We start from the raw sequence: 56,505 nt of genomic DNA, 5'->3' as shown, positions 1-56,505 counted from the left end.
CGCAGCTTTAACTACGTTGAGCAGGTGAAAGGCCCGGATCACGAGAAATACCTGTGGACCAGCGCGTCGTTCTCCTTCGCGTCAAACATGGTGAAGAGCTTCATCAATAACGGCTGGTGCGTGCAGATCCGTGGCCCGCAGGCGGGCGGGGCGGTGAAAGATCTGCCTATTCATCTGTACGATCTGGGCACCGGCAACCAGGTGAAAATTCCGTCTGAGGTGATGATCCCGGAGACCCGCGAGTTTGAGTTTGCCAACCTCGGCTTTATTCCGCTCTCGTATTACAAAAACCGCGACTATGCCTGCTTCTTCTCGGCGAACTCCGCGCAGAAACCGGCGTTGTACGACACCGCAGATGCCACGGCCAACAGCCGCATCAACGCCCGTCTGCCGTACATCTTCCTGCTGTCGCGTATTGCGCACTACCTGAAGCTCATCCAGCGCGAGAACATCGGCACCACCAAGGACCGCCGTCTGCTGGAGCTGGAGCTGAATACCTGGGTGCGTAGTCTGGTGACGGAAATGACCGATCCGGGCGATGAGTTGCAGGCTTCTCATCCGCTGCGTGACGCGAAGGTGGTGGTGGAAGATATCGAAGACAACCCGGGTTTCTTCCGCGTGAAGCTGTTTGCGGTGCCGCACTTCCAGGTGGAAGGCATGGATGTGAACCTGTCTCTGGTGAGCCAGATGCCGAAAGCGTAAGGCGGTAGCAGGGATGAAAATTTATCGTCCGTTATGGGAAGACGGGGCCTTCCTGGCCCCGCAGCAGTTCCAGCAGCAGGCCCGCTGGGATGCACATGTGGCCGACACCGTGGCCCGGATGGCGCTGGCGAACCCGTGGGGTGTGCTGTGTGCGGAGTTCGACGAAGGCGCTCTGGCCCTTTCACGGCTGAATGCCACCCGGCTTTGCGTGCGCTTTGCGGATGGTACGCTGGTGGACACAGATCTGGCGGATAACCTGCCGCCGGTCTGTGATTTATCAGCGGCGGGGAGTGATGCAGTTGAAGTGCTGCTGTGTCTGCCACTCCTCAGCGCCAACGGCGGTAATCTGGATGACGGGCAGGACAGTGCCCGTCCGCGCCGCTGGCAGTCTGAACGGGTGACGGTGCAGGAACTGGCCGGGCATGAGCGCAGTGAACTGACGGTACTTCGTCATGCCCTGACGCTGCGGCTGTCGACTCAGGAAAACAGCGCCTGGCTTACCTGCCCGGTGGCGAGACTGATGCGAAACGCGCAGGGGCAGTGGGTACTGGAGCGGAGCTTTATTCCGCCGCTGCTCTCTTTATCTGCCAGCCCGCTACTGCTCAGCGAACTGAGTGATTTGCTGCACCGCCTTGCGGCCCGGCGTAAGCGCCTGATGGCAATGCGCCGTGAAAGCAACGAGCGGATGGCGGACTTCGCGGTGGCCGATGTATCGCTGTTCTGGTTGCTGAACGCCCTCAACAGCGTTGAGCCGGTACTGACGGAGCTGCACCAGGCGCCGTCCCGCCAGTACCGCACGCAGGATGATGAGCGGCGTGAGGATGTGGTGCGCGCGCTCAGTGAGCGCGTAGAGATTGCCGGCGAGTGTATTTTCGACATTCCGCTTAATGACATGGAGGCGGTAAGACCGTACGGCGAGTTGGACAACAGTGATGTTCAGCCTGATCCTGGCGAACGTGATGGTTCCTGCAAATCCCCTTTTAGATCCGTTCATGGAGTGAAAAATTATGAATCTCACTGACTCTTTGCAAAACGTTTTATCCGGGGCGGGAACCCTGAACCGCTACAGGCTGGATATTCCTTCCTGTCCTTCTCCACTTGATGTGGAAGACTTCAGCGGTATTGAAGGCCTGAGCAGAATTTACAGGTATGACATCATTTTTACTACTACGGACAAACATCTTGAGGCTGCCTGGTTTTTGTGTAAACCCGCAACCCTTACGATGGGGGGCGGGTTACTGGAGAGTCTGACTGAACAGAAAAAAATGCACGGTGTCATTACTCATTTCAGACGCATTACTGGCTCTGCCGACCAGACACAGTACCTGATCACGCTTAAGCCATTCCTGTTTTTGCTGGATAAGCAGCACCGCAGTCACCGTTTCTTTGTCAATAAGTCAGTACCTGCTGCGCCCGAAACGTCTTCAGGACGGGCATACCGAGATTTACTCGGTGGACAGCGTCAACGGCTCCGGGCGTACCGGCGAAGCGCACTATGTGCCGTTCACCAGTTTTCGCCATCAGGGCGGCATGATGCGTCGTCACGCGCCGGAACGATATTACCACACCCGCGTGAAGCGGGGCGTCACCGGGATGCACGATACCTGGCTGATACTGGGCGGCCAGCAGTGGGAAGCTGACCGGATGCTGGAGCGGGAGACAGTCTCGCTGCGCATCACTGGCACCAACGGCCAGTTACCGCGCCGGGCGTTGCAGAGCACGCTGCTGGACCGCTGTGAACAGGTCTATGACACGCCCCTCACCGTGCGTAATCTCTGCAAGCCGACGCTGCCCGCATACCCGCCTGCGGAGGATCGTTTCCACTGGCGGGTGATGAGCCATCTGGGCTCCCGGTTTCTCAATATGATGAGCAGCGCTTTGGTGCTGCGCGGCACGCTCTCGCTCTATAACTGGCGGGACGACGAGCTGAACAACCGTCGCCTCGATGCCATCCTGGATGTCAGGCACCACCGCATTCAGCGCTTTGAGGACGGTTTTTTGCTGCGCGGGCTGGACGTGGAGGTGACGCTCGACAGTAATGGATTTACCGGAGAGGGCGATATCCACCTGTTTGGCGAACTGCTTAACCGTTTTTTCGCCCTGTATGCCGACATGAATCAGTTTAACCAGCTCACGCTGATTGTTCAGCCAGAAGGGAAATGTATCCGGTGGAAAGAGAATCACAGTCCGCGCCTGCCCGGCTGGCACCGTCGCCGTCACGAAGTCCATTTTTTACAGACAGGTGAAAACCCTTCACCTGGATATTCAGGCGCGCGAAGGGGTGAACAACAACGCGAAGGGGGCATCGCTGGCAACGGTGGTGCGAATTTACCAGCTTAAAGAGCGTAAGGCGTTTGACAGTACTGATTATCCGTCGCTGTTCGCCAGTGACACTCAGGCCATTAAAGCCGATCTTGTGGCGGAAAAGGATATCCGCCTGCGCCCTGGCGAATCGGTGACGCTGGATATGCCGATGGAAGAGAGCGCGCAGGTTGTGGCGGTGGCGGGGATGTTTATGGCACCGGACCAGGTAAATGATACCTGGCGTATTACCCTGACCCGTGACGACCTTGACCCGGATAAGGCGCGGGTTATCGAAGTCAGTAATAATCGTCTGACGCTGAAACCGCTGGAGGGGGAATGATGCCGCGTCCGTCTCTGTATGACATGCTGTACGGTAACTTCGCCGGCGGGCTTGACCTGCACAGTGTCAGTGAGGAGAACCAGCTGATTTTATCAGTACTCGATAACATGCAGCGCATCCTCAACTGCCGCGCCGGTACGCTGGCTCACCTGCCGGACTACGGTCTGCCGGATATGACAAAAATCCTCCAGGGAATGCCCGGGACCGCCCACCAGCTGATTACCACACTGTCGGCTGTGTTGATGAAATACGAGCCGCGCCTGAGCCGGATTAATGTGGTGATGCAGGAACAGATTCAGCCCGGTGAACTCCGCTACGCCATTGATGCGGAGCTGAAGGGGGTGGGGCTAGTGCGCTACGGCACGGAGTTTATGCCCGAGGGCAGGGTATTAATCCGTCATCTGAAACAACAGCAGTATCTGGATAATACAGCCCGATTGTGAGCCAATTTTGAAATTCAGCACGTAAAACCACCCCACATCTTTTACCGACATCGCGAGGATGCATATTGCAGAGTTTCGCCTGCGAAAATAACCACTTCATGAAAATTGGGCGAGCAGGCAACATGAACGACCAGATATTTATTTTACCCTGGTCAGAAAATATACATTAAAGAGTTACTTTTCAATGAGTTATTGTAAAGCTTGTGCTGTAGCGGGTACTGAAATATTAATAATTGATTTCTTCGCCGTGAGTCATTGCATTTTATCTGGCGAAAAGGTCAATGGCTGAGGGGATACCCTGAGTATGATGACGTTAATCATGGATACAGATATGAAAATGAGAATTCTCCTTCTTATGGTCAGTGTACTTTTTAACATGCAGGCTGATGCCGCCCGTGGAAGACAGCCCTGCTCTGGCTCAAAAGGTGGCATAGCACACTGTACATCGGATGGTCGTTTTGTCTGCAATGACGGAAGTCTGAGCCAGTCGAAGCGATTCTGTTCAGGTTATGGTGCCTCCGAACTGCCCCGGCAGGTAAAACCCTCCCCCTCCGCCAGGAAAGCGCAGACGAAAAAGAGAATAGCCGTGAAAGGCCAGGAGCAGCGTGTTGTAGAAAACAATGCGCAGTTCGATACACAACCGCGGCAACCTACATGCGCCCCTCTCTATATGGCCAACAAGCCCGGATTCACCCATTTACCCATTTGTTCAGGTAATCAGTATTAATCCGCCAGTGTAAACGTTATTTGTCTGTTATTCGAACTGATAAGACGCTTGCAGGTGGAAACCCACCTGAACGCGCTGGGCGACCTGTTACAGCGTCTGGCATTAAAGCACGCCGTTCGCACCTTCCGGATACGTGGCAAACTTACTGCATGGCTGGCGTTTATGTTTTCTGCATGAGTGATAAAAGGGAGGGAAAATCATGACCAGGGCTGAAGAGTTTTGTCGTTCCTGAGATGTGAACACTGGCAGATGGATGCGCACGCGTCGCTCAAAAAACGATCTTTTTCAGGCGGATACTGAGATCAGAAAAGCATATGACCTTGAACAGTAACCACAGCGACTGAAGGGATATGCTAATGAAGCGACAAGATATAAACGCATTAAAGAATTTTGATTTTCTGGCACGCAGTTTTGCCCGTATGTACGCCCTGGGCCAGCCAGTTGATATCGATGCCGTGACCGGCAATATGAGTAATAAACAGCAGGCATGGTTCCGGGAGCGATATGACCACTACCGAAAGCAGGCTGAGCGGGCGAGAGTTATAGAACTGCGATGATGTAACGAACAATGGGCTTAACGGCCCGTTGCTTTTTTAGGTTCCAGCTACATTTTTGCAGGCTCCTGAGGTTGAAATATTTTGCGGTAACCACATATAGAAAGCGGGTAAGGAACACCTGCCCATAAGACATGAACTTTTTGAATATTCTTTTTTACTGTTCAGGAGGTACATGATGACTCTCAGAACCTTTCCCGTGTTGAACGATCTCTCCGACTCTCTGTTTGCGGACCGTTTTAACCGTATCGATCGCCTTTTTAGCCAGCTAACCGGCAGTACGCCGTTGCCCTCCACGCCTTCTTACAATATCCGGCGGCTGGGCGATAACCGCTATGAACTGACGCTCAGCGTGCCGGGCTGGAAAGAGAGCGAACTGGAAATTGAAACCGTTGGCGGTCAGCTGAATATCAGCGGTAAACGTGAAGAGGAGAAAACCGAAAACGGCGAAGAAGGGTGGATCCATCGGGGTATCAGCCGCAGCGACTTCCGGGCCAGCTATAGTCTGCCGGAGCATGTGAAAGTGACCGGCGCTTCGCTGGAAAACGGCTTACTGGCAATTGAATTACACCAGGATATCCCGGAAGAAGAGAAACCGCAGCGCATCGCCATCAACAACAACCCGGCGATTGAACATAAGCCGTAATCGTTGACTGACGTTGTTTTCACGCCCGGCAAACGCCGGGCGTTTTGCTAACCTGATGGGGCTTATGCCATTCCGCTTTTCCCGGTACGCGCGGGCTGGAGGTCACTTTCGATGTGCTTAAAAGGTTTGCTGCCTCTGCATGAGGCTGAACGGGAATGAAATGTGAGAGAAAACAGATTGGTGCGTCTGAATGGACTCGAACCATCGACCCCCACCATGTCAAGGTGGTGCTCTAACCAACTGAGCTACAGACGCAAGATGGTGCGTTCAATTGGACTCGAACCAACGACCCCCACCATGTCAAGGTGGTGCTCTAACCAACTGAGCTATGAACGCATTGTGTTGTCGGTGACAACGGGGACGAATATTAGCGGCACAGCACCAAGGTGGCAAGAGGGAAAATGCATTTTTCTCTCTGATTTCACGCGATTGCTTCATTACCGCGCAAAGTGAAGAGAAAGTAGCCGCCAGCCGGCGGCTACAGGGTCATTAACGTGCAGCGCGCTGCAAAATAACCGTAGAGGGCTGACGTTGCAGGAAACGCATGCGCAGCATCATCATAATGGCCGCAGACGTTAAGCCGATGATAAAGCCCATCCAGAATCCGGCTGGCCCCATGCGATCCACCACCAGATCCGTGAGCGCCAGAATGTACCCGCACGGCAGACCCAGCACCCAGTAAGCGATAAAGGTGATAAAGAAGATGGAACGCGTATCTTTATACCCACGCAGCACGCCGCTGCCAATGACCTGGATGGAGTCAGAGATCTGATAAATGGCCGCCAGCAGCATCAGGTGCGAGGCCAGAGTCACTACCTCCGGGTTGTCGTTATAGAGCAGGGCAATTTGCTCACGCAACAGCACGGTAAAGAGGGCGGTACAGACCGCCATGCAGACGCCGACGCCCAGCCCGGTGCGGGCAGCCGTTTGCGCATCCAGCGTAGAACCTTGCCCCAGACGGAAGCCCACGCGAATCGTCACCGCAGCCGCCAGCGACATCGGCAGAACAAACATCAAAGAGCTGAAGTTCAGCGCGATCTGGTGGCCTGCCACATCAATAATCCCTAACGGCGAGACCAGCAGGGCGACGACGGCAAACAGCGTCACTTCAAAGAACAGCGCCAGCGCTATGGGCAGACCCAGCTGTGTCAGGCGGGTCAACATCGACCAGTCAGGCGTGCTAAAGGCGGTGTCGTTGCGAATGTCGCGCATGGATCGCGCATGCTTAATGTAGGTGAGCATGCTTCCGAACATCACCCAGTACACCGCTGCCGTCGCCACGCCGCAGCCCACGCCGCCGAGTTCCGGCATGCCAAAATGACCGTAAATGAAGATATAGTTCACGGGAATGTTCACCAGCAAGCCGATAAAGCCCATCACCATGCCCGGCTTGGTTTTTGCCAGCCCTTCACACTGGTTACGTGCCACCTGGAAGAACAGATAGCCGGGCGCGCCCCAGAGCAGGGCGCGCAGATAACCGACCGCCTTATCCGCCAGCGCCGGGTCGATATTATGCATGGCGCGAATAATATACCCGGCGTTCCACAGGACGATCATAATCAGGACGGAGACGAACCCGGCCAGCCAGAAGCCCTGGCGCACCTGATGGGCCACGCGGTCACGTCGACCGGAGCCGTTAAGCTGTGCGATGACGGGCGTCAGCGCCAGCAGCAGGCCGTGACCAAACAGAATGGCCGGGAGCCAGATTGAGGTTCCGATCGCCACGGCGGCCATATCGGTGGCGCTGTAACCACCGGCCATTACCGTATCCACAAATCCCATTGCGGTTTGGGCTACCTGCGCGACGATCACCGGTATTGCCAGTGCCAATAACTGACGCGCTTCGATCATATACTTCTGCACGTGAACACCTTTGTATTGTAGTTATTTGAGAGACTAAAAAGGCCGCCGTTACTGGCAGCAAGAAGAAAAAACAGAGGGATGCCAGCTATTGTAGCGGGGTTTAACTAATTATCTAGTGAAAAAATCGCCAGAAATTGCGCATCACTGGCAACCTGTTTTTTCAACTGTTATTGTGGTGGGATTATACGGTGTCATCGCCGTTCGGAATGAACAGGAGCTGTAAGCATGTTTACTGGTATTGTGCAGGGCACTGCCAAAGTGGTGTCCATTGATGAAAAACCGAATTTCCGCACTCACGTGGTTGAGCTGCCTGAATATATGCTCGACGGCATTGAAACCGGGGCGTCGATAGCGCATAACGGCTGCTGCCTGACGGTGACCGAAATTAACGGTAATCAGATTAGCTTTGATTTAATGAAAGAGACGCTGCGCATCACTAACCTGGGTGAGCTGGTGGTGGGAGATATCATCAACGTTGAACGCGCGGCGAAATTCAGCGATGAGATTGGTGGGCATCTGATGTCGGGCCATATTATGACCACCGCAGAAGTGGCGAAAATTGTGACCTCGGAAAATAACCGTCAAATCTGGTTCAAGGTGCAGGATCCGTCATTAATGAAATACATCCTTTATAAAGGATTTATTGGCATCGATGGGATTAGTCTGACCGTCGGTGAAGTGACGCCTACGCGTTTTTGCGTGCATTTAATTCCTGAAACGCTGCAACGTACTACGCTTGGCGCAAAAAAATTGGGGCAGCGCGTAAATATCGAAATTGATCCGCAGACCCAGGCGGTCGTGGATACCGTTGAGCGCGTGCTGGCGGCGAAAGAGGCGGCGATAATAAAGACCGTGGAAGAAGAATAAAAATTAACCCCGGGAAACCGGGGTTATTTTTTCAGCGAGCCACCCGCAAGCCGTGCTCAATCCCACGACTAAACACCACCTGCCACAGCTGTATATCCCGCGCACGGAACGCGCCCGCACAGGCATTCAGATAATAGCTAAACATCCGTTTGAATCGTTCCGAATAGTTGTCGGCGATTTCAGGCCATGCAGCCTGGAAACGTTCATGCCAGGCCATCAGGGTCGTGTCGTAATCTGCGCCGAAGTTATGCCAGTCTTCCACAATAAAATGCGGTTCGCTGGCGTTCGCAATCTGGCGAACAGAGGGTAAACAGCCATTCGGGAAGATATATTTGTTGATCCAGGGGTCCACATTGTTATCGGTGCGCTTAGAGCCGATGGTGTGTAGCAGGAAAATTCCGTCAGGCTTCAGGTTACGATCGGCGACCTCAAAGTAGGTCTTGTAGTTCTTCGGCCCCACGTGCTCGAACATACCTACGGAAACAATACGATCGAACTGCTCATTCAGGTCGCGGTAGTCCTGAAGCCGAATATCAACATCCAGTCCCAGACAGCGTTCCTGCGCCATCTTCTGCTGTTCAGCCGAAATCGTGACGCCGACTACGCTGACGCCGTAATTTTTCGCCATAAACCAGGCAAGACCACCCCAGCCACAGCCGATGTCCAACACACGCATACCGGGCTGTAACTGCAATTTATCGCAGATCAGTTGCAGCTTATCCTGCTGCGCCTCTTCCAGGGTCGTCGCTTTTTTCCAGTATCCGCAGGAGTACTGCATTAAAGGATCGAGCATACGGCTGAACAAATCGTTGCCAAGGTCGTAATGCTCTTTACCGACGATCCATGCCCGTTTTTTACTTTGCAGATTGAACAGGCGGGCGGAGGCGATACGTAAGGTATCTTTGAAATGACGAGGGAGCTGTTTTTCAAGACCGGCGCGTAATACGCTGGAGAAGAACATATCCAGCCGCTCACACTCCCACCAGCCGTCCATATAGCTTTCACCCAGCCCTAACGATCCCTCCTGTAACACGCGTTTGAAAAAATCGGGATGCTTTATCTGGGGATCGGAGGGGGATGAGCCATTAATCGTAATGCCCGCACGTCCCAACAGTTCACTGACGATCCGGGACCAGTTATCGTCCGGAACGCTGACTTCTTCTATACACGATGAACTCATAGCTTCTCCATCACCTTGCTGTGATCAGAACCTTAAAACAGCGTAGACGCTTTTTTGGTTTGTGAGAAATCTCACGGTAAATGCCCGCGAGGCTAATATCCGACGTAGAACAGAGGAAGGGAGATAACCCTTGCCGAAATGCCTTCCATGGTAAAACGGGAGCGCTCCGGCTCCCGTTAACACTTAATATTTATCGTATTTAATCGAACCAAATTCAGTATAGGCCGCAAAATTTGGTGATTCAACAGAAAATTGTTAGCTACCTAATCACTGGTTTTTAACATAGTTTCCCGCGCAATCAGGCGTGCGACGTTTCGGTTTGTGCATTGTCATTCTGCTCGCGAAGCGCGGAGGACTGCATGCGATAGCCCAATCCCGCCAGCGCAACGGTGATCAGCATCACGCTGGTAGTGGTGAGCAGCGGGGTTGCAATCAACGCAGAGACCACGAGACTTGCCAGGAAGCACAGGCCAAGTTGCAGGGTATTTTGCAGCGCGGCAGCGCGGCCTGTCGCCTGCGGAAATGGACGCAACGCCTGGGCTACAACGATAGGGTAGATGGCCCCGTTAGCGATCGCCATGACGCAGAACGGAATCAAAATTTCTGCAAGCCCGGCGCCGGGAATAAAGCCGACAGCCCAGGTCGCAATCACGCTTAGCGCATACAGCACCAGCAGCCAGGGCAGCATCTGTTGGCCTTCCCATTTTTGCAGCGCGGCGCGACAGCCATAGCCACCCACCAGGAAGGCGATGGTCTGTGGTACATAGCTAAGGCCGATAGCCGCCGGGCTGTAGCCCATGTCATGCAGAATGAACGGCGAACCGGTCAGCCAGGCAAAGAAGCTGGCAGAGCAGGCGGCATAAATCAGCACGTTACCGCGATAGGCTTTCGACCGCAGTAAAGAGGTAAAGGTGATGGGCTTCGCGTCCGGATGCGTCTCTTTTTTATGCGCCGGTTTAAGCCCGAACGCGGGCAGCATCAGGACCAGCGTAATAGCAAAGAGCGTGGCGAAAATGGCCTGCCAGTCGAAATGCGCCAGGATCCAGCTGCCCAGTAACGGGGCAAGCGCCGGCGACAGGCCGACCAGGGGCATAATGGTGGCGAATATGCGGTTAGTGCGCGAGGCGGGGTAGTAATCGGTTACCAGCGCCTGCCAGGTCACCGCAGCGGCACAGACACCGACCGCCTGAATAAAGCGCAGCGCCAGCAGCCAGGCGGCATCGCGGACCCACAGCATGCCCAGACAGCCTGCGGCAAAAATCGCCAGCCCCAACAACAGGACGGGTTTACGGCCAAAACGATCCGAGAGCGGCCCCCACAGCAATTGCGCAAAAGCAAAACCGGCGAGGAACAAACTCAAACTGGCGCTGATGGCGGCGGCAGGGGTTTGCAAATCTTCCTGCATCGCGGCGAACGCGGGCAGATACATATCGGTCGCCAAAAAGCCCAGCACGCTTAAGCCGCCGAGCCAGACTAAAAATCCTTTCTTGGGTTGCACTTTTTTTCTCCTGAGGAGGCAGGTGTACGTTGGCGCAGAGTGTAGGGAGTGCAAAGCGGCTTGTGAAACGCTAATATTTGGCGGGTGCATTCAAAAAATTTGCAGGCTAAAGATGTGGTCAGATTATTCCCTTGAAGTGGTTGATGCCGTGGCGCGTAACGGCAGCTTTACCGGCGCCGCCCAGGAGCTGCATCGCGTTCCCTCGGCGATCAGTTACACGGTGCGTCAGCTGGAAGCGTGGCTGGCGGTGCCGCTGTTCGAGCGGCGTCATCGCGACGTGGAGCTCACGCCTGCCGGAGCGTGGTTTTTGAAGGAAGGGCGGTCTGTCATCAAAAAAATGCAGATCACCCGTGAGCAGTGCCAGCAGATCGCCAACGGCTGGCGCGGGCATCTCGCTATCGCGGTGGATAACATTGTTAAGCCGGAGCGGACCCGGCAGATGATCGTCGATTTCTATCGTCATTTTTCCGACGTCGAACTGCGTGTTTCGCAGGAAGTGTTCAACGGCGTCTGGGATGCGCTGGCGGACGGCAGGGCGGAGATGGCGATTGGTGCAACCCAGGCGATCCCGGTTGGTGGGCGCTACGCGTTTCGCGACATGGGCATGCTGAGCTGGACCTGCGTGGTCGCGCGCGATCACCCGCTGGCAGCGCTGGAAGGGCCGCTGAGCGATGACACATTACGCAACTGGCCCTCGCTGGTGCTGGAAGATACCTCCCGCTCGCTGCCCAAGCGCATTACCTGGTTGCTGGATAATCAGCGCCGCGTGGTCGCGCCGGACTGGGAGTCGTCAGCCACCTGTCTGAGCGCGGGGCTGTGCGTTGGCATGGTGCCGGTGCATTTTGCGCGCCCGCGCATCGACGCGGGAGAGTGGGTGGCTCTGACGCTGGAAAACCCCTTCCCGGATGCCGCATGCTGTCTGACGTGGCAGCAAAACGACGTCTCGCCCGCCATGGCCTGGCTGCTGGATTATCTGGGAGACAGCGAAACGCTGAACCGGGAGTGGTTGCGGGAACCAGCATAGCTGGCCCCGGAAAGTGATTAACGACGGTAGTCGCGGAACGGACCGTCCGCAACGGAACGGCGTTCTATCAGGCGCGGGTGAACTTCAATGGACTGGGACTGTTCACGCTTGTTGACGATCCTGTCCAGCAGCATGTTGAAGGCCGTTTCACCCAGCGAATCTTTCGGCTGGTGAATGGTGGTCAGCGCCGGGGTAAAGAAGCGGGCGTTGCGCACGTTGTCATAGCCGATCACCGAGATATCCTGGGGGACGCGCAGGCCGAGTTCATCTGCCGCGCATAGCGCGCCCATCGCCATGATGTCGCCGCCGCAGAACACCGCGGTAGGGCGATGCGGCTGGGAGACGATCTGCTGCATGGCGCGATAGCCTGACTCCGGCTCGAAGTCGCCCTGAACAATCCAGTTTTCCGGCACGGTGATCAGCGCCTCTTCCATCGCTTTCATGAAACCGGCCAGACGGCCAGCACCGGTGTTACGCTCCAGAGGACCCGGGATCACGCCAATTTCACGATGACCGCGTTCTACCAGATAACGCCCCGCCATGTAGCCGCCTTCAAAGGCGTTATCAATAACGGAGTCGGTGAAGTCTGCGCGCGCCTCGCCCCAGTCCATGACTACCATCGGAATGTGGCGATACTCTTCCAGCATGGAAAGGACCGACTCAGGGTATTCAGAACACATTACCAGCAGGCCGTCGACGCGCTTTTGCGCCATCATTGACAGGTAAGCGCGCTGTTTTTCAATGTTGTTCCACGCATTGCCCAGAATCAGGGTATAGCCTTTCTGGAAGCAGTTTTTTTCAACGGCTTCGATGATTTCAGCAAAATAGGCCGCTTCACTGCTGGTGGCCAGCAGGCCAATCGATTTGGTGTGATTAACCTTCAGGCTGCGGGCGACGGCACTTGGCGAGTAGTGCAGTTCTTTGATTGCCGCCCAGACGGCATTACGCGTCTCTTCAGCGACGAAACGCGTTTTGTTAATAACATGTGATACGGTTGTAGTGGAAACGTTTGCGCGTTTTGCTACGTCTTTAATTGTTGCCATTAAATGTCACTCCAGACCATATCCTAAGCTCCTGAAAAAATTGAAGGTAAACGTTTGCCTTCTCTCACCCTTATTACGCAAACATGAGTTGCGACACGCCGGGAAAACGACACAGGACGTCAGGAGGGGGTCAGTGGCCGGTACGCTAATAAATTTAGCGTGGAATTTTGTCCTATCTTGATGAAAAGGGGAAGAGGTAAAGTGGATATCCGTTTAAATCCTGGAAGATTTTTGACCTGAACTGTGTAAAAATGAGCAAGCTCACTTTTCGTAGGGTGAATAAAAGGAGAAAAATTGATGAGTACCGATCTGAAGTTTTCGCTGTTTACCACCATTGTTGTTCTTGCTCTGATTGTTGCCGGTGGTTTAACCGCTGCACTGCACTGATTCAGGCGGAGGGAGAACCTTCTCCCTCTCTTGCCGCTATTGTTACCTCTCCGGCAAAAATCTTTTGCCAAAATGTTAACTTCTCATTTTTTGTGATTGATGTCATGCTTTTGACTTCTTAGTTCTGTGCCGGGTTATGGCACGGTATCCGGAGTCTCTTCATGAAAATCAATTTTCCCCTGCTGGCCCTGGCGATTGGCGCCTTTGGGATTGGCACCACTGAATTCTCCCCGATGGGGTTATTGCCTGTTATCGCCCGGGGGGTAGACGTCTCTATCCCTGCGGCCGGTATGTTAATTAGCGCCTACGCGATCGGCGTGATGGTGGGCGCGTCGCTGATGACGCTTCTGCTTTCGCACCGTGCGCGCCGCAACGCGCTGATTTTCCTGATGGCGATTTTCACTCTCGGCAATGTGTTTTCCGCGATTTCGCCCGATTACACCACTCTGATGCTTTCGCGCATTCTTACCAGCCTCAACCATGGCGCCTTCTTCGGACTGGGCTCGGTTGTTGCTGCCAGCGTGGTGCCAAAACATAAGCAGGCCAGCGCGGTAGCCACTATGTTTATGGGCCTCACCATCGCTAATATCGGCGGCGTTCCCGCCGCCACCTGGCTGGGAGAAGCCATCGGCTGGCGTATGTCTTTCCTCGCAACCGCCGGACTGGGCGTGGTCGCGATGGTTGCGCTGTTTTTCTCACTGCCGAAAGGAAGTGCTGGAGAACGTCCGGAAGTACGTAAAGAGCTGGCGGTGCTGATGCGTCCTCAGGTGTTGTCCGCGCTGCTCACCACGGTGCTGGGGGCCGGGGCGATGTTTACGCTCTACACCTATATCTCCCCGGTGCTGCACGACATAACCCACGCAACGCCACTCTTTGTTACCGCGATGCTGGTGCTGATTGGTGTCGGGTTCTCGATTGGCAACTATCTCGGCGGGAAATTTGCCGACCGCTCCGTCAGCGGGACGCTGAAAGGTTTTTTAACGCTGCTGATTGTCATCATGGTGGCGATTCCGTGGCTGGCGCGTAACGAAGTGGGTGCCGCGATTGCCATGGTGGTATGGGGCGCCGCAACCTTTGCCGTGGTGCCACCGTTGCAGATGCGTGTAATGCGCGTTGCACACGAAGCGCCGGGGCTCTCTTCATCGGTGAATATCGGTGCGTTTAACCTGGGCAATGCGCTGGGGGCCGCAGCGGGCGGGGCGGTGATCTCCGGTGGTTTGGGTTACAGCTTTGTGCCGGTGATGGGGGCGATCATTGCCGCACTCGGCCTGCTGCTGGTGATAATGTCTGGTCGTAAACAGCCTCAAGCGGTGTGTACGGCGGAATAAACAAAAACGCAGAAGGGCTGCCCCTTCTGCGTGTCTCTTACGCGGCGAAGTTCTTCGCAACAAATTCCCAGTTAACCAGTGCCCAGAAGTGTTCCAGGTAGTTCGGGCGCGCATTACGGTAATCAATGTAATAGGCGTGTTCCCATACGTCCACGGTCATCAGCGGCGTGGCGCTGGTGGTCAGAGGGGTACCCGCATTAGAAGTGGAAACGATAGCCAGTTTGCCATCAGCCTCTTTTACCAGCCAGGTCCAGCCGGAGCCAAAGTTTTTAACGGCTGCGTCAGTAAACTTCGCTTTAAAATCCGCGAAACTGCCGAACGCGGCGTTAATCGCTGCCGCCAGCTCACCGTCAGGTTCTCCGCCTGCATTCGGGGCCAGGCAGTGCCAGTAGAAGGTGTGGTTCCACACCTGTGCGGCGTTGTTGAATACGCCGCCGTCTGAACTGCGCACGATCTCTTCCAGCGTTTTGCCTTCAAAATCGGTGCCCTTGATCAGGTTATTCAGGTTGGTGACATAGGTCTGGTGATGCTTGCCGTAATGGTACTCCAGGGTTTCCGCGGAAATATGCGGGGCCAGGGCGTCTTTTGCATACGGTAGTGCAGGTAATTCGAACGACATTGCTTCTCTCCTTATAGTTTTATACGTTGCCAATAACCCTACAGACAACAAGGACAGGATAGCAAATTGAAAGGGTATGCAAAAGAGGAACTTACCCTGCCACAGAGGCGGCAGGGCAGGGGCTAGCGGATGGTTTTTGGCGTCATCACGCGGCGCGCACCCACATAGTGGCGCACCCAGTAATCTTCGCTGAGAGAGGTGATCTGAATGTCCTGACCGCTGCGCGGTGACTGGATAAATTTACCGTTACCCACATACACCCCAACGTGATCGGCCGTACCGCGTCCCTGGGTGCGGAAGAACACCAGGTCGCCATTTTGCAGTTCGCCACGGTTTACAGGGGCGGCGTCGCGCAGATGGTACATCTCATTGGCGGTGCGTGGAATGCGAAACTTCACCAGATCTTTATAGGCATAATAAACCAGCCCACTACAGTCAAAACCGGTGCGCGGAGAGGTGCCACCCCAGCGATACGGTTTACCTATTTGCCCCATCAGTTTGTTCATCGCCGTTTTTTGCGCTTTCTGCATGCGCGCTTTATGCACGTCAGCCAGCTTCGTCACTTTTGCGCATTTCGTTTTATGGCCTTTGCGCACGGTGCATTTTTCATTCACCAGGCTGGCGGTTGTGCGGGTGGTTTTGTGCGTGCCGGAGCGGAGAGTTTTGGTTTTACTGGAGGCGGTCTTTTTGGTCTGAGCGGTGATTTTCTTCTTAACTGTTTTGCTGGTGGTTTTTTTCTTACGTTCTGTGGATTTTGCCAGATGCGTTTTTTGTACAGCAGAATGCCGCGCCTGTTCAGAGGCGTTCGCCGCTGGCGTAAATGAGAGTGTGGTAAACAGTAAAGCACAGAGCGTCATCGAGATTTTAGTTATCCGCGCCACTGGGCAGTCCCCTGATAAATGCAGGCCACAATGCATACCCGCGTGAGATTTACAAAACCTGTCGATTCTAATCCATAAATTCAGAAGAAGTTAATAGCATTTTTCATTCAAAAATTATGTTTCGTTAGCAAGTGCAAAAAAATTCACCATTCTGACGCACTCCTGTTCGCTCCTTAAGCAAAACCGCACCCCGTCTGGCGATAAACGACATTAGCAATGCAACTTTATGCGATAAGCGATAAAATAATTATACGTGACAAAAATGTTATTTTCCGATGTCGGCCTGACCCGCTACAATGTCAGACTGATGCCGTAACAGAAGTTAAAGGAAGCAAGACATGAGCACCACTATTGAAAAAATTCAGCGCCAGATCGCTGAAAACCCGATTCTCCTGTACATGAAAGGTTCTCCGAAGCTGCCAAGCTGCGGCTTCTCCGCGCAAGCGGTTCAGGCGCTGTCCGCCTGTGGTGAGCGTTTTGCTTACGTTGATATCCTGCAAAACCCGGACATTCGCGCTGAATTGCCAAAATACGCAAACTGGCCGACCTTCCCACAGCTGTGGGTTGATGGTGAACTGGTTGGCGGATGCGACATCCTGATTGAAATGTATCAGCGCGGCGAACTGCAACAGCTGATCAAAGAGACTGCGGCGAAGTATAAAACCGAAGAGCCGGACGCAGAATAAGTTTTCTGCGGATATAAAAAAGCGACCACATTATGTTGGTCGCTTTTTTTTTGTCCTGGGGGGCTGTTGATAACCCAACCTACGATTGAAGATCGGCCTCGTCGCCCATCGGCAGCGGCCAGCCGCCCAGACGTTTCCAGCGGTTGACGATCTCACAGAACAGCTCCGCCGTACGCTCGGTGTCGTATAACGCGGAATGCGCCTGGGTACCGTCAAACGCAATACCCGCCGTGATGCAGGCTTTCGAGAGCACGGTTTGCCCCAGCGCCAGGCCGCTCAGCGCGGCGGTGTCGAAGGTCACAAACGGATGGAATGGATTACGCTTCAGCGAGGCGCGCTCGGCGGCAGCCATGGTGAAGCTGTGATCGAACGTAGCGTTGTGGGCTACCATGATGGCGCGGCTACAGTCATTCTCTTTCATGCCTTTGCGCACCATTTTGAAAATGGCGTGCAGCGCCTCGTATTCGCTTACCGCCCCGCGCAGCGGGTTTGTCGGATCGATACCGTTAAAGGCCAGCGCCTCTGGCTGTAAGTTTGCCCCTTCAAAGGGTTCAACGTGGAAATGCAGCGTGGTGTCCGGTACAAGCCAGCCCTGTTCATCCATCTTCAGCGTGATGGCGGCAATCTCAAGCAGCGCATCGGTTTTAGCGTTAAATCCGGCTGTTTCTACATCAATGACAACGGGATAAAAACCACGAAAACGGTCGCACAGACCGGTAAATTGAGCGTTATCGGACATCAGGGTCTCTTACAAGGGGGAAAAAGCAGTGCGCATTATGGCAAATTTTGAGAGGGGATGCAGCAAAACAACGGGCGCATAGTGCGCCCTGAGGGATCAATTGCCCAGACCGCGACCAGCGTCTTTGGCTTCAATCAGTTCGATTTTATAACCGTCCGGATCTTCCACAAACGCAATGACGGTGGTACCGCCTTTAACCGGACCGGCTTCACGGGTGACGTTACCGCCATTGCTGCGGATACGTTCGCAGGCTTCGGCGGCGTTATCCACTTCCAGCGCGATGTGTCCGTAAGCCGTACCCAGCTCATAGCTGTCTACGCCCCAGTTGTAGGTCAGCTCGATGACCGCTTCATCAGATTCCGGGCCGTAACCGACAAACGCCAGAGAGTATTTATATTCCGGATTTTCGCTGGTGCGCAGCAGCTTCATGCCCAGAACGTTAGTGTAGAAATCGATGGAACGTTGCAGGTCGCCAACGCGCAGCATGGTGTGAAGTAGGCGCATAATTTCCTCATTAACCAGTGGAATGGATTATCTTTTTGAACAGAAACGATGTTTTAGTATAGCGGCGAAAGGTCGCCGCTATCAATGTACAAAGCGGGATTACAGTGAAGGGTAGTCGGTATAACCTTCCGCGCCGCCGCCATAGAAACTTTCAGGGCGCTGCGGGTTCAGTTCGGCTTTCTTCTGCAAACGGGCAACCAGATCCGGGTTAGCAATGTAGTCACGGCCAAAGGCCACGGCGTCGATCAGGCCTTTCCCGATCAGATCTTCAGCTTTCTCTGCCGTATACGCGCCCGCCCCGATAATCACGCCGTGGAAGCGCTCGCGCACTTTCTGGCGGAAGGCTTCACTATAAGGCTTGCCGCCTGCCCAGTCCGGCTCGGACATGTGCAGATAGGCGATACCGCGTTTCGCCAGCTCTTCAATCAGATACAGCGCGTCTGCTTCTTCGTTCGGACCGTTGTCGACGTTCTGGAAAGTACCGATCGGGGAGACACGAATACCAATGCGGTCTGCGCTCCACTCATTACAGACAGCATCCACCACTTCAAGCACCAGACGCGCGCGGTTTTCAACGCTGCCGCCGTACTGGTCGGTACGCTGGTTGGAAGAAGGGGACAGGAACTGATGCAGCAGGTAACCGTGCGCAGAGTGCAGCTCAACCAGGTCGAAGCCCGCTTCACGGGCGTTGGCGACGGCCTGACGGAAATCATTCACAATACCCGGGATCTCGTCCAGCTCCAGCGCGCGTGGCGTGGTGGTGTCAACGCGGATCGCATTACCGTTTTCATCGCGCAGGGAAGTGCGGGTATTGGCGTTCAGGGCAGAAGCAGAAACCGGCGCCTGACTGCCAGGCTGGATGCTGCTGTGTGAGATACGTCCGGTGTGCCACAGCTGAACCGCAATACGGCCATCTTCAGCATGAACACCTGCGGTGATTTTTTTCCACGCGGCGATCTGTTCTGGGCTGTGCAGACCCGGCGCACCGGCGTAGCCTTTTGCCTGGGCAGAAATCTGCGTGGCTTCGGAAATAATCAGGCCCGCGCTGGCGCGCTGACGATAATACTCACCCATCAATGGCGTTGGGATATCGCCCGGCTCGATGCTGCGCAGACGGGTGAGTGGGGCCATAAACACGCGGTTTGGGGCAGTAACGGCACCCACTTTCAGTGGGGTAAACAGCTTTTCAGCGGACATAATGGCTCCTGAGTAGACCAGTCGACTAGTAAAAGGGTAAATAAAAACGCCGGCTACACGCCAGGCGCGGTTATACAGTTTTTCACGTGCGCCAGCGCGCTTTCGAGCGGCACGGCGCTGCGAGACATTTTTGCTTGCAGGTTGGCGCCTAACCAGAGGGAATAGAGCACCTGTGCCTGCGTGAGCGGATCGCCGGAGAAGGAGAGCGTTTTTTCATTGCGCCCGCTCTCCAGCGCCTGAGCCAGCAGGGCAATCACGCCGCTGGCCCCTTTATCCATGGCGGTGCGCATATCTTCGGAGAGATCGCACACTTCGGCAGACAGTTTTACCGTCAGGCAGCCGCTGATGATGCCCTGCTGACAGAACTGCGTCAGCGTTTCCTGATAGTAGTTCAGAACACGATCCCGGTAGTCACCTTCACCGCTGGCGAAGTGGGCTGCCAGGCGCTGATGGTAGCTGGCGTAGTGCCGCTCCAGCATGGCAACGCCGAACGCCTCTTTGGAACGAAAATAGTGATAAAACGATCCCTTAGGTACTTCAGCGGTTTTTAACAACTCGCTAAGCCCCATCCCGGTAAACCCGCGATGCATGCAAAGGCGCTCGCCGGTAGCCAGCAAATGTTCTCGTGTATCGTGTTCAGTGTGTCTGCTCATGCCCTTACTCTAATAGACCGTTCGGTCTAATGCAAGCCCGCTTAGCGACGACACTGCGACAGAATATCCAGCTGCGGCTGATAAACCGCTGATTTCACGTCCATCATGCCCAGAACGGTGGCGAATAAATTGTCCTGTGAAACCGCCTCTTTTGCGGCATGGTCACGCAGGCAATCCGTGTTTACGCCGAAGTTTTTCGCATAATCCGGGGAGAGCCAGAACATAAAAGGAATATGCGTTTGCTGCTCCGGGGCCAGCATATACGGCGTACCGTGCAGGTAAATTCCGCTTTCGCCCAGCGATTCACCGTGATCGGAGAGGTAAATGAGCGCCGTGTTCATGTTGGCCTGCCGGGCTTTCAGTGCGTCGATGGTTCGGCTGACGACGCTGTCGGTATACAGAATCGTGTTGTCATAGGTATTGATCAGCGACTGATGATCGCAATCCTGAATTTCATTGGTATCGCAGGTTGGGGTGAACTTGCGGAAGCTGTCGGGGTAGCGTTTGTAATAGGCCGGACCGTGGCTGCCCATCAGGTGAATAACCAGAACCGTATCCTGCTTTATTCCATCCAGCACGTTGTCCAGGCGGTACAGGTTAACGTCGTCGATACAGGATTTGTCCTTACAGAACTGATCCAGTTTCCACTGGGTCATGTCCGTGTGCGGCACGCGGTCGCAGGCGCCTTTACACCCGCCGTCGTTATCGCGCCACAGCAGGTTGAACCCGGCGTGGTTAAGCACATCAAGCAGACCTTCCTGATGATGGGCGAGGTCCGCGTCATATTTTTTCCGCGTCATGCCGGAGAACATGCAGGGGACGGAAACAGCGGTTTCCGTGCCACAGGAGGAGGCCCGCGGGAAGTTGATGACATCCTGCTTTTTCAGCTCGGGGTTGGTTTCACGCGGGTAACCATTTAACGAGTAGTTTGCAGCGCGGGAGGCTTCGCCCACCACCACAACCAGCACGGTTTTCTTGCGTTGGCTGGCAATCAGCGCGCCTTTATGAGCATCTTCGCCAATGCGGACCAGCGTCTGGTCGCCGGCAAACCAGCGCATTTTGCTGTATTTCACCACGGCGCTCACGTAATTCGCCGGGGTGACCATTTTTACGATGCTTTTGTTATTGCGGAACAGCGAAGCATAGTCTTTATAGAACACTGACGCGACCAGGATGATCACCAGCAGCGCACCCAACATAGCGGCGAAGCGCGTCAGGAGGGCATACCACCATTTTCCGGTGCGAATGCGCGTCAGGGCTAACACAACAGATGGAACCAGACCCGCTACGACCAGCCACAGGATCATCTGCGGCGTCACCAGGGCTGTCGCTTCCTGAGAATTAGTCTCGAACACGTTCACAATCATGTTCTGATCGATAACCGCGCCATAGGTATACATAAACCAGGTCGCGGCGGCACATCCCAGGGTCAGGACAATCAGGAGCGGCTTACGAATATAGGGGATATTTAACAGGCTGAAGACAATCACCCAGCCGCAGAACAGTACCAGCGGCACGCTGGCAGCAAACAGGACATCGTGCAGATGCGCAGGCGCAATAATTGACCAGCTGCGCTGGATAAACAGTGCATTCAGTACGGTAAAGAAAAATGCACAGCCCAGAGTAAATTTTATATCGTTACAGTGTAACTTTTTTGCGAACCACATGATGAGCAGACCATTCGTTATATCAATGCGGCGAGTATAAGAATGGAAGATTAGCGAAACCTTAATGTCCTGTTTGTGGCAGACATCCTTGCATGCAAGCCATTTAGGGTCTTCACTGTAGGGAATAATGACGTTCTGGAGGTAAGTGTGGCAGAGCAACTGGAATTTTTCCCTGTCCAGAGCCCGTGCCGGGGTATTTGCCAGGTTGATGAACGAGGATACTGTCGTGGCTGCATGCGCACGCGCGATGAACGTTTTAACTGGCAAAATTTCAGCGACGCGCAAAAGCAGGAGGTCTTACGGCTTTGCCGACAGCGTCTGCTGCGTAAAATTCGTGCAAACAAAGCGGTTGAACCCGAAGAACCTCAGCAACCTTCACTGTTTTAGCAGGGTAATTGCGTATACTGGTGACATGACTTCCTTGAGGAAAATGTTATGGTTCAGCGTATTACCCTTGCCCCACAGGGCCCGGAATTCTCCCGATTTGTTATGGGCTACTGGCGCCTCATGGACTGGAATATGTCTCCGGTCCAGCTGGCGGACTTTATAGAAGAGCATCTCGATCTCGGGATCACCACCGTCGATCACGCTGATATTTATGGCGGCTATCAGTGCGAGGCCGCCTTTGGCGAAGCGCTGAAGCGTGCGCCGGGGCTGCGTGAACGAATGGAGATTGTGACCAAATGCGGTATTGCCACCACAGCAAAACCGGAGCATGCGCTTGGACATTACATCACTGACAGCGCGCATATCGTTAAAAGCGCCGAGCAGTCACTGGTCAACCTGGCCACAGATCGTATCGACCTGCTGCTGATCCACCGTCCCGACCCGTTGATGGATGCGGATGAGGTCGCGGAAGCCTTCCTGACGCTGCACCAGAGCGGCAAAGTGCGCCATTTTGGCGTGTCTAACTTCACCCCGGCACAGTTTGCGCTATTGCAGTCTCGCCTGCCGTTTACGCTGGCGACGAATCAGGTGGAGATCTCGCCTGTTCATCAGCCGCTGCTGCTGGATGGCACGCTCGACCAACTGCAACAGCTGCGCATCCGTCCAATGGCATGGTCTTGCCTGGGAGGCGGCCGTCTGTTTAACGATGAGGCATTCCAGCCGCTGCGTAACGAGCTTGAAACGGTGGCGCGCGAACTGAATGCGGAGAGTATCGAGCAGGTGGTTTACGCCTGGATCCTGCGCCTGCCGTCTAAACCGCTGCCAATTATTGGCTCCGGCAAAATTGAGCGTGTCCGCGCTGCGCTTGTTGCTGAGGAGCTGGATATGACGCGTCAGCAGTGGTTCCGCATTCGTAAGGCGGCGCTGGGCTACGACGTACCCTGAGCACGCCTGAACCTGACTTTCCGGTGAAATCTGCGCCTCTGGTATAGACTTAAGGTGCAAAAAATAACCCGTGGAGGTCATATGAAGCGTTTTGCTCTGGCAATGGTCACGCTGGTTGTTTGCGCAGGGGCGCAGGCAGCCAGCGAGGACGTTGAAATGAATCTCGTCACTTCTCAGGGGGTAGGTCAGTCCATCGGGACGGTGAAAATCACCGAAACCGATAAAGGGCTGGAATTTGCTCCCGATCTCAAGGCTCTTCCACCCGGCGAACATGGTTTTCACGTTCATGCTAAAGGCAGCTGTCAACCCGCGATGAAAGAGGGGAAACCAACAGCTGCGGAAGCCGCAGGGGGGCATCTCGACCCGCAGAACTCCGGTAAGCATGAAGGCCCGGAAGGGATGGGGCACCTCGGCGATCTGCCGGTGCTGGTGGTAAATAACGATGGTAAAGCCACCGATCCGGTTGTGGCGCCACGACTCAAAAAGCTTGACGAGGTCAAAGGCAAGGCGCTGATGATCCACGTGGGCGGCGATAACATGTCCGATCAACCTAAACCGCTTGGCGGCGGCGGGGCGCGCTATGCCTGCGGGGTGATCTGATCGCCAATCGTTCCGGGTGGCGGCGCCTGTTCAAGCTGTGACAGGGAGCAGTGCAGCCGCCAGATAATGGATGCCAGATCGCGGGCCGCAGGCTGATGATGGTGCGCCAGCGTGTCGCAAATACGCTGAAGCTCGGCGAGCGTGACGCTCAGGGGGCGCTGCTGCACCCCGCGCTCGCTCATCACATCGCGGAGCATGGAAATACAGTTATCACGGACCTGCGACAGCGGATCGGAACGCGTCTCCCAGGCGCGCAACTGCCACACCACGTGCGAACAGTTTAGCAGCACCACGCCCCAGCGCAGTAGCCAGCGACGGGAGAGTGAATCCTGGCTGTTATTCAGCTGGCTGACATGATGGTAAACCAGCGATTCATACTCGCTTTCGCGCAGATGCGGCCTGCGGCTCAGCTGATCGACAAAACCCCTGCGCAACTCCCGAATATGCCTGCGGCTTTTACGCGCGTCCGAGCCCGGGCGTAGCACGGCGAAAGCCAGCCACGCCAGCCCCACGCCGAGGATCTTCGCCAGGTTGTCGTTGAGAAAATCAGCGTAATCGTAAACCGGTGGATTCGTTACAGAGATAAATGAGCCCATAAAAACAATTAACTGACCCCACAGACCGGCCAGTTTAGGCATTTGCAGTTTGAGCAACTGCATGGTGGTTAATAGCGGGAAGAGAAATAGCAGAAATTGCCAGAGGTCGGTTATCTGCACCATCAAACCAAATTTCACCACGAAGCTGAACAGCGACAGCAGCACCAGCGTACGCAGCAGAAGCGTCAGGGAGTTAAAGGGGGAAGCGGCGACGGAATAGAGCACGCAGCTGATTGCCGCAAGCGTCAGGGCCGCACTGCCCGCATCCCATTGCGTGGTGATGGCCCATGCGCCTACGGCCGTCAACGCGCAAAACGTACGAAAACCGCTCCACAGCGCCTCCATTGCGTCGGTATGCCGCGCCAGAGCAGGACTACCGGGAACGGAAAATTCGGTGACGGGCGTGGCATTCTCGACGGCTTTTAACCAGCGGCTGCTGCGCAGATACAGGCGGCAGAAATAGTTCAGACGCTGCCAGAAGGCGCGATGCCGGTAGTCATATTCATCCGCTGGGGCGAGCGGCGCGATAATGCGGGCCACGGTATAAATATCGGCATCCGAACGCGCAAGGGTAGCGAGCAGCGCCTCGATAATCTCCCGGGTATGGGCTGGGGGTGCAGGCCAGTTCAGCAACATCCGACGAAGGCTCGAGATCGCGCTCGTCATCCGCAATTGCTGGTGCAGTAAATAGTTCAGAAGCGTGTTCTGGCGACGAAAACGGTAGTGGCTCCAGAAAGCCTGGATGCGCAACAGGTTCATGGTCAGGATCTGGCCGATGACCTTTTCGTGCGCGAGGCGGATGTCATCGCTGCTGTCAGGCTGCCAGAGCAGGCTGGCATGTTCCAGCAAACGTGCGTGCATCGTTTTAAGGGCGGTGATAAGCGTAGTGCCATCTGAGGTACTGGGCAGGATCATCATCATGACGCCCCCGCACAGAATGCCGACCATCACTTCACACACGCGTGCCTGGGCGATATCCCACAGCTCGGTGGTATCCAGCACGTTGACGACCGGAAAGGCGATAATGGCCGCGGTGTAACCCGCCAGTTGAAACGCATAGGCAACGTTATTGGTAAAATGAGCGCAGGCCCAGGTACACAGCCCCAGCCATGCCGACATGCTTAACAAAAAGAGCCAGGGATCGTTCAGAGTATGGCCGGCAAGAAGCAGTGCGGCGGTTGCCCCCAGCAGGCTACCTGCCACGCGCCCGAGGCTTTTACTGATAACGCCCCCGACGGTAGGGAAGCTGACGACCGCCGCAGAGGTCATCGCCCAGTAAGGCTCATCCAGATTTAGATAATAGGCAACCGTAAGCGCAAGGCACATGGCGATGCCGTTACGCAGCGCGTAACGCCACTGCGGCCGTGTCGCTTTTATCCACGGCGTATTGCGCCAGGAGAGAGCTCCCAGGTTCATCATCGCGATCCGATGGCGACGGTGCAGGTTGTGCCAGAGACCAGGGTAATGTCTTTCGGCAGTTGATCAAACTCGACGCGAACAGGCACCCGCTGAGCCAGACGCACCCACGGTACGTTGGGTTTGATGTCGGGCACCAGGCCAGAATCGGTTTCCACGCTCTGATCGTAAATTGCCCGACCTATGCTGCTAACGTGACCCTGTAACGTTTCTGCGCCGCTGTAAAGCGTGATTCGGGCAGGCGCTCCCTCGCGGATATGGCGCAGCTTGGTCTCTTCAAAATAACCTACAACATAGAAAGAGCGGCTGTCGACCAGGGCAAAGACCGGCTGGCCTGTGGTGGCGTAATCCCCCACACGGGTCGAGAGGCTCGTGATCCATCCATCCACCGGAGCTTTGACAACGGTCTGGGTCAGTTGCCACTCGGCCTGTTTCAGCGTTGCCTCTGCAACCTTCAGGCTGGCCTGCATGGCTTTTACATTGATATTGGCGGTATCGAGATCTTCCGCAGAGATGTAATTCCTCGACAGATGTCGGCGACGTTCGGCTTCGTTATTGGCTTTTGCCAGATCGGATTGAGCTTTTGCGAGCTGCGCCTGGGCATTGAGCACCGCAATGTGAAAAGGGGTCTCGTCGATGCGGAATAACACATCACCCGCATGAACGAACTGGTTGTCCTTCACCAGCAGCGCGCTGATACTGCCGGACACTTGTGGCGTGATGCTGACCTGTTCCGCGCGGATCTTGCCGTCACGCGTCCAGGGCGACTGCATGTAATAATTCCAGAGCCACCAGCCGGCGATAAGCGCCAGCGCTAAGACGAAAAGAGTGGAAAAATATTTTAACGTTTTCAATGCTATTCTCACCACACGGTTAACACGGCAAGGCCAAGACAGACGGAGAGGGTAAACAGGGAGAGATCCATTAACATCGGGTGCCAGATTTCACCGGAATACATCCAGTCGCGCAGCAGACGATGCGCAATGAGCCAGATCACAAAACCGACCATCACGGCTTTAAACAGTGGCGGAAAGTAGACCGATGCGCCAACAATCAGATCCTGGAGGGGCAACCCTGCGGAGAAGGAAAACAACGTCACAAGCAGCGATCCTTTGCGGTGGAATGAGGGCCACAATGGCAGATTTCAATGCGATGGCGCATTACCGTTCAGTGTAAATCATCCTTTAAGGAATGATGAATACCGTGATTGCATTTGTTTTGGCAATACAAATACTGCAAACTATTCTAAAATCACTATAATCACTTAGCAAGCTAATTATAAGGAGATGAAATTGGAATCGCCATTAGGTTCTGATCTGGCAAGGTTGGTACGCATCTGGCGTGCTCTGATTGACCATCGCCTGAAACCTCTGGGACTCACACAGACGCACTGGGTTACGCTGCACAACATCCATCAGCTTCCGCCCGATCAGTCACAGATCCAATTGGCAAAAGCGATTGGTATTGAACAGCCTTCCCTGGTGCGTACCCTTGACCAGCTGGAAGAGAAGGGACTCATCTCCCGACAAACCTGCGCCAGCGACCGTCGCGCCAAGCGGATCAAATTGACGGAAAAAGCGGCCCCGATTATTACTGAGATGGAAACCGTCATCAGTAAAACGCGAGGGGAGATCCTGGCCGGTATTTCACCCGCTGAGCTGGAGATGCTGATCGGACTCATCGCCCGTCTTGAGCAAAACATCCACGATTTACAGTCGCGCGACTGACGTTGTTCACTGGCCTTGCTCGTGCAAGGCCTTTGTCATGTTCTGAACACCACCACCCGGTTGCGGCCCGTCTCTTTTGCCTCGTACATGGCTTTATCCGCGCTTTCCACACAGGTTTCAGCGCTGGTTTCCGGCGAGGTAGCGGTGAATACTCCCATACTAATGGTAATCGGTTCCGGAAGCTGCCCACCGCTGCTGGCCTTGTCAAACCCGCTCAACTTGAGGCGAATACGTTCGGCAACCTGATGCGCGACATCGGACGGTGTATTTGTCAGCATGAGCACAAACTCTTCGCCGCCGATCCGCGCCGCGATATCCTGCGGTCGCACCGAATCGGTCAACAGGTTTGAGACAAACTGTAAAACCCTATCCCCCTGCAAATGACCGTAGCAGTCGTTAATGCGTTTAAAACGGTCAAGATCGCTCACGACCACCGACACCGGATGTGTCACCGTGGCCGTGTTTAGCGCGTGATTTAATGAATCATAGAAATAGCTGCGATTATAAAGACGGGTGAGGGGGTCGCGGATGGAATTTTGATAAGACTGCTGATATTTTACATGCGAGTCACGATACAAATTAAATACGTCGGAAAGTAAGATGAAAATAATCATTAACGTAGCGACAGTTTCGAATAACCGTGCCCGGTACCATGAAATATCTTCAGCGTGTCCGCCTAACAATAGCATGAGCAGAGTGACGATATAACAGACACATAAAAAATTGCCGCCGACCCAAAACAAATTCCTCACGCGGGTAATGGCCAACAGGGTGATTAACGTTACTACCCACAGGACGATCAAAATGATATTGATCGCCTGGCTCCAGAGAACCATAAACTGTCGGGTTTCATTATCCACCAGGTCCAGTGTGAGCAGGGTTGAATGGCTGGAATAGAACAATGCCAGCCCAAGCATACAGCCCGTAAAGAGCGAGGCGCCGACAACGATACCAACATGGGCGCTTCGTGAGAGCGCAGAATTGCGCAGGGTATACAGTAATGCTGCGACGATCATCAGCACCGCCATTAAAAAGTGGCGGAACATGTAGAAAATCATGGCGTCGTTATAGTTCGCTTCGTTGAACTGATAGAGATCAAGCCAGGCCGGGAAGCTGGCCAGTGTCCCCACCATCAGTAACGCCGAACCGGCAAAGGCCAGGGCAATGGGAACAAGATATAATCGCCTTTTGTCGCACCAGTATTTCATTGCCATAAAACAGGCAATAAACAGATGGAACACCAGAAGAAATATCGTCAGCGTAGGGAAAAACAAAGGTGAAAACGAAGGAACCCATTCAACAAGTTTTATAAAAAAACCTTGTAATACGGCAATGATAACAATGCACCCAAGCGCGAAGGCCACAAAGCGGTTCTTTACAAATCGACAGATCGCAAGCATAGAGAATTTAAAAATTAAAAAAGGAAAAAGAGATTGCGAAGAGTCTAAGCGAGGGAAATAAAAAATACTTTGCGCACGGACAAGAACGGGTGAAATGAATAATTCACCATGTGAATATATTGTGCCAATATATTATTGGAAATGATGATTTTGGTAAATGGATGCGGTCTGAAAGACCACATCCATCAGGATATTAACGCGGGGAGACGGTGACCTGGCTGCCGTTGCTTGCAAGAACAACACGCTGGCCAGCAGAGAAGCGGGTGTTACCCTGTTTCTGCACAACCATAATAGTGCTGCCATCGTCTTTGCGGATTTCCAGCTCAACGCCCTGAGTTTTGTTCATCGCACCCTGAACGCCCTGACCCGCTACGCCGCCTGCAACTGCGCCCGCTGCGGTCGCCAGAGAACGTCCGGTGCCGCCGCCAATGGTATTACCCAGGAAACCACCCAGCACAGCACCGCCGATTGCGCCCACCACGTTCGTGTCATCGCCACCCTGAATCTGAACAGGACGGGCATTAACGATAGTACCGTATGTCACGTTCTGTACCTGTTTAGCTTCAGAAGCACTATATACGTCGCCGGAGAGTGAACTGTCATTCACACAACCCGCCAGTGTTAAACCAATCAGCGAAACGCCCAGTACACGTAAAATCATTTGACTCTCCTGTTCACCAAAAAACGCCCGGTTGGGGCATCCGTTATGGCTAAATTATATGGCATTCCTGACCACAGTTCATATCTTTGCATGCCGAATAAATAAATTTTACCTGAACAGGGCTTAACGGGACATAAACAAACATCGCCTGTGCTACAGGTCTGAGATTGTTAAAAATTATTATCACCGCATAGCAAAGCCGCGTTATTTATGATGGAGTGTTTGCACTTAGCCCATGTAACGTAAGGAAAGCGCATGAAATCGGGTCGCTATATCGGTGTGATGTCTGGTACCAGTCTTGACGGTGTGGATGTCGTTCTGGCCGCCATTGATGAAAACATGGTGGCGCAGCAGGCAAGCCTGACCTGGCCAATTCCGGTCTCGTTAAAAGAAGAGATCCTGAACATCTGCCAGGGGCAACAGCTGACGCTTTCCCAACTGGGCCAACTGGATGTGCGTCTGGGGGCGCTGTTTGCTGATGCGGTACTGGCCCTGATGCAGCAGGAAAGACTCCACCCGCAGGACATCGTGGCAATAGGCTGCCATGGGCAGACCGTCTGGCATGAACCTGTCGGCGAGGCGCCGCACACGATGCAAATTGGCGATAACAACCAGATTGTGGCAAAAACCGGCGTAACGGTGGTGGGTGATTTCCGTCGTCGCGATATGGCCCTCGGCGGGCAGGGGGCGCCGCTGGTTCCGGCATTTCATCAGGCGCTGCTGGCGCACCCGGTAGAGCGCAGGATGGTCCTGAACATCGGCGGGATCGCCAACCTGTCGATGCTTATTCCCGGGCAGCCCGTGCGGGGGTACGATACCGGACCCGGTAATATGCTGATGGATGCCTGGATTTGGCGTCAGAGCGGTAAAGCCTATGACAAAGACGCGCAGTGGGCCAGCCAGGGGAAAGTGATCCTTCCCTTGCTGCAAACCCTGTTAAGCGATCCTTTCTTTGCTCTGCCTGCGCCAAAAAGCACGGGGCGGGAATATTTCAACTACGGCTGGCTTGAACGTCAGCTGGCGCGCTTCCCCGGCCTTGCGCCTCAGGATGTTCAGGCTACGCTGACGGAGCTCACCGCGGTGTCGATCTCTGAACAGGTGTTGCTGAGCGGCGGGTGTGAGCGCTTGCTGGTATGCGGAGGCGGAAGCCGAAACCCGCTGGTGATGGCACGCCTCGCCGCCTTGCTGCCGGGCACCGAAGTCACGACCACTGATGAAGCCGGGATCAGCGGAGACGATATGGAAGCGCTGGCCTTCGCCTGGCTTGCCTGGCGTACGGTTGCCGGTCTGCCGGGTAATTTACCCTCCGTAACCGGTGCGCGGGAGGCGAGTGTCCTCGGGGCCATTTTCCCCGCAAACCCGCGCCATAATCAGAGTTAACTGAAATTCAGCGGGAGGCGTAACCCGTAAAATAGGGAAAAACAGGAGGGCGGTTAGGCCCTCCAGGACCAGGATAGTCTTCGGAATCTGCCCATGAAAAAACTTCTTCTCATTGCTGTACCTTTTCTTATGACCGGATGCAGCGTCTATAACCAGTTCGTTGAGCGTATGCAAACCGATACGCTGGAATATCGTTGTGATGAAAAACCGCTGACGGTGAAGCTGAACAACCCGCGTCAGGAAGCCAGCTTTGTTTATGACAATAAGTTGTTGACGCTGAAGCAGGGAATGTCGGCCTCCGGTGCGCGCTACTCAGACGGGATCTACGTCTTCTGGTCGAAAGGCGACAGCGCCACCGTCTACAAGCGTGACCGCATTGTGCTGAACGATTGTCAGCTTCAAAATCCGAAGCGTTGAGATTTTTGAAGGGGGCGCGCACAATAGCGCCACCCAATCTCACTTTCAGCTAACGCCATGTCAGATAACGACGAACTACAGCAAATTGCGCATCTGCGCCGTGAATACACCAAAGGCGGTTTGCGACGCCAGGATCTTCCCGCCGAACCGCTGGTGCTTTTTGAACGCTGGCTGAAGCAGGCCTGCGAAGCGAAACTGGCCGACCCGACGGCGATGGTCGTTGCCACGGTTGATGAAAATGGTCAGCCGTATCAACGCATCGTTCTTCTCAAGCATTATGACGAGAAAGGGCTGGTGTTCTACACCAACCTGGGCAGTCGTAAAGCGCATCACCTTGAAAATAATCCGCGTATTAGCCTGCTCTTCCCGTGGCATATGCTTGAGCGCCAGGTGATGGTTACCGGCAAGGCGGAGCGCCTCTCTACGCTTGAAGTGGTGAAATATTTCCACAGCCGCCCGCGCGACAGTCAGATCGGTGCCTGGGTCTCTAAACAGTCCAGCCGCATCTCAGCCCGCGGCGTGCTGGAGAGTAAATTCCTCGAACTCAAACAGAAGTTTCAGCAGGGTGAAGTACCGCTGCCGAGTTTCTGGGGCGGGTTCCGCATCCCCATTGAGCAGATGGAATTCTGGCAGGGCGGTGAACACCGTCTCCACGACCGCTTTTTATACCAGCGCGACAACGGTGGCTGGAAAATCGACAGACTGGCACCGTAATCCCCAAAATTTGTTGATTTAAGCGCTAGCGCACACCGCGCTGGCGCTTTATTCTATGGTCCTTTCGCATCAGGCGAAAAGTCGTGTACCGGCAAAGGTGCAGTCGTTTATACATGGAGAATTTGATGGCAAGCAGTAACTTGATTAAACAATTGCAAGAGCGGGGCCTCGTGGCCCAGGTGACGGACGAGGAAGCGTTAGCAGAGCGACTGGCGCAAGGCCCGATCGCGCTCTATTGCGGCTTCGATCCCACCGCTGACAGCTTGCATTTGGGGCATCTTGTTCCATTGTTATGCCTGAAACGCTTCCAGATGGCCGGCCATAAGCCTGTCGCTCTGGTTGGCGGCGCGACCGGTCTGATTGGCGACCCAAGTTTCAAAGCCGCTGAGCGTAAGCTGAATACCGAAGACACCGTGCAGGAGTGGGTGGATAAGATCCGTAAACAGGTTGCACCGTTCCTGGATTTCGACTGCGGTGATAACTCTGCGATTGCGGCGAACAACTACGACTGGTTTGGTGGCATGAACGTGCTGACGTTCCTGCGTGACATCGGCAAACACTTCTCTGTTAACCAGATGATTAACAAAGAAGCAGTGAAGCAGCGTCTTAACCGTGACGACCAAGGTATCTCTTTCACCGAGTTCTCCTACAACCTGTTGCAGGGGTATGACTTCGCCTGCCTGAACAAGCTGCACGGCGTATCTCTGCAAATTGGCGGTTCCGACCAGTGGGGTAACATCACCTCCGGTATCGATCTGACCCGTCGCCTCCACCAGAATCAGGTGTTTGGTCTGACCGTGCCGTTGATCACCAAAGCAGACGGTACCAAGTTCGGTAAGACCGAAGGTGGCGCGGTATGGCTGGATCCGAAGAAAACCAGCCCGTATAAATTCTACCAGTTCTGGATCAACACGGCGGATGCCGACGTTTATCGCTTCCTGAAGTTCTTCACCTTTATGAATATCGAAGAAATCAATGCGCTGGAAGAAGAAGACAAGAACAGCGGTAAAGCACCACGCGCCCAGTACGTGCTGGCGGACGAAGTAACCAAACTGGTTCACGGCGAAGAAGGTCTGGCGGCAGCGAAACGCATTACGGCGAGCCTGTTCAACGGGACCCTGAGCGATTTAAGCGAAGCGGATTTCGAACAGCTGGCGCAGGATGGCGTACCGATGGTAGAGATGGAAAAAGGCGCCGATCTGATGCAGGCGCTGGTGGACTCCGAGCTCCAGCCGTCTCGCGGTCAGGCGCGTAAAACCATCGCCTCTAACGCGATCACCATTAATGGCGAAAAACAGGCCGATCCGGAATATACCTTTACCGAGAACGACCGTCTCTATGGTCGCTACACGCTGCTGCGTCGCGGTAAGAAAAATTACTGCCTGGTCTGCTGGAAGTAATTAAAAGTATGCAGGGGCGTGGGAAACCACGCCCCTTTTGTTTTGACAGGGTTTGGTAAGTACAACATGAAGAACATCCTCGCCATTCAGTCCCACGTTGTGTTTGGACATGCTGGCAACAGCGCTGCGGAATTCCCGATGCGCCGCCTCGGCGTTAATGTCTGGCCCCTCAATACCGTCCAGTTTTCGAATCACACCCAGTACGGTAAATGGACCGGCTACGTGATGCCGCCGTCGCATCTGACGGAAATCGTTCAGGGGATTGCGGATATCGACCAGCTTAAACGCTGCGATGCCGTACTGAGCGGCTATCTGGGTTCGGCGGAGCAGGGGGAACATATCCTCGGCATTGTGCGCCAGGTGAAAGCGGCAAACCCCGCGGCGAAATATTTCTGCGATCCGGTGATGGGACATCCTGAAAAAGGCTGCATCGTAGCGCCGGGCGTTGCGGAGTTTCATGTCCGTCATGCATTGCCCGCCAGCGATATTATTGCCCCCAACCTGATTGAACTGGAGATCCTCAGCGAGCATCCGGTTAACAGCGTAGAAGAGGCTGTAAGCGCCTCTCGCGAGCTGATCGCCCAGGGGCCAGAGATTGTGCTGGTTAAGCACCTGGCACGCGCAGGGTTGAGCCAGGACCGTTTTGAAATGCTGCTGGTGACGAAGGATGAAGCCTGGCATATCAGTCGACCGCTGGTGGATTTCGGTACACGTCAGCCTGTCGGGGTCGGGGATGTGACCAGCGGTTTGCTGCTGGTGAAGCTATTGCAGGGCGCGAGCCTGCGCGATGCGCTGGAGCACGTCACCGCAGCCGTTTATGAAATCATGATTGCGACGAAGACGATGCAGGAATATGAGCTCCAGGTCGTCGCGGCACAGGATCGCATCGCGAAGCCGGAGCACTATTTTAGCGCAACGCAGCTATAGACACTGCCCGGCGGCGCTGCGCTTGCACGGGCCTACGGAATTTGTAGGCCGGGTAAGCGTCAGCGCCACCCGGCTCCTCAGGCCGCTCCGTTAATTCAACCCTTCCGCTTTCAGCGCCGCCGCCACCGCAGGACGCTCCGCCACGCGCGTCATATACGATGCGACATGGTCTAATCCTTCCATGTTCAACTTAACCGCGCGCGCCCAGCGCAGAACGGTAAACAGATAGGCATCGGCGATAGTGAAACGCGAGCCACAGATCCACTGGTCGTCTTTCAGCGCGTCGTTAACGTACTGCAACTTTTTCTCCAGCAGCGCGCGCACGGTAGGTTTGTACTCTTCTGGCGTGTCCGGGCGGAACAGGGGCGTAAAGCCTTTGTGCAGTTCGGTGGCAATATAGTTCAGCCACTCCAGCGTCTTATAACGCGCAATGCTGCCGGTGGGGGCAAGGAGCTGACGATCCGGTACGTTGTCCGCCAGGAATTGCATAATCGCCACCCCTTCGGTCAGCAGGATGCCATCATCCAGCAGCAGGGCCGGAACCTGCCCTTTTGGGTTAATCGCAAAAAAGTCATCCCCGTTTTCCAGGCGCTTTTTCATCAGGTCAACGCCGTCCAGCGTGAAATCTTTACCGCTCTCGCGAAGCGTAATATGGGAAGCAAGAGAGCAGGCGCCCGGTTTATAGAACAGTTTCATCGGTAACTCCTTTTTGCTGAGGTTCCAGCTATGTTAGTGCGCGTTCGGATAAAAAAAAAGCCGCTAATCAATTAGCGGCTTCTGTTCAGTCGTTTCCCGATGACATTACGCGTTCGCGGTTTTAATCGCTTTAGCGGATTTGTCGTCGTCCTGCGTCATACGATTCAGTTTAGGTGCGGTCAGCAGCATCAGTACGGCAATCACGGCGGTCGCGATACCAATTTGCATGAACACGGTGCCGTAGACATTCAGGGAAACCAGCGGGTCGGTAACGTTGTCTGGTACCGCCATCAGGTTCGCAATCTTACCTGCGATGATGGCCGCGCCAGCGGTAGTCAGGAACCAGCTACCCATGATGAAGCCCATCAGACGCTGAGGGACCAGCTGCGCAACCATCGCCAGACCCAGACCGGAGATCATCAGTTCACCGATGGATTGCAGCGCATAGCTCAGGATCAGCCAGTTAACAGAAACGATACCCGCGTCGGTCGCGAATTTCGTCCCCAGCGGCAGCACCAGGAATGCGCCAGAGCACAGCACCATACCGATAGCGAACTTGTGCGGCATTGGCAGACGGTCGCCCATCTTGTTATAGATAGCGGCCAGAATCGGGCTACCAATCATGATCCAGAACGGGTTCAGGGCCTGATACTGCTCCGGCTCGAACGCGATACCGAGGATGGAGTGCTCAACGTTGCGGATAGCGAAGAAGTTCAGAGACGTTGGCATCTGGCTGTACAGAACGAAGAAGATGATCGCTTCCAGCATCAGAATGAACGCCACAATCATCTTACGACGTGCCGCACCCTGCATCGCGAAGGCTTCTTTCGCGAAGATAATCACGATACCCAGCGCAACCACGCCCAGTACGGCACGTGCAACGCCCTGGTTATGCAGCAGCCAGGTGGCGACAGCGGCCAGGATCACGATGCCGACGATGGTTGCCAGCAGTTTGCCCATGTGCACGGGTTCGAAGTCTGGTTTTGAACCATAGTCTTTAACCCAGCTACGGCAGAACAGGAAGTTCACAACGGTGATCAGCATACCCACGAAGCTCAGCGCAAACGCTACGCTCCAGCCGAATTTTGCGGCCAGCCATGGGGTTGCCAGCATAGAGAAGAAGGAGCCGATGTTGATGGACATGTAGTACATTGTAAATGCACCGTCCAGACGTGGGTCATCTTTGCTGTAGCAGGTAGAGAGCAGGGAAGATGGGTTCGCCTTGAAGAGGCCGTTACCTACCGCGATGGTAGCCATGCCCATGTAAACCACACCTGCATCGTGCCCGGACCAGGCAACCAGCCCATAGCCAATCGCCAGAACAACGGCGCCCAGCATAATGACTCGTTTAGTACCGAGGACTTTATCGCCTAACCAGCCGCCTATAGCGACGAGGCCATACACCAGGGCGCTGAAGGAAGAGAATAGCGTGATGGAATCGGCTTCAGACATACCCAGCTGTTTAACCAGGTAAACCGCCATGATCCCTTGCAGGCCGTAGTAGCCAAAACGTTCCCATAATTCGATAGAGAAAATGAGATAGAACGCTTTAGGCTGTTTGAAAGCGTTAAGACTTACGCTCTCATCTGTTGGTTTATTGTTTGCAGTAGACACATATACCTCTTTTTTTACATCCCATATTAACGGGGGTGTTCATAGCGTGATGACCGTAGTCCATCCGCTTTATAGTTATATTGGGAGGGGAAACGGCGGGTAATGTTCACTATCCAGCCCCATCTGGCAATACGTTTGTAATAATCTGTTACATATAACTCTGGCGGTATAATCATCGGTTCACGCAAATGTTATGCAGCTTTAAATTTCATTGGTTGAAAATTAGTGGTTTTTTTGACTGTGAGTGACCCTGTTTAATGGCTGTATGGCGATATGTTCTGCTATTTCGGGTGATTGGCAGTGATATAGCCCATGTTCTGAAAAATGACTGGTCTTATGTGCGGTGTGGAATAGACGAAATCTTGTCTGACAAAGGGGTTGGGCGGGTTTTAACAACAAAAATCCAACATCAGGTTATCAGAGTGATCGCGATCACAGATGTATAGAAATTTTTGGTGATGAAAAAACTATTAACCTGTTTGAGTGTTAAATGACCGACGAATCGACAATGCGTAAAGGAGAAAGAGAGGGCAATTTATGGCCAATCGAGAAGATATCAGAGCCCTTGTTAATTCTAAGGGCTTGAACAGGTAAGAAGTAAGGTGGTTTACGCTCAGGGATAGACTTTTTCTTTGTATTCGCAGAGATCTTCGATAATGCAGGAACCGCAGCGTGGCTTACGGGCAATACAGGTATACCGTCCGTGCAGGATCAGCCAGTGGTGGCAGTCCACCTTAAATTCCGCAGGAACGACTTTTAACAGCTTCTCTTCAACCTCTTCCACGTTTTTACCCGGCGCGAAACGGGTGCGATTTGAGACGCGGAAGATATGGGTATCCACGGCGATGGTCGGCCAGCCAAACGCCGTGTTCAGCACCACATTTGCCGTTTTACGCCCGACGCCCGGCAACGCTTCCAGCGCGGCGCGATCTTCAGGGACTTCACCGCCGTGCTTCTCCAGCAGGATCCGGCAGGTCTTAATGACGTTTTCGGCCTTGCTGTTAAACAGGCCAATGGTCTTGATATAGGATTTCACACCTTCAACGCCCAGCTCCAGCATGGCCTGCGGCGTATTGGCGACAGGGTAGAGCAGGGCAGTGGCTTTATTGACGCTCACGTCCGTCGCCTGTGCAGAGAGCAGCACCGCGATCAACAGTTCAAACGGCGAGTTAAAGTTCAGCTCTGTCGTTGGATGAGGATTCTCATCGCGCAGGCGCGTCAGGATCGCAATGCGTTTCTCTTTATTCATACTGCTTTCTCGGGGATCCCTTCCTGTACGCTGCGTTCAGCGGCGCGGCGTTTACGTTTTTCATCAATCAGGTATTTTAACGCCAGCATCATCCCAAGGCCAATGAAGGCGCCAGGAGGTAGCATGGCCAGCAGGAACGGGGTGTCCGTATGGAACACCTCAATACGCAGCGACTTCGCCCAGCCGCCAAGCAGCGCGTCCGCACCGTCGAAGAGCGTACCGTTGCCCAAAATTTCACGCAGAGAGCCGAGGACGAACATGGCGGCAGTCGCGCCCATGCCGATGGAAAACCCATCCAGCGCGGATATGGCCGGATTGTTTTTCACCGCGAAGGCTTCAGCGCGGCCTACGACAATACAGTTAGTCACGATAAGCGGAATGAAGATCCCGAGCGACTGGTACAGGCCAAATGCGTAGGCGTTAATCAGCATTTGCACGACGCTGACCACCGACGCAATGATCATGACATAAATCGGAATACGGATTTCTGACGGCGTCCAGCGGCGCAAAACAGAAATGGAAAAGTTAGTCAGGGTCAGCACCAGCGTGGTCGCCAGCCCCAGCCCGAGCGCGTTGGTGGCGGTAGACGTCACCGCCAGCAGCGGACATAGCCCCAGCAGCTGCACCAGCGCGGAGTTGTTCTTCCAGAGACCCTGGACGATAACCTCTTTAACCTGGCTCATGGTCACTCCTCACAGGTGGAAAGATGATTGATCTGCGCGGGCAGCGTTTCGGCATACAGCCCGGCGCGCTTTACGGCGTTGACCACCGCGCGCGGGGTAATCGTGGCACCCGTGAACTGGTCAAATTCGCCGCCATCTTTTTTCACCGCGAAAGCAGGATCGTCCTCGCCATGAATCATCTTTCCGGCGAAGTGTAAGATCCAGTCGCTTAAGCGTGTTTCAATTTTGTCGCCAAGGCCCGGCGTTTCGTGATGCTCCGTCACGCGCGTACCCAGTACGGTGCCGGAAAAATCGCTGCCCACCAGCAGCTGAATCGCACCGGAGTAACCGTCCGGCGCGGTGGCTTCCATGACGGCGCCCACGGGGTTATCGCCCTTGCGGGCAATATAAACGCGATGGGGTCCTTTACCAAGCTGCGGAGCCTGCACGACAAAGCAGCTTTTTTGCAGGTCATTATCGTAGAGATCGGATGGGATCACCTGATCGAACAGCGCTTTTTGCTGCTTCATTGCCTGCTCTGCAATGGTGGTTTTCGTCAGTTCATTTACCAGCGCGGTCAGCCCGGTGAGGGCGGCGGCGAAGATCGCCAGCGTGACGCCGTGTTTTTGCATTGTCTTTAGCATGGCGCGACCCTTAGCGATGACCGTACACGCGTGGACGCGTGTAGTAGTCGATGAGCGGAACGGTGATGTTAGCCAGCAGCACGGCAAATGCCACGCCGTCCGGATAGCCGCCAAAGCTGCGAATAAGCCAGACCAGCAAGCCTGCCAGCGCGCCGAAAATCAGACGACCACGGTTGGTGGTAGAGGCGGTGACCGGATCGGTCAGAATAAAGAATGCCCCGAGCATGGTCGCGCCGGAGAGCAGATGGAGCTGCGGGCTGGCCAGTGACTCAGGTGAGATAACCCAGCCGAGCGTCGAGCAGACGGCCAGCGTCACCAGGAAGCTCACCGGAATATGCCAGCGGATCGCCTTCTGTTGCAGCAGGAACGCGCCACCCAACAGGTAGGCCAGATTGACCCACTGCCAGCCAGCACCTGCCAGTACGCCGCTGTAAATAGACGATTTCATCACCTGCTCCACGCTTTGTCCGGCACGCAGGGAGGTTTTGAAGGTATCGAGCGGAGTGGCCTGACTGATGCCGTCCACGCCCATGCGAAGCGCGTTCATATCTGCGCCCAGCGCGGTGTGGCCGGTAAAGATAACGTGCAGGGCATCCATAAAGCCGGGCACCGTGGCGGCGATCTCATGCGGCGGCAGCCAGCTGGTCATCTGTACCGGGAAGGAGATCAGCAGTACTACGTAGCCAATCATCGCCGGGTTAAACGGGTTATGGCCCAGCCCGCCGTACAGCTGCTTGGCGATGATCACCGCAAACACCGTTCCCAATACCACCATCCACCACGGGGCGAACGGGGGAATGCTGATGGCCAGCAACAGGCCGGTCAACAGGGCGGAGTTATCGCTCAGGATGCGAGTCACCTCCATTTTGCGCAGCTTCAGGATCGCGGCTTCCGCTGCGACGGCACTGGCGCAACCCAGAACTAACTGGAAAAGCGTACCCCAGCCGAAAAACCAACACTGTACGGCAATACCTGGCAGCGCGGCCAGGCACACCAGCATCATAATACGCGATGTCTGGCGCTGGTTATGGGTATAAGGGGAACTTGCAATTCTGAAAACCATTTAATCCTCGTTAACGGCTTGCTGCGCGGCTTTCTTTGCCTGAACGCGCGCAATCGCGGCGGCGACTGCGGCTTTGCGTGGATCGTCATTAGCGGCCGCAGGCAGTTCGTCCTGCTGTGCCGCTTTTCGTGCTTTGGCACGGGCGATGGCCGCTTCAACGGCGGCTTTACGCGGATCGACAGGGGCTTCACTCTCTTCGGCAGGTTGTAGCTGTGCCGCTTTACGTGCTTTGGCGCGGGCGATAGCGGCTTCAACGGCCGCCTTGCGCGGATCCGTCGCTTCCTGTTCAACCACCACTGTCTGCTGACCGGCTTTGCGGGCTTTTGCCCTGGCAATAGCCGCTTCCACCGCCGCTTTACGCGGGTCGATGTCGGCTTCCGGTTTGGCGTTTTGCGCTTTCTCCGCCTGACGCGCGCGTGCTTCGGCTTTCCGCGCTTCGCGGGCCGCAATCGCTTCGCTGTTGTCCGGTTTTTCTCCCGGAGCGATCACAACCGTCTGGGCGGCGGTGGCTTTCTTCTCGCGCACGCGGGCCAGGGCTGCGTTAATGGCATCCTGATCTTTCGCCGCAGGCTGCACGGCAGCCTGCTTATGGCGTTCCTGACGGGCTTGTTTCTCGCGCTCCAGTCGCGCCTGGCGCGCTTCAAAGCGGGCCTTCGCTTCAGCGGCACGTTTTTCTTCCATGGAGATGGCGTAGATTTCAGCTTTCTCCTGACGGAAATACTGCACCAGCGGAATATTGCTTGGGCAGACCCAGGCGCAGGCACCGCATTCAATACAGTCAGCCAGGTTATGCGCCTGGGCTTTATCGTGCAGCTGGCCTTTGCTGTACCAGTACAACTGCTGCGGCAGTAAATCTGCCGGGCATGCGTCCGCACAGGCGCTACAGCGTATGCAACCTTTCTCTTCCTGCGTTTCGCCCATCTCCGTTAGGGAAGGGGCGAGCAGGCAGTTGGTAATCTTCACCACCGGCACATCAAGCCACGGCAGGGTAAAGCCCATCAGCGGGCCGCCCATAATGACCAGTTGATCGCTACCCGGGCAGAAGCCAGCCTGTTCCAGCAGATGACGCACCGGCGTACCCAGACGCGCCCAGATGTTGCCGGGACGGGAGACGGACTCGCCGGTCAGCGTGACGACGCGCTCGGTCAATGGCTCGCCGTCAATCACCGCACGTTTCACCGCGTAGGCAGTCCCCACGTTTTGCATCAGCACGCCGATGTCGGACGAACGGCCCCCGTGGGGGACCTGTTTGCCGGTCAGGATCTGCGTCAGCTGTTTTGCCCCGCCGGACGGATATTTGGTCGGGATCACGCGCAGGGCGATATCATGGCTGTCCGCCAGTACCGCACGCAGCATCGAAATGGCCTGCGGTTTATTGTCCTCAATACCGATCAGCACTTCGCGGGGTTGCAGGATATGCGCAAGAATGCGAATACCTTCCACCACCTGCGCGGCACAGTCCTGCATCAGACGGTCATCGGCGGTGATGTACGGTTCGCACTCGGCGGCGTTGATAATCAGCGTTTCGATTTTTTCGCCGCCGCCGTGAAGCTTAGCGCCGGTCGGGAAGCCTGCGCCCCCCAGACCCGCCACGCCGAACTGATGAATGCGTTCAATCAGCGCTTCACGGCTGTGGGAACGGTAGTCGCTCCAGCCGTCACGCTCGATCCAGCGGTCTTCACCATCGGCTTCAATGATCACGCTCAGCTCAGACAACGCCGACGGATGGGCAACGGTATGGGGGGCAACAGCCACCACCTTACCGGAAGTCGGGGCATGTATCGGCAACATCCGTCCGCGACCAAAGGTCAGCGGCTGGCCGCGAAGAACGCTATCGCCTTCTTTCACGCACAATTCGCCTTCCGCGCCGATATGCTGTTTCAGGGGCATAACGTAACGGGTCGCCAGCGGGATCTGGCGCAGCGGCGTGCCGTTAGACTGCGATTTCATCTCAGGCGGTTGAATGCCGCCGTCGAAATCCCAGATCTTCTCTTTTCTGAAGGCAGAAAATAACTTAAGCATGTTGTTCCACAGGAATATTGCGAACCGGAATGGTCTGAAGGTCCCACTTCCAGTTTTCGGTAGTCGTTTCAACCGGGCGCAGTTCTATACACTGCGTCGGGCAGGGCGCCACGCAGAGATTACAGCCGGTGCACAGATCCGCCACAACGGTATGCATCGCGCGCGTTGCGCCCACAATGGCGTCAACAGGACACGCCTGAATACATTTTGTGCAGCCAATGCAGTTGGCTTCGTCGATAACAGCAAGGGCACGAACAGGCTCCTGGGCCTGTTCATCGCCGTCGACAGGCTGGGGATCGACGTTCAGCAGGGCAGCTATTTTAAGCATGACCGCTTCGCCACCCGGCGCGCAGCGGTTGATCTTTTCTCCCTGCACGCCCACCGCCTCAGCGTAAGGGCGGCAGCCAGGGTAGCCGCACTGCCCGCACTGGCTCTGGGGTAAAAGTTCATCAATTTTTTCAACCACCGGATCGTCCTCCACCGCAAACCGGCGGGAGGCGTAACCCAGAATGATGCCAAAGACGAGTCCCAGCACGCTGATGGACGCGATGGCAATCCAGATAGCACTCATTACAACTTCACCAGACCACTAAAGCCCATAAAGGCCAGAGACATTAAACCTGCGGTCACCAGAGCGATGGCGTTACCGCGAAACGGCGCGGGAATATCCGCCGCGGCCAGACGCTCGCGAATCGAGGCGAACAGGACCATAACAAAAGAAAAACCGACCGCGGCGGAAAAACCATACAGCGCCGATTGCAGGAAATTATGCCCAAGGTTGATATTCAGTAGCGCCACGCCCAGCACCGCACAGTTAGTGGTGATGAGGGGCAGAAAAATACCCAACAGGCGATACAGGGCAGGGCTGGTTTTCCGCACCACCATTTCGGTAAATTGCACCACGACCGCAATGACCAGAATAAAGGCCAAAGTGCGCAGGTAGAGCATGTCGAGCGGGATTAGGATCCAGGTATCAATCAGCCATGCGCAAATGGAGGCCATCGTCATCACGAAGGTGGTTGCCAGCCCCATGCCCATTGCCGTCTCCAGCTTTTTGGAGACGCCCATAAACGGGCACAGGCCAAGGAACTTCACCAGTACGAAGTTATTCACCAGCACAGTTCCGACAAAGAGCAGTAAGTAATCGGTCATTATTTAGCCTGAAATAAAATAGCCGCCTATTATCGGATAAACGACAACAGGCCACAACAGGTTAACTGTAAGGTTATTACGGGTTGACAAAGGTCTTCTTAACGCGCGTCGAACGCTTGAAATAAGGGACCAGAAGCGCCGTCGCCAGTAGCGGAAACAGTAACTGGCGAACCGCCAGCGCGTCAGACACAGGCGAGAAAGCGAACGCTTTGACAGCCAGCAGCACGGAGACCAGCAGCCAGATAATGTAATGCTTTGGCACGCTTTTGCGGCGTTTGAAGAAGGCGATAGTCAGCCACAGCGTGTAGTACCACATCGCGATCGCGAAAACGAACGACACAAACCACGTCGCAATATTGAGCGCACTCTGGGACATCAGTGTCTGGATAGCATGAGGCGTAACCAGTGCGGTGGTGTAAAGCAACAGCGCCAGTGAAGCGCTTAGTAATGCCACCAGCAGCCATGCCAGCGGGGCGATTAACCAGCCCCCAATTCTCTCTCCAGGCAATGCGGTCATACGCTCTCCCATAGTCTGCGCGAAATGTTATACAGAAATTTGCAGGGCGGAGAGTATATAACATTTCACGCCGAAGGCTACTTTCTTATACAACGTAACGCCATACGGATTTAGGCACTTCCCCCACATTGAACAGACGACCGCCAGAGACCAGTTCGGCGCGACGATGGTCAGCAGCGCGGTACATATTGATGATGTCCTGATTATCCGACAGCGTGTAGTTCAGATGGTCAAACAGTTTTTCCAGGCTTTCAAGGGAATTGATCTTGCGAAATTTTAATAAATAGTCCTGAACTGTCATATTAATAAGTTTCCATATAAAAGGGTAATACCCATAAAGGTAATGCGTTCGAATAATAAACGGATTAATAAAGACGTAAACTGTCCACTCGGGTAACGCGACGAAATTAGGAGTTTTCTTTGCGAAGAATCAGGCATCAGGAGATGCCTGAAAGAGAAGGGTAACCCCGTTCATTACGGCTGGCAATATGTTCCATGACGTAATGTGTCACGCTTTATGACGACACGGCTTACTTTTGTTGTGCGACAGTCACAGGCTCCGGCGGCTGGTAGTTATCGATATGGCTGGCAATGCCGAGCAACACGACTGAAACCCCAAGGACAATCCATCCCGCTAATTCAATGATTCGATTAATTATTGACGTCATAATTTGTGTTTGTAATTTATCCATAAATACAGATTACAAATGTTACAGCGCCCTTTTCTTCAGAGCAAGCGCTTTGGGAACGATTCCCCGGCCCCCTATGCGCACTTTAATGCGAGGTAACAAAAAACGCTGTCGTGAGATGCTATTTTAACTCACAGGGCACATTATTAATGTGTGCGTTAAGCACAAGGCCAGTGATAAATAAGCGCACAGCGAGGGGGCAAACGATGAGTGAAAACATCCGCGTCGGTCTTATTGGCTACGGGTACGCAAGCAAAACCTTTCATGCACCGCTGGTTGCCGGCACGCCGGGAATGGAACTGGCGGCCATCACAAGCAGCGATGAGACTAAGGTCCGCGCCGACTGGCCAGCTGTGCCGGTGGTAACGGAGCCTAAGCATCTGTTTAACGATCCTAATATTGACCTTATTGTCATTCCTACCCCTAACGACACTCATTTCCCCCTGGCGAAAGCGGCGCTGGAGGCAGGCAAACATGTTGTTGTCGATAAGCCTTTCACCGTGACGTTGTCACAGGCGCGCGAGCTGGATGCGCTGGCGCGAAGTCTGGGTCGGTTATTATCGGTCTTTCACAACCGGCGCTGGGACAGCGATTTCCTGACGGTCAAAGCGCTGCTCAACGAAGGCACGCTCGGCGAAATTGCCTTTTTTGAGTCGCACTTCGATCGTTATCGTCCGCAGGTGCGAGATCGCTGGCGCGAGCAGGCGGGACCGGGCAGCGGCATCTGGTATGACTTAGCGCCGCATCTTCTCGATCAGGCCGTTCATCTGTTTGGTCTGCCCGTAAGCATGACGGTCGATTTAGCGCAGCTCAGGCCGGGGGCGCAGACCACCGACTATTTCCATGCCATTTTGAGTTATCCGCAGCGGCGCATTGTGCTGCACGGGACAATGCTTGCGGCGGCGGAATCGGCCCGCTATATCATTCATGGGGCGCGCGGCAGCTATGTGAAGTTCGGCCTGGATCCGCAGGAAGAGCGCCTCAAAAATGGCGAACGCTTACCGCAGGAGGACTGGGGCTACGACATGCGCGACGGGGTGGTGACGCGTGCGAAGGGTGAGGCGCTGGTTGAAGAGACGGTATTGACCCTGCCGGGGAACTATCCGGCGTATTACGCCGCCATTCGTGACGCGCTGAACGGTTCAGGTGAAAATCCGGTTCCCGCAAGCCAGGCAATCCAGATTATGGAGCTCATTGAGCTGGGGATCGAATCTGCCAAACATCGCGCAACGCTCTGTCTGGCATAAGTGCCAAACGCTTTCGTAGGCCGGGTAAGCGCAGCGCCACCCGGCAGTAAAGAGGACTACTGAGCAACTTTATCGCGCAGCGCCTGTTTCTCTTCAGGCGTCAGGAAGGCGATCTCCAGCCCGTTGATTTGCGCCTGACGGATCTGCTCGCGGCTCAGCCCGGCCTGCGGCGCGGCGATGTTGTATTCGTGAATAATATCCACGCCCTGAACCGCCGGATCGTCCGTGTTCAGTGAAGCCAGCACCCCGTGTTCAAGGAAGGTTTTCAGCGGGTGTTGCGCCAGCGATGCCACTGTACTGGTCTGAATATTGGAGGTCAGGCAGGATTCGATTCCAATACGTTGTTCGGCGAGGAAATCCATCAGCGCGCGATCTTCAATGGCTTTCACGCCGTGACCAATACGTTCCGCACCCAGTTCACGAATGGCCTGCCAGATGCTTTCCGGCCCCGCGGCTTCGCCTGCATGAACGGTAATATGCCATCCTGCATCACGTGCGCGGTTGAAATGAGACAGGAACAGGCTGCCCGGGAAGCCCAGCTCGTCACCGGCCAGGTCGATGGCGGTGATCTGGTCGCGATGCGCCAGTAACGCTTCCAGCTCCTGAAGACAGGCCGCTTCACCGAAGGTACGGCTCATAATGCCGATCAAACGCGCCTGAACGTCAAAGGTTTTGCAGCCTTCACGCACGCCTTCAATGACCGCTTCAACCACGCCCGCTACGCGGAGATTGTGGGTCATCGCCATATAGCCCGGGGAGAAACGCAGTTCGACATAGTGCAGGCCGTTGCGCGCGGCATCTTCGATGTTTTCAAAGGCGACACGGCGACAGGCATCGACCGAGGCCAGCATCTTCACGCCCCAATCGAGCTTGCTCAGAAAGCTCACCAGATCCGGTTCGTTCGACGTGACCTGAACATGGGGGATCAGGGTTTCAAGCGTTTCGGCAGGGAGGGTTAAATTGAACTGGCGACCAAGATCGAGAATGGTTTGGGCACGAATGTTTCCGTCGAGGTGGCGGTGAATATCAGTTAAAGGCAGGCGTGTATCAATCATGGTCGCACTCTTTGCTGGTTAAAGTGCGCCATATTATAAAAACAAAACGGGGTAAAAAGCTATTTGCGCAAGGGAATATTCCGTTGCGCAAATGATTTACAGCAGAGTGTTGATGCCAGCGATAAGGCGCTGAACGCCCTGTTCAAGCTTACTACGCGGACAGCCAGCGTTCAGTCGCACATAGCCTTTACCTTCATCCCCATAGGTATATCCCGGCATGATGGCCACTTTTTGCTGTTCAATCAGCACGTTTTGCAGCGTCTTGTCATCAATGCCAAGCGGGCTGAGATCGACCCAGGCCAGATAGGTTGCCTCGGGCGGTTGCCAGTTGAGTGTCGGAAATGCACTGTTTAATTCGCGAGCAACATACCGCAGATTCTCTTCGAGATAGGTCCGCAGCGCGTCCAGCCAGGGTTCGCCCTGTCGGTAAGCAGCAATATGCGCGGTCAGCGCCAGCACGGAAGGGGAAGAGAGTCCGTCCCGACCTTTTAATGCATTCAGATAGGCGTTACGGCTGGCGTCATCGGCGATAAGCCCCCAGGCGCCCGTCAGCGCCGGAATGTTGAAGCTTTTGGAACCCGAGGTCAGCAGCGCCCATTTACCGCGCGCAACCTCATTCCACGGGGTATGACGATGCTTGCCCCATACCATGTCCATATGAATTTCGTCGCTGATCACCGCTACGTCATAACGTTCACACAGGGCCGCCATTGTGGTCAGCGCCTCCCGAGTCCAGACTTTTCCGGTCGGGTTTTGCGGGCTACACAGCAGCAACACCTTGTTTTCCGGTTTTGATAGCGCCGCTTCCAGCGAGGCCATATCCCCCTCCCAACCATGCGTTGTTTTCTGCATCGGCACGGAAACAACGGTACGCTGGTTGCCTTCGATGGCTTTATAAAAGGCATCGTAAGCCGGAGTATGGACCACCACGCCGTCGCCAGGCGAGGACCAGAGGCGGATCAGCTCCGAGACCATATAAATGACCGACGGCCCATACACCACGGTTTCGGTATCAATCTGACTGTTAAAGCGTTGCCGGAACCAGTGCGCCACGGCGGCCAGAAATTCTTCATTTTTCCAGCGACTGTAACCAAACACCCCGTGGTTTATTCGCTGGTGCAGCGCATCGGTAATGCAGGGGGCGGTGGCGAAATCCATATCAGAGATGGTGAAGGGCAGCAGGTCGGCTGCGCCAAAACGGTCAGCGACATAATCCCACTGGGTACACCAGGTGCCGTGTCGATCCACGACGGTTGAAAAATCAAACATGACGGTGCTCCGTAAAGTAAAACCCCCTCATGACGAGGGGGGGCGAGGCATCAGGCTTCGACGGTTCGCATCAGGGTTGCCAGCTCATCCTTCACTGACTGTACCTGCGGGCCAATGACGACCTGCAAATTGTGCTGATTTAACTGTACTACGCCAATAGCCCGGTTAGCTTTAAGTGCGTTGGTATCCACTTTGGACATGTCCGCCACCGACAAACGCAGGCGGGTGATGCAGTTATCCAGAGAGGTAATATTATCCGCACCGCCCAGCGCCGCCAGAATAGCCGGCGTGTTATATCCGGATTTCCCAACGGTACCGGCCACCGCCTGTTCAACGCTGGTGGCCGTATCGGCATCGCGGCCTGGCGTTTTCAGGTTAAAGCGGGTGATGGCGAAGCGGAAGATCCCGTAGTAAACCGCGAACCAGATGGCGGCCACAACCGGCACCAGATACCACTTGGTGGACAGGCCGTGCAGGATACCGAATACCACGAAGTCAATCACGTTACCGTCGGTGTTACCGATGGTCACACCGAGCACAGCCATCACGGTAAAGCCCAGGCCCGTCAGTACGGCGTGGATGAGGTACAGTACCGGTGCCACGAACAGGAACAGGAACTCGATAGGTTCTGTCGTACCGCCCACCACGCAGGCAATAACGCCGGAGATCAGCAGACCTTTAATTTTATGACGATTTTCCGGACGGGCACAGTGGTACATCGCCAGCGCAGCACCCGGCAGGCCGCCGAGGAAGGCAGGCATTTTACCCTGAGAAAGGAAACGCGTCGCACTTTCAGAGAAGCCGTGAGTGGCCGGGCAGCTCAGCTGGGCCTGGAAGATGGTCAGCGCGCCGCTAACGGAATGACCGCAAACGTCCATGGTGCCGCCTGCTTCCGTAAAGCGGATCAGGGCAACCAGGATGTGCTGTAAACCAAACGGTAGCAGCAGACGTTCACCCGTACCGAAAATCATCGGGCCGAAATCACCCGCGCCGTTGATAATGCGGCCAATCCCGGTGATCCCCATGGCAAAAATCGGCCAAATCAGAGGGATGATCAGACCAAACAGACCCATCACAACCAGCGTAATGATTGGCACAAAGCGGGTCCCGCCGAAGAAGGCCAGCGCATCGGGCAGGCGGATGTTGTGGAAGCGCTCGTGCAGCATCCAGATAATCACCCCCGCGATCACGGCTCCAAGAATCCCGGTATCGATGGACTGAATACCAATCACGCTCTGAATGTTATTGGCTTTCAGTACCGCCGCGTCGGTCGTCGGCAGGATCCCTTTGGCGGTCAGCCAGAAGTTAACCGCAAGGTTCATGACCGCATAGCCAACGAAGCCCGCAAACGCCGCCACGCCTTTGTTTTCGCGCGCCAGACCCAGAGGAATGGCGATACAGAACATTACCGGCAGGAAGCTAAAGGCAAACGATCCGACCTTGCTCATCCAGATGAAGATCGCCTGAAGTACCGGATTTCCCAGGAAAGGGATCAGAGTAATGACGTCATGACTGCTTAACGAGCTGCCGATCCCCAGCATAATCCCGCAAAAAGAGAGAAGCGCCACGGGCAGCATAAAGGTTTTACCCAGTTGCTGGAAAAACTCCCACAGCGATATTTTTTGTGCTGCTTTCGTCGTCATAAAACGACTCCTTAAATGGTAGAAAGAGATTTAACGACCTCGATGGGGCGAGAAGATAAAACGTTTTATCAAACTTTAGTGCGCGCTAAATCACATTCTCAGGCTTTTACTGGTAGTATAAAGATAACGTATTGATAAAACGTTTTAGCGATCTCATTATCAAGGAGTCACGCCACCACATGGCTGTAGCGAAAAAGATCACCATCAACGATGTCGCGCTGGCGGCGGGGGTTTCCGTCAGCACCGTTTCGCTGGTATTAAGCGGGAAGGGGCGCATCTCTCCTGCAACGGGTCAGCGCGTCAACGAGGCCGTTGAGCAGTTGGGCTTTGTGCGTAATCGCCAGGCGTCGGCGCTGCGCGGTGGGCAAAGCGGGGTGATAGGGCTGATCGTTCGCGATCTCGCGTCGCCGTTTTATGCAGAACTGACCGCCGGGCTGACCGAGGCGCTTGAAGCGCAGGGGCGAATGGTTTTCCTGCTCCACGGTGGGCGCGAACCGGAGCAACTGCTCTCCAGGCTGGATTTGCTGCTGACGCAAGGGGTGGATGGGGTGATCGTGGCCGGCGCGTCCGGCGTGGGCAGTGAATTGTGTGAGCGCGCGGCGCAGAAAGGCGTACCGCTGGTGTTTGCGTCGCGCGCCAGCTATCTCGACGAAGCCGATACCCTTCGGCCAGATAACATGCAGGCCGCGCAAATGCTGACCGAGCATCTTATTCATCGCGGCCATCAGCGCATCGCCTGGCTCGGCGGTAAAAGCTCGTCCCTGACGCGTGCCGAGCGGGTGGGCGGTTACTGCTCCACGCTCATCAAATATGGCCTGCCGTTTCACAGCGAATGGGTGGTGGAGTGTGAATCCAGCCAGAAAAAAGCCGCGGAAGCCATCGGCACGCTGCTTCGCAACAGCCCGACGATCAGCGCGGTGATTTGCTATAACGACGTTATTGCGATGGGGGCGTGGTTCGGTTTGATCCGCGCCGGACGCCAGAGCGGTGAGGGCGGGGTAGAAACGTTCTTCGGCCATCAGGTGGCGCTGGGGGCGTTTGCAGATGTCGGTGAAAATGCGTTAGACGATCTCCCCATCGTCTGGGCGACGACGCCGGCTCGTGAAATGGGGTACACCCTGGCAGAACGAATTATGCAGCGCATTGAAAATACGGACGTGCAGGCCGGGCATCAGATTGTGGCTGCGCGCTTAGTGACGGTGAAGTAACCGCTTTGCATGCACGGGCCTACAACGGCTCAGGATCGGAGGCCGGGCAAGCGTCAGCGCCACCCGGCAATAAAAAACCCCTCATGCGAGGGGTTTTTCGTTTACTGCTGCGGTACTGCCGGCGGCGCAGCCGGTTCAGCCGGTTCAGGCATGCCCAGCGTCGGCATACCAAACATACCGACAAACTCTTCCAGCGGCATTTTGTCGCCGTTGAGCGTCACCTGGCCATTAGCATATTGCAGGCTGGTGGAAATGGTGTTGTCTTCCACCTTCGTGATGCGGAACATCTGGCCCATCGCCGCCAGGCCTTTCACCTGTTGGTTTGCCAGTTTACCTGCATCTTCTTCACCATACCCTTCGAGTTTCGCAATCTGCGTCATGAACTCGGTTGCCATATCCATCGGGATGGTCAGCTTGCTGTCGAGCGATTTCACGCTGCGGTCAACTTCCTGCGCGAGGGTCTGCGGCTCGCTGGTCGTGGCTGCCGGATCCTTCAGGAACAGCGACAGGTTGAAGTTGGTTTCGCCTTTGCCGTTTTTCCAGCTCAGTGGCGCAACGGTAATCACCGGCTCGCCCTTCAGCAGGATCGGCAGGTTATTAAACAGCACCGTCATCGCCTGCTGCTGGTAAGCCTGTGGGTTCTGTTGCAGGGCGGCATCGGTCAGCAGAGCCTGGCTCTCTTTACTGTATTTCTGACTGAATTCGTGCCACGCCTGGCCGTCAATGTTGCCGATTTTCAGGGACAACTTACCGGTACCCAGATCCTGATTCTGTACTTTCAGGCTTTTCAAGCTGTAATCTAGCTGGGTGTTGATGCTTTTACCGTCTTTGGACACGTCAGACTTACCGTCCAGATCCATGCCTTCAAGCACCGCCATCTCTTTGCCTTCGATCGCAATGGCGATCTTATCGAGGCTCAGTTTCTGGTCGCCGATACGCTCATCAAAATCAGTCATACGGCTATTGCCGCTGGCTTTCAGGTTGTTGAAGGTAAGCTGCACCTTCTGGTTATATTCATTGACTGAATTCACCAGGCCGCTGGCGGCATCGCCGGTCAGGGAGACATTCTTGCCGTCGCGATCGGCATCAAGCTGGAAATTACCGCCGCTGAAGGCGACTTTATCAGTGCCTTGTTCGTAATTCAGGGCTTTCAGGTCGATGTCGGAATGCGTATCACCGGCATAGCTGATGCGGGTATTGATCTCAAACGGCGACTCATTTTTCGCCATATCGAAAATCGGCTTCGTCACCTCGTTATTCACCAGTACGGTTCTGGCGGATGCCATAGAGGGGATCAGGTTAAACTTTTTCAACTGCGCCAGCGGGAACGGACCGTGGCTGACCACTTCATCCAGCACCACGCTCTGGCCCGGTTTCAGCCAGGCGTTCTGATTACCCGCAACCGGCTTCACCACCACCTGCATATGGCTGGTAAACACGCCACGCTGGTAGTTCTGATAGCTCAGCTCCAGACCTGCTTCAGGCGCGCTGCGCTTAATCTCGCTGTTTGCCTGCGTCATCATCTCTGCCAGACGGCTTTCCAGCTGTTTCCCGGTATACCAGGAAGCACCCGTCCAGATTACGCCTAAAGCAACAATCACTCCTACCGCTACGACCGATTTTTTCATTGCGATTATCCCTAAAATGAAACCAGGCGGTTAAAACCGCCTGGTGTTACAACGCCTGTTACTAGCTTAGCAAGAGTTGTTAAAAAATTCAGTAAGTCCCTAAAGCTTATTAAAAACACGCGCCAGGCGACCGGTGCCGCTCACCCGGACAGGCGACTCGTTTGCTGCGACAAAGGCGGATTCACCCGGTTTGAGCACCAGACGCTCGCTATCTTTGTGCAACGTCGCTTCGCCTTCCACACAGAACAGGATCGCGGCGCTCTCCTGTGCAATGGCGGTTTCGTCTGCGCTGAGGTCGTGCAGGGAGAAGGCAAAATCGTCAACCGGAATCGGGAAGTCCAGCTCTGCGCCGTTTTTCACCGGCTGAGTAAGCAGCTCCGCAGCAGGTTTCGCCACAAACTTCACGTTGGCAACCAGCTCAGGGATGTCGATGTATTTTGGCGTCAGGCCCGCGCGCAGTACGTTATCGGAGTTAGCCATCACCTCCAGTGCCACGCCGTTGAGGTAGGCGTGCGGGGTTTCAGCGAACAGGAACATCGCTTCGCCCGGGTTGAGCTTCACCACGTTCAGCAGCAGCGGAGAGAAGAGGCCGCTGTCGTCCGGATAAAACGCGGAAATTACGCGAATGGTGTCCCATGGCTCACCCTGCTGGCTGTTCAGCGCGGCTTTCAGCACCGCCAGCGCGTGGGATTTTTCCTCGCCCTGCATATTCAGCAGGCTGGCAAACAGCTCGCTCAAGGCTTCTGCGTTCGGGTTTTCCAGGAAGTGGGCGATCGCGTTGTGAGCCCCGGCGACCGGTTGCAGCAGGGAGATGATCTCGGAAAACTCGCGGAAGGCATTCATCGCCAGGAAAGGGGTAAGGGCGAAAACCAGTTCCGGCTTGTGGTTAGGATCTTTGTAGTTACGCTCTGCGGCGTCTAACGGAATACCGGCGGCATTTTCTTTGGCAAAGCCCAGCTCAGAGGCTTTTTTGTTCGGGTGAACCTGAATGGAGAGCGGCTGGTCGGCGCACAATACCTTGAACAGAAACGGCAGCTCACCAAAACGATTCGCCACTTTATCGCCGAGCAGTGCGGCTTTGTCGGCGTCGATGACGTCACGCAGGCTGCGAACCTGACCGCTGGCATCTTCAATTTTTGAGCTGCTCTTCGGGTGCGCGCCCATCCACAGCTCTGCCATCGGCAGGTTGTCCGGGTTGGCGATACCGTAGAGATCCGTTAACGCAGTTTTACTTCCCCAGGCGTAGTTTTGCACTGAGTTGATGAGTTTTTGCATTATCAAGCCCTGATTCATATGTGGAATTAACTCCGCGTATTAAAGCAATAAACCGAATGGAAGTAACCTGCGGATGTAAAAAGTCGTACTAGTCTCAGTTTTTGTTAAAAAATTGTGTAGGATAAGCTGACTCGCTTTTAAGCCGGGCAGCGGAACATCTGCCCTGAATAAACAGACCGAAGCAGTAAGTGAGAGAACAATGTCGAATAAACCCTTCCATTATCAGGATCCTTTCCCCCTCAGTCAGGATCAGACCGAGTATTATCTGTTAACCCGCGATTACGTTACTGTCTCTGAGTTTGAAGGGCAGGAGATCCTCAAAGTTGACCCGCAGGGGCTGACGTTGCTGGCGCAGCAAGCCTTCCATGATGCTTCCTTTATGCTCCGTCCGGCGCATCAGCAGCAGGTTGCTGATATCCTGAGCGACCCGGAAGCCAGCGAGAACGATAAGTACGTTGCCCTGCAATTCCTGCGTAACTCTGATATCGCGGCGAAAGGCATTCTGCCGACCTGCCAGGACACCGGCACGGCGATTATCACCGGTAAAAAAGGCCAGCGCGTCTGGACCGGCGGCGGTGACGAAGCGGCGCTGGCGCGCGGCGTTTACAATACCTACACCGAAGACAACCTGCGCTATTCGCAAAACGCGGCGCTGGATATGTACAAAGAGGTGAACACCGGCACTAACCTGCCTGCGCAGATTGACCTCTACAGCGTCGACGGTGACGAGTACAAATTCCTCTGCATCGCCAAAGGCGGCGGTTCAGCCAACAAAACCTATCTTTACCAGGAAACCAAAGCGCTGCTTACCCCGGGCAAGCTGAAAAACTACCTGGTCGAGAAGATGCGTACCCTCGGCACCGCGGCCTGCCCGCCGTACCATATCGCATTTGTGATTGGCGGTACGTCTGCCGAAAGCACCCTGAAAACCGTTAAGCTGGCCTCAACCAAATACTACGATGGCCTGCCAACGGAAGGTAACGAACATGGTCAGGCGTTCCGCGACGTGCAGCTTGAGCAGGAACTGCTGGCCGAAGCGCAGAACCTGGGGCTGGGCGCGCAGTTTGGCGGCAAATACTTCGCGCATGACATTCGCGTGATCCGCCTGCCGCGCCACGGTGCTTCTTGTCCGGTGGGGATGGGTGTTTCCTGTTCAGCGGACCGTAACATCAAAGCGAAGATCAACCGCGACGGCATCTGGATCGAGAAGCTGGAGAACAACCCGGGCAAATACATCCCTGAAGAACTGCGTAAAGCGGGCGAGGGGGAAGCGGTTCGCGTGGACCTGAATCGTCCGATGAAAGAGATTCTGGCGCAGCTTTCGCAGTATCCGGTCTCGACGCGCCTTTCCCTGAACGGGACGATTATCGTGGGCCGCGACATCGCCCATGCGAAGCTGAAAGAGCGCCTGGACAACGGCGAAGGGCTGCCGCAGTACATTAAAGATCACCCGATCTACTACGCAGGTCCGGCAAAAACGCCTGATGGATATGCTTCCGGCTCGTTAGGCCCAACCACGGCGGGCCGTATGGACTCCTACGTCGACCAGTTACAGGCCAACGGCGGCAGCATGATCATGCTGGCGAAAGGCAACCGCAGCCAGCAGGTGACGGACGCGTGCCACAAGCACGGCGGCTTCTACCTCGGTAGCATCGGTGGCCCGGCGGCGGTGCTGGCGCAGGGCAGTATCAAGAGCCTTGAGTGCGTGGAGTACCCGGAACTGGGTATGGAAGCGATCTGGAAAATTGAAGTGGAAGACTTCCCGGCGTTCATCCTCGTGGATGACAAAGGTAACGACTTCTTCAAACAGATCCAGTCTTCCCAGTGTTCGGCGTGTGTGAAGTAATTCTGTAAATTGCCGGGTGGCGCTGACGCTTAACCGGCCTACATACTCGTAGGTCGGGTAAGGCGCAGCCACCACCCGACATCAAAAAGAGCGCACAAAGCGCCATAACGTTTCTCAGAAGTCATCAATACTTATCTCTTAAGCATGTGAGCAATCCCATCTTTGTTATCAAGGAGTAAGTAATGACAATGCATCGCCGCGAGAAAGACTCCATGGGCGCCATCGACGTCCCGGCCGACAAGCTATGGGGCGCACAAACCCAGCGTTCGCTGGAGCATTTCCGCATTTCGACAGAGAAAATGCCCGTCTCGCTAATCCAGGCGCTGGCGTTGACCAAACGCGCTGCCGCCAAAGTCAATCAGGATCTGGGCCTGCTGGATGCCGAAAAAGCCACCGCCATCATCAATGCCGCCGACGAAGTGCTGGCGGGCAAACATCCCGACGAATTCCCCCTTGCCATCTGGCAGACCGGCTCAGGCACCCAGAGCAACATGAACATGAACGAGGTGCTGGCGAACCGCGCAAGCGAGTTGCTTGGCGGCGTACGCGGCATGGAGCGCAAGATCCACCCGAACGATGACGTGAACAAAAGCCAGAGTTCCAA

At 55.0% G+C, this 56,505-nt stretch carries 56 protein-coding genes, 2 tRNA genes and 4 pseudogenes (2 of these 62 running past the window's edge); 27 read left to right on the top strand and 35 right to left on the bottom strand.

What is annotated here, in order from left to right; all coding sequences use genetic code 11:
* The 9 genes and pseudogenes from tssC to AM329_RS07575 all read left to right on the top strand — a co-directional run.
* Positions 1-702, top strand: partial view of a type VI secretion system contractile sheath large subunit gene (gene tssC, locus AM329_RS07615; RefSeq protein ID WP_032610204.1) — the end only. The gene continues 828 nt to the left of window position 1, outside the view; the window shows 702 of its 1,530 coding nt (coding positions 829-1,530); the start codon falls outside the window, past its left edge; its stop codon occupies positions 700-702.
* A 13-nt stretch (positions 703-715) separates the two neighbouring features.
* Positions 716-1,489 (top strand): annotated as a pseudogene (gene tssK, locus AM329_RS07610) (type VI secretion system baseplate subunit TssK); the annotation flags it as partial.
* A 220-nt stretch (positions 1,490-1,709) separates the two neighbouring features.
* Positions 1,710-2,120 (top strand): annotated as a pseudogene (locus AM329_RS07605) (contractile injection system protein, VgrG/Pvc8 family); the annotation flags it as partial.
* Positions 2,101-2,904: pseudogene (locus tag AM329_RS07600) on the top strand (type VI secretion system baseplate subunit TssF); the annotation flags it as partial. The pseudogenes AM329_RS07605 and AM329_RS07600, both read left to right, overlap by 20 nt.
* A 1-nt stretch (position 2,905) precedes the next feature.
* Positions 2,906-3,346 (top strand): annotated as a pseudogene (gene tssJ, locus AM329_RS07595) (type VI secretion system lipoprotein TssJ); the annotation flags it as partial.
* Positions 3,346-3,789, top strand: coding sequence for a type VI secretion system baseplate subunit TssE (tssE, locus tag AM329_RS07590; RefSeq protein ID WP_032610207.1), 444 nt, complete (start codon positions 3,346-3,348; stop codon positions 3,787-3,789). The pseudogene tssJ and the gene tssE, both read left to right, overlap by 1 nt.
* 331 nt (positions 3,790-4,120) lie before the next feature.
* Positions 4,121-4,516 (top strand): hypothetical protein, encoded by a 396-nt coding sequence (locus tag AM329_RS25785; RefSeq protein WP_032610209.1) that lies wholly within the window; start codon positions 4,121-4,123, stop codon positions 4,514-4,516.
* A gap of 356 nt (positions 4,517-4,872) precedes the next feature.
* The gene (glgS, locus tag AM329_RS07580) at positions 4,873-5,073 is read left to right on the top strand and encodes a cell surface composition regulator GlgS (RefSeq protein WP_022650936.1); all 201 of its coding nucleotides are present in this window, start codon (positions 4,873-4,875) and stop codon (positions 5,071-5,073) included.
* A gap of 172 nt (positions 5,074-5,245) precedes the next feature.
* Positions 5,246-5,716 (top strand): Hsp20 family protein, encoded by a 471-nt coding sequence (locus tag AM329_RS07575; RefSeq protein ID WP_003857647.1) that lies wholly within the window; start codon positions 5,246-5,248, stop codon positions 5,714-5,716.
* A 178-nt stretch (positions 5,717-5,894) separates the two neighbouring features.
* Here AM329_RS07575 and AM329_RS07570 read toward each other — a convergent pair.
* The 3 genes from AM329_RS07570 to mdtK form a co-directional block, all read right to left on the bottom strand.
* Positions 5,895-5,971 (bottom strand) — tRNA-Val (locus tag AM329_RS07570).
* A 4-nt stretch (positions 5,972-5,975) separates the two neighbouring features.
* Positions 5,976-6,052 (bottom strand) — tRNA-Val (locus AM329_RS07565).
* A gap of 153 nt (positions 6,053-6,205) precedes the next feature.
* A complete protein-coding gene (gene mdtK, locus AM329_RS07560; protein ID WP_032609058.1) occupies positions 6,206-7,579 on the bottom strand; it encodes an MdtK family multidrug efflux MATE transporter in 1,374 nt (457 codons plus the stop codon).
* A gap of 225 nt (positions 7,580-7,804) precedes the next feature.
* Between mdtK and AM329_RS07555 the strand changes: the two genes are divergently transcribed.
* Complete coding sequence (locus AM329_RS07555; RefSeq protein ID WP_003857643.1) at positions 7,805-8,446, top strand: riboflavin synthase; 642 nt, start codon at positions 7,805-7,807, stop codon at positions 8,444-8,446.
* Positions 8,447-8,477: 31 nt separating this feature from the next.
* On the opposite strand, the gene cfa is transcribed toward AM329_RS07555, so the two are convergent.
* Both cfa and punC read right to left on the bottom strand, forming a co-directional pair.
* Positions 8,478-9,626: a cyclopropane fatty acyl phospholipid synthase gene (cfa, locus tag AM329_RS07550; RefSeq protein WP_003857641.1), complete on the bottom strand. Its 1,149-nt coding sequence runs from the start codon at positions 9,624-9,626 to the stop codon at positions 8,478-8,480.
* A gap of 298 nt (positions 9,627-9,924) precedes the next feature.
* The gene (gene punC / locus AM329_RS07545; protein ID WP_032609059.1) at positions 9,925-11,124 is read right to left on the bottom strand and encodes a purine nucleoside transporter PunC; all 1,200 of its coding nucleotides are present in this window, start codon (positions 11,122-11,124) and stop codon (positions 9,925-9,927) included.
* 112 nt (positions 11,125-11,236) lie between these two features.
* On the opposite strand from punC, the gene punR reads away from it, so the two are divergent.
* On the top strand, positions 11,237-12,148 hold the full coding sequence (gene punR, locus AM329_RS07540; protein ID WP_003857638.1) for a DNA-binding transcriptional activator PunR: 912 nt from the start codon (positions 11,237-11,239) through the stop codon (positions 12,146-12,148).
* A 17-nt stretch (positions 12,149-12,165) separates the two neighbouring features.
* Here the strand turns inward: punR and purR are convergent, their stop codons facing one another.
* Positions 12,166-13,191, bottom strand: coding sequence for an HTH-type transcriptional repressor PurR (purR, locus tag AM329_RS07535; protein ID WP_003857634.1), 1,026 nt, complete (start codon positions 13,189-13,191; stop codon positions 12,166-12,168).
* Between the two features lie 297 nt (positions 13,192-13,488).
* On the opposite strand from purR, the gene AM329_RS25450 reads away from it, so the two are divergent.
* A complete protein-coding gene (locus tag AM329_RS25450; protein ID WP_003857632.1) occupies positions 13,489-13,578 on the top strand; it encodes a YnhF family membrane protein in 90 nt (29 codons plus the stop codon).
* Between the two features lie 161 nt (positions 13,579-13,739).
* The gene (locus tag AM329_RS07520; RefSeq protein ID WP_075155259.1) at positions 13,740-14,906 is read left to right on the top strand and encodes an MFS transporter; all 1,167 of its coding nucleotides are present in this window, start codon (positions 13,740-13,742) and stop codon (positions 14,904-14,906) included.
* Positions 14,907-14,943: 37 nt separating this feature from the next.
* Here AM329_RS07520 and sodB read toward each other — a convergent pair whose 3' ends face one another.
* The gene (sodB, locus tag AM329_RS07515; protein WP_003857629.1) at positions 14,944-15,525 is read right to left on the bottom strand and encodes a superoxide dismutase [Fe]; all 582 of its coding nucleotides are present in this window, start codon (positions 15,523-15,525) and stop codon (positions 14,944-14,946) included.
* A gap of 122 nt (positions 15,526-15,647) precedes the next feature.
* A complete protein-coding gene (locus tag AM329_RS07510) occupies positions 15,648-16,406 on the bottom strand; it encodes a C40 family peptidase (RefSeq protein ID WP_023313959.1) in 759 nt (252 codons plus the stop codon).
* Positions 16,407-16,744: 338 nt separating this feature from the next.
* Here AM329_RS07510 and grxD point away from each other — a divergent pair, with 338 nt between their 5' ends.
* Positions 16,745-17,092, top strand: coding sequence for a monothiol glutaredoxin 4 (grxD, locus tag AM329_RS07505; RefSeq protein ID WP_003832760.1), 348 nt, complete (start codon positions 16,745-16,747; stop codon positions 17,090-17,092).
* A gap of 79 nt (positions 17,093-17,171) precedes the next feature.
* Here grxD and rnt read toward each other — a convergent pair whose 3' ends face one another.
* The 5 genes from rnt to eptA form a co-directional block, all read right to left on the bottom strand.
* Positions 17,172-17,831 (bottom strand): ribonuclease T, encoded by a 660-nt coding sequence (gene rnt / locus AM329_RS07500; protein ID WP_003857625.1) that lies wholly within the window; start codon positions 17,829-17,831, stop codon positions 17,172-17,174.
* A 96-nt stretch (positions 17,832-17,927) separates the two neighbouring features.
* A complete protein-coding gene (gene gloA, locus AM329_RS07495; RefSeq protein ID WP_003857623.1) occupies positions 17,928-18,335 on the bottom strand; it encodes a lactoylglutathione lyase in 408 nt (135 codons plus the stop codon).
* 99 nt (positions 18,336-18,434) lie between these two features.
* Positions 18,435-19,532 (bottom strand): alkene reductase, encoded by a 1,098-nt coding sequence (locus tag AM329_RS07490; RefSeq protein WP_023324540.1) that lies wholly within the window; start codon positions 19,530-19,532, stop codon positions 18,435-18,437.
* A gap of 53 nt (positions 19,533-19,585) precedes the next feature.
* On the bottom strand, positions 19,586-20,185 hold the full coding sequence (locus AM329_RS07485) for a TetR/AcrR family transcriptional regulator (protein ID WP_003857618.1): 600 nt from the start codon (positions 20,183-20,185) through the stop codon (positions 19,586-19,588).
* A gap of 41 nt (positions 20,186-20,226) precedes the next feature.
* Positions 20,227-21,852, bottom strand: coding sequence for a phosphoethanolamine transferase EptA (gene eptA / locus AM329_RS07480; RefSeq protein ID WP_032609060.1), 1,626 nt, complete (start codon positions 21,850-21,852; stop codon positions 20,227-20,229).
* Positions 21,853-21,999: 147 nt separating this feature from the next.
* Between eptA and AM329_RS07475 the strand changes: the two genes are divergently transcribed.
* The 3 genes from AM329_RS07475 to sodC all read left to right on the top strand — a co-directional run bounded on the left by AM329_RS07475 (position 22,000) and on the right by sodC (position 23,784).
* A complete protein-coding gene (locus AM329_RS07475; RefSeq protein ID WP_003857614.1) occupies positions 22,000-22,239 on the top strand; it encodes a DUF1289 domain-containing protein in 240 nt (79 codons plus the stop codon).
* A 48-nt stretch (positions 22,240-22,287) separates the two neighbouring features.
* Positions 22,288-23,184, top strand: coding sequence for an aldo/keto reductase family oxidoreductase (locus AM329_RS07470; protein ID WP_023313962.1), 897 nt, complete (start codon positions 22,288-22,290; stop codon positions 23,182-23,184).
* An 81-nt stretch (positions 23,185-23,265) separates the two neighbouring features.
* Positions 23,266-23,784 carry a superoxide dismutase [Cu-Zn] SodC gene (sodC, locus tag AM329_RS07465; RefSeq protein ID WP_032609061.1) on the top strand — a complete coding sequence of 173 codons (519 nt, stop codon included), beginning with the start codon at positions 23,266-23,268 and terminating at the stop codon, positions 23,782-23,784.
* Here sodC and AM329_RS07460 read toward each other — a convergent pair.
* The 3 genes from AM329_RS07460 to AM329_RS07450 are packed head-to-tail and all read right to left on the bottom strand — an operon-like array spanning position 23,763 to position 26,895.
* A complete protein-coding gene (locus AM329_RS07460) occupies positions 23,763-25,796 on the bottom strand; it encodes an FUSC family protein (RefSeq protein WP_032610210.1) in 2,034 nt (677 codons plus the stop codon). The genes sodC and AM329_RS07460 overlap by 22 nt on opposite strands.
* On the bottom strand, positions 25,796-26,656 hold the full coding sequence (locus AM329_RS07455; protein WP_032610212.1) for an HlyD family secretion protein: 861 nt from the start codon (positions 26,654-26,656) through the stop codon (positions 25,796-25,798). Before AM329_RS07455 ends, AM329_RS07460 begins: the two co-directional genes overlap by 1 nt.
* A gap of 2 nt (positions 26,657-26,658) precedes the next feature.
* Positions 26,659-26,895 (bottom strand): DUF1656 domain-containing protein, encoded by a 237-nt coding sequence (locus AM329_RS07450; protein WP_003857607.1) that lies wholly within the window; start codon positions 26,893-26,895, stop codon positions 26,659-26,661.
* A gap of 187 nt (positions 26,896-27,082) precedes the next feature.
* Here AM329_RS07450 and slyA point away from each other — a divergent pair, with 187 nt between their 5' ends.
* Positions 27,083-27,523, top strand: coding sequence for a transcriptional regulator SlyA (slyA, locus tag AM329_RS07445; protein ID WP_032609062.1), 441 nt, complete (start codon positions 27,083-27,085; stop codon positions 27,521-27,523).
* Between the two features lie 35 nt (positions 27,524-27,558).
* Here slyA and AM329_RS07440 read toward each other — a convergent pair whose 3' ends face one another.
* Positions 27,559-28,923, bottom strand: a complete 1,365-nt coding sequence (locus tag AM329_RS07440; RefSeq protein ID WP_023313968.1) for a GGDEF domain-containing protein — start codon at positions 28,921-28,923, stop codon at positions 27,559-27,561.
* Between the two features lie 193 nt (positions 28,924-29,116).
* Complete coding sequence (gene slyB, locus AM329_RS07435; protein WP_003857604.1) at positions 29,117-29,584, bottom strand: outer membrane lipoprotein SlyB; 468 nt, start codon at positions 29,582-29,584, stop codon at positions 29,117-29,119.
* Between the two features lie 255 nt (positions 29,585-29,839).
* Between slyB and anmK the strand changes: the two genes are divergently transcribed.
* The 5 genes from anmK (at position 29,840) to pdxY (ending at position 34,422) form a co-directional block, all read left to right on the top strand.
* A complete protein-coding gene (anmK, locus tag AM329_RS07430; RefSeq protein ID WP_022650944.1) occupies positions 29,840-30,964 on the top strand; it encodes an anhydro-N-acetylmuramic acid kinase in 1,125 nt (374 codons plus the stop codon).
* A 93-nt stretch (positions 30,965-31,057) separates the two neighbouring features.
* Positions 31,058-31,381, top strand: coding sequence for a C-type lysozyme inhibitor (mliC, locus tag AM329_RS07425; RefSeq protein WP_023324546.1), 324 nt, complete (start codon positions 31,058-31,060; stop codon positions 31,379-31,381).
* Positions 31,382-31,438: 57 nt separating this feature from the next.
* Positions 31,439-32,095: a pyridoxamine 5'-phosphate oxidase gene (pdxH, locus tag AM329_RS07420; protein ID WP_003857601.1), complete on the top strand. Its 657-nt coding sequence runs from the start codon at positions 31,439-31,441 to the stop codon at positions 32,093-32,095.
* 125 nt (positions 32,096-32,220) lie between these two features.
* On the top strand, positions 32,221-33,495 hold the full coding sequence (gene tyrS / locus AM329_RS07415) for a tyrosine--tRNA ligase (protein ID WP_023313971.1): 1,275 nt from the start codon (positions 32,221-32,223) through the stop codon (positions 33,493-33,495).
* Positions 33,496-33,561: 66 nt separating this feature from the next.
* Positions 33,562-34,422: a pyridoxal kinase PdxY gene (gene pdxY / locus AM329_RS07410; protein WP_032609064.1), complete on the top strand. Its 861-nt coding sequence runs from the start codon at positions 33,562-33,564 to the stop codon at positions 34,420-34,422.
* 90 nt (positions 34,423-34,512) lie between these two features.
* Here pdxY and gstA read toward each other — a convergent pair whose 3' ends face one another.
* The 12 genes from gstA to blr all read right to left on the bottom strand — a co-directional run bounded on the left by gstA (position 34,513) and on the right by blr (position 44,697).
* Positions 34,513-35,118 (bottom strand): glutathione transferase GstA, encoded by a 606-nt coding sequence (gene gstA, locus AM329_RS07405; RefSeq protein WP_032609065.1) that lies wholly within the window; start codon positions 35,116-35,118, stop codon positions 34,513-34,515.
* 105 nt (positions 35,119-35,223) lie between these two features.
* Complete coding sequence (gene dtpA, locus AM329_RS07400) at positions 35,224-36,732, bottom strand: dipeptide/tripeptide permease DtpA (RefSeq protein ID WP_003857596.1); 1,509 nt, start codon at positions 36,730-36,732, stop codon at positions 35,224-35,226.
* A gap of 613 nt (positions 36,733-37,345) precedes the next feature.
* Entirely contained in the window at positions 37,346-37,981 is a 636-nt protein-coding gene (gene nth / locus AM329_RS07395) for an endonuclease III (protein ID WP_003857594.1), read from the bottom strand.
* On the bottom strand, positions 37,978-38,664 hold the full coding sequence (locus tag AM329_RS07390) for an electron transport complex subunit E (protein ID WP_003857592.1): 687 nt from the start codon (positions 38,662-38,664) through the stop codon (positions 37,978-37,980). The genes nth and AM329_RS07390 overlap by 4 nt, the downstream gene beginning before the upstream one ends.
* 2 nt (positions 38,665-38,666) lie before the next feature.
* Positions 38,667-39,287: an electron transport complex subunit RsxG gene (gene rsxG / locus AM329_RS07385; protein WP_003857590.1), complete on the bottom strand. Its 621-nt coding sequence runs from the start codon at positions 39,285-39,287 to the stop codon at positions 38,667-38,669.
* A 10-nt stretch (positions 39,288-39,297) separates the two neighbouring features.
* Positions 39,298-40,350, bottom strand: coding sequence for an electron transport complex subunit RsxD (rsxD, locus tag AM329_RS07380; RefSeq protein WP_003857588.1), 1,053 nt, complete (start codon positions 40,348-40,350; stop codon positions 39,298-39,300).
* Positions 40,351-42,372, bottom strand: coding sequence for an electron transport complex subunit RsxC (gene rsxC / locus AM329_RS07375; protein ID WP_032609066.1), 2,022 nt, complete (start codon positions 42,370-42,372; stop codon positions 40,351-40,353).
* On the bottom strand, positions 42,365-42,943 hold the full coding sequence (rsxB, locus tag AM329_RS07370; RefSeq protein ID WP_003857583.1) for an electron transport complex subunit RsxB: 579 nt from the start codon (positions 42,941-42,943) through the stop codon (positions 42,365-42,367). Before rsxB ends, rsxC begins: the two co-directional genes overlap by 8 nt.
* Positions 42,943-43,524, bottom strand: coding sequence for an electron transport complex subunit RsxA (rsxA, locus tag AM329_RS07365; RefSeq protein WP_003857582.1), 582 nt, complete (start codon positions 43,522-43,524; stop codon positions 42,943-42,945). Before rsxA ends, rsxB begins: the two co-directional genes overlap by 1 nt.
* A gap of 76 nt (positions 43,525-43,600) precedes the next feature.
* The gene (locus AM329_RS07360; protein WP_015570663.1) at positions 43,601-44,041 is read right to left on the bottom strand and encodes a DUF2569 domain-containing protein; all 441 of its coding nucleotides are present in this window, start codon (positions 44,039-44,041) and stop codon (positions 43,601-43,603) included.
* Positions 44,042-44,126: 85 nt separating this feature from the next.
* Positions 44,127-44,342 carry a transcription modulator YdgT gene (gene ydgT / locus AM329_RS07355; RefSeq protein ID WP_000217941.1) on the bottom strand — a complete coding sequence of 72 codons (216 nt, stop codon included), beginning with the start codon at positions 44,340-44,342 and terminating at the stop codon, positions 44,127-44,129.
* Positions 44,343-44,571: 229 nt separating this feature from the next.
* Positions 44,572-44,697 (bottom strand): division septum protein Blr, encoded by a 126-nt coding sequence (gene blr / locus AM329_RS07350; protein WP_151884424.1) that lies wholly within the window; start codon positions 44,695-44,697, stop codon positions 44,572-44,574.
* A 239-nt stretch (positions 44,698-44,936) separates the two neighbouring features.
* Between blr and AM329_RS07345 the strand changes: the two genes are divergently transcribed.
* Positions 44,937-45,977 (top strand): oxidoreductase, encoded by a 1,041-nt coding sequence (locus AM329_RS07345; RefSeq protein ID WP_032609067.1) that lies wholly within the window; start codon positions 44,937-44,939, stop codon positions 45,975-45,977.
* Positions 45,978-46,033: 56 nt separating this feature from the next.
* Here the strand turns inward: AM329_RS07345 and add are convergent, their stop codons facing one another.
* The 3 genes from add to malX form a co-directional block, all read right to left on the bottom strand.
* A complete protein-coding gene (gene add, locus AM329_RS07340) occupies positions 46,034-47,032 on the bottom strand; it encodes an adenosine deaminase (RefSeq protein ID WP_032609068.1) in 999 nt (332 codons plus the stop codon).
* A gap of 96 nt (positions 47,033-47,128) precedes the next feature.
* Positions 47,129-48,301, bottom strand: coding sequence for a MalY/PatB family protein (locus tag AM329_RS07335; protein ID WP_032609069.1), 1,173 nt, complete (start codon positions 48,299-48,301; stop codon positions 47,129-47,131).
* Positions 48,302-48,351: 50 nt separating this feature from the next.
* Positions 48,352-49,944 carry a maltose/glucose-specific PTS transporter subunit IIBC gene (malX, locus tag AM329_RS07330; RefSeq protein ID WP_032609070.1) on the bottom strand — a complete coding sequence of 531 codons (1,593 nt, stop codon included), beginning with the start codon at positions 49,942-49,944 and terminating at the stop codon, positions 48,352-48,354.
* Positions 49,945-50,123: 179 nt separating this feature from the next.
* Here malX and AM329_RS07325 point away from each other — a divergent pair, with 179 nt between their 5' ends.
* A complete protein-coding gene (locus AM329_RS07325) occupies positions 50,124-51,152 on the top strand; it encodes a Mal regulon transcriptional regulator MalI (protein WP_003857568.1) in 1,029 nt (342 codons plus the stop codon).
* A gap of 101 nt (positions 51,153-51,253) precedes the next feature.
* Here AM329_RS07325 and AM329_RS07320 read toward each other — a convergent pair whose 3' ends face one another.
* Both AM329_RS07320 and manA read right to left on the bottom strand, forming a co-directional pair.
* Entirely contained in the window at positions 51,254-52,780 is a 1,527-nt protein-coding gene (locus tag AM329_RS07320; RefSeq protein WP_032609071.1) for a YdgA family protein, read from the bottom strand.
* Between the two features lie 99 nt (positions 52,781-52,879).
* Positions 52,880-54,055 (bottom strand): mannose-6-phosphate isomerase, encoded by a 1,176-nt coding sequence (gene manA / locus AM329_RS07315; protein ID WP_003857564.1) that lies wholly within the window; start codon positions 54,053-54,055, stop codon positions 52,880-52,882.
* Between the two features lie 199 nt (positions 54,056-54,254).
* On the opposite strand from manA, the gene fumA reads away from it, so the two are divergent.
* Together fumA and fumC are read left to right on the top strand one after the other, a co-directional pair.
* Positions 54,255-55,901: a class I fumarate hydratase FumA gene (gene fumA / locus AM329_RS07310; RefSeq protein ID WP_032609072.1), complete on the top strand. Its 1,647-nt coding sequence runs from the start codon at positions 54,255-54,257 to the stop codon at positions 55,899-55,901.
* Between the two features lie 182 nt (positions 55,902-56,083).
* Positions 56,084-56,505 carry the start of a class II fumarate hydratase gene (gene fumC / locus AM329_RS07305; protein ID WP_023324555.1) on the top strand. Its footprint extends 973 nt past the window's final position, so only the first 422 of its 1,395 coding nucleotides appear in the window; the start codon lies at positions 56,084-56,086; the stop codon falls past the right edge of the window.

The sequence above is a fragment of the Enterobacter cloacae complex sp. AR_0002 genome, from assembly GCF_001922365.1.
Classification (GTDB): domain Bacteria; phylum Pseudomonadota; class Gammaproteobacteria; order Enterobacterales; family Enterobacteriaceae; genus Enterobacter; species Enterobacter hormaechei_C.
This window is presented reverse-complemented; position numbering and strand designations above follow the sequence as displayed.

What these genes read in the sequence shown, in the direction of transcription:
- tssE (WP_032610207.1), top strand. Translation starts at nt 3,346, where the DNA reads ATGCCGCGTCCGTCTCTGTATGACATGCTGTACGGTAACTTCGCCGGC.
- AM329_RS25785 (WP_032610209.1), top strand. Translation starts at nt 4,121, where the DNA reads ATGAAAATGAGAATTCTCCTTCTTATGGTCAGTGTACTTTTTAACATG.
- glgS (WP_022650936.1), top strand. Translation starts at nt 4,873, where the DNA reads ATGAAGCGACAAGATATAAACGCATTAAAGAATTTTGATTTTCTGGCA.
- AM329_RS07575 (WP_003857647.1), top strand. Translation starts at nt 5,246, where the DNA reads ATGATGACTCTCAGAACCTTTCCCGTGTTGAACGATCTCTCCGACTCT.
- AM329_RS07555 (WP_003857643.1), top strand. Translation starts at nt 7,805, where the DNA reads ATGTTTACTGGTATTGTGCAGGGCACTGCCAAAGTGGTGTCCATTGAT.
- cfa (WP_003857641.1), bottom strand. Translation starts at nt 9,626, where the DNA reads ATGAGTTCATCGTGTATAGAAGAAGTCAGCGTTCCGGACGATAACTGG.
- punR (WP_003857638.1), top strand. Translation starts at nt 11,237, where the DNA reads ATGTGGTCAGATTATTCCCTTGAAGTGGTTGATGCCGTGGCGCGTAAC.
- purR (WP_003857634.1), bottom strand. Translation starts at nt 13,191, where the DNA reads ATGGCAACAATTAAAGACGTAGCAAAACGCGCAAACGTTTCCACTACA.
- AM329_RS25450 (WP_003857632.1), top strand. Translation starts at nt 13,489, where the DNA reads ATGAGTACCGATCTGAAGTTTTCGCTGTTTACCACCATTGTTGTTCTT.
- AM329_RS07520 (WP_075155259.1), top strand. Translation starts at nt 13,740, where the DNA reads ATGAAAATCAATTTTCCCCTGCTGGCCCTGGCGATTGGCGCCTTTGGG.
- sodB (WP_003857629.1), bottom strand. Translation starts at nt 15,525, where the DNA reads ATGTCGTTCGAATTACCTGCACTACCGTATGCAAAAGACGCCCTGGCC.
- grxD (WP_003832760.1), top strand. Translation starts at nt 16,745, where the DNA reads ATGAGCACCACTATTGAAAAAATTCAGCGCCAGATCGCTGAAAACCCG.
- rnt (WP_003857625.1), bottom strand. Translation starts at nt 17,831, where the DNA reads ATGTCCGATAACGCTCAATTTACCGGTCTGTGCGACCGTTTTCGTGGT.
- gloA (WP_003857623.1), bottom strand. Translation starts at nt 18,335, where the DNA reads ATGCGCCTACTTCACACCATGCTGCGCGTTGGCGACCTGCAACGTTCC.
- AM329_RS07490 (WP_023324540.1), bottom strand. Translation starts at nt 19,532, where the DNA reads ATGTCCGCTGAAAAGCTGTTTACCCCACTGAAAGTGGGTGCCGTTACT.
- AM329_RS07485 (WP_003857618.1), bottom strand. Translation starts at nt 20,185, where the DNA reads ATGAGCAGACACACTGAACACGATACACGAGAACATTTGCTGGCTACC.
- eptA (WP_032609060.1), bottom strand. Translation starts at nt 21,852, where the DNA reads ATGTGGTTCGCAAAAAAGTTACACTGTAACGATATAAAATTTACTCTG.
- AM329_RS07470 (WP_023313962.1), top strand. Translation starts at nt 22,288, where the DNA reads ATGGTTCAGCGTATTACCCTTGCCCCACAGGGCCCGGAATTCTCCCGA.
- sodC (WP_032609061.1), top strand. Translation starts at nt 23,266, where the DNA reads ATGAAGCGTTTTGCTCTGGCAATGGTCACGCTGGTTGTTTGCGCAGGG.
- AM329_RS07460 (WP_032610210.1), bottom strand. Translation starts at nt 25,796, where the DNA reads ATGAACCTGGGAGCTCTCTCCTGGCGCAATACGCCGTGGATAAAAGCG.
- slyA (WP_032609062.1), top strand. Translation starts at nt 27,083, where the DNA reads ATGAAATTGGAATCGCCATTAGGTTCTGATCTGGCAAGGTTGGTACGC.
- AM329_RS07440 (WP_023313968.1), bottom strand. Translation starts at nt 28,923, where the DNA reads ATGCTTGCGATCTGTCGATTTGTAAAGAACCGCTTTGTGGCCTTCGCG.
- slyB (WP_003857604.1), bottom strand. Translation starts at nt 29,584, where the DNA reads ATGATTTTACGTGTACTGGGCGTTTCGCTGATTGGTTTAACACTGGCG.
- anmK (WP_022650944.1), top strand. Translation starts at nt 29,840, where the DNA reads ATGAAATCGGGTCGCTATATCGGTGTGATGTCTGGTACCAGTCTTGAC.
- mliC (WP_023324546.1), top strand. Translation starts at nt 31,058, where the DNA reads ATGAAAAAACTTCTTCTCATTGCTGTACCTTTTCTTATGACCGGATGC.
- pdxH (WP_003857601.1), top strand. Translation starts at nt 31,439, where the DNA reads ATGTCAGATAACGACGAACTACAGCAAATTGCGCATCTGCGCCGTGAA.
- tyrS (WP_023313971.1), top strand. Translation starts at nt 32,221, where the DNA reads ATGGCAAGCAGTAACTTGATTAAACAATTGCAAGAGCGGGGCCTCGTG.
- pdxY (WP_032609064.1), top strand. Translation starts at nt 33,562, where the DNA reads ATGAAGAACATCCTCGCCATTCAGTCCCACGTTGTGTTTGGACATGCT.
- gstA (WP_032609065.1), bottom strand. Translation starts at nt 35,118, where the DNA reads ATGAAACTGTTCTATAAACCGGGCGCCTGCTCTCTTGCTTCCCATATT.
- nth (WP_003857594.1), bottom strand. Translation starts at nt 37,981, where the DNA reads ATGAATAAAGAGAAACGCATTGCGATCCTGACGCGCCTGCGCGATGAG.
- AM329_RS07390 (WP_003857592.1), bottom strand. Translation starts at nt 38,664, where the DNA reads ATGAGCCAGGTTAAAGAGGTTATCGTCCAGGGTCTCTGGAAGAACAAC.
- rsxG (WP_003857590.1), bottom strand. Translation starts at nt 39,287, where the DNA reads ATGCTAAAGACAATGCAAAAACACGGCGTCACGCTGGCGATCTTCGCC.
- rsxD (WP_003857588.1), bottom strand. Translation starts at nt 40,350, where the DNA reads ATGGTTTTCAGAATTGCAAGTTCCCCTTATACCCATAACCAGCGCCAG.
- rsxC (WP_032609066.1), bottom strand. Translation starts at nt 42,372, where the DNA reads ATGCTTAAGTTATTTTCTGCCTTCAGAAAAGAGAAGATCTGGGATTTC.
- rsxB (WP_003857583.1), bottom strand. Translation starts at nt 42,943, where the DNA reads ATGAGTGCTATCTGGATTGCCATCGCGTCCATCAGCGTGCTGGGACTC.
- rsxA (WP_003857582.1), bottom strand. Translation starts at nt 43,524, where the DNA reads ATGACCGATTACTTACTGCTCTTTGTCGGAACTGTGCTGGTGAATAAC.
- AM329_RS07360 (WP_015570663.1), bottom strand. Translation starts at nt 44,041, where the DNA reads ATGACCGCATTGCCTGGAGAGAGAATTGGGGGCTGGTTAATCGCCCCG.
- ydgT (WP_000217941.1), bottom strand. Translation starts at nt 44,342, where the DNA reads ATGACAGTTCAGGACTATTTATTAAAATTTCGCAAGATCAATTCCCTT.
- AM329_RS07345 (WP_032609067.1), top strand. Translation starts at nt 44,937, where the DNA reads ATGAGTGAAAACATCCGCGTCGGTCTTATTGGCTACGGGTACGCAAGC.
- add (WP_032609068.1), bottom strand. Translation starts at nt 47,032, where the DNA reads ATGATTGATACACGCCTGCCTTTAACTGATATTCACCGCCACCTCGAC.
- AM329_RS07335 (WP_032609069.1), bottom strand. Translation starts at nt 48,301, where the DNA reads ATGTTTGATTTTTCAACCGTCGTGGATCGACACGGCACCTGGTGTACC.
- malX (WP_032609070.1), bottom strand. Translation starts at nt 49,944, where the DNA reads ATGACGACGAAAGCAGCACAAAAAATATCGCTGTGGGAGTTTTTCCAG.
- AM329_RS07325 (WP_003857568.1), top strand. Translation starts at nt 50,124, where the DNA reads ATGGCTGTAGCGAAAAAGATCACCATCAACGATGTCGCGCTGGCGGCG.
- AM329_RS07320 (WP_032609071.1), bottom strand. Translation starts at nt 52,780, where the DNA reads ATGAAAAAATCGGTCGTAGCGGTAGGAGTGATTGTTGCTTTAGGCGTA.
- manA (WP_003857564.1), bottom strand. Translation starts at nt 54,055, where the DNA reads ATGCAAAAACTCATCAACTCAGTGCAAAACTACGCCTGGGGAAGTAAA.
- fumA (WP_032609072.1), top strand. Translation starts at nt 54,255, where the DNA reads ATGTCGAATAAACCCTTCCATTATCAGGATCCTTTCCCCCTCAGTCAG.